The sequence below is a fragment of the Streptomyces sp. NPDC001348 genome, from assembly GCF_053597535.1.
Genome location: NZ_JBSFIK010000007.1, coordinates 154,094 through 211,249, shown reverse-complemented (window position 1 = coordinate 211,249; position 57,156 = coordinate 154,094). Strand labels below are relative to the sequence as shown.

The window sequence follows — 57,156 nt, the reverse complement described above, 5'->3', positions numbered from 1 at the left end:
CACCCCTGGGCCAGCTGGAACGCCCGGGTCGCCCGCCGGTCCGCCTCCGACCAGCGCGGGCCGGGTTCCCGGGTGTAGTACGCACCGGCGCCGCGGGCGACCAGCATCCGGCCGAGCTGGGTGACGTACTTGTTGTCCGCGCCGGGACCGAAGTACGCCACTCCGGGGAAGGGGGTCCGTGCGGTCCTGGCGGACGCCGGGGCCGCGTTCTGCTTCGCTCCGTCCGCGGCGGCGGTCACCCCCTTGTAGCGGTAGGGGACGTACTTGGCGGAGTTGGTCCAGTAGGCGTACGGGGTGGACTGGCGGCGGGCGTGCGGGGGTGTCTGCTCGTAGGCGGTGTAGTAGGTGTGCGTGTAGTCGGTCCAGCCGCCGAAGAGGACGACGTGCGAGCCCTTCTCCGGGTTGTCGGGGTTGTGGAAGAGCAGCATGTCGCCGGGTTGCAGCTCCTCCTTGGAGATCTTCACCCCGTACTGGCCGAGACTTCCGGTCCATTCGTTGCTGCCCAGGTTCCAGGCCATGGAGACGTATCCCGAGCAGTCCTGCCGGTACCCGTCCGACCAGTACTCCGTCATGCTGTACGGCACCTGCGCGGTGACCCAGGTCTTGGCCCGGTTGATGATCTCCGTGCGGGTGGTGGGGGGCGGGTTGGCCGGGTCGGCGGGCTTGCCGCCCTTGCCGCCGGGGCCGTGCAGGGGGGTCTTGGCGCCCTGCGGGGTGGGGGGCGTGTCGCCGTCCGCCCGGAGGTGCGGCACGCCGGGCCGGGCCGGGGCGTGTGCCGCGGCGAGGGCGGCGGCCGGATGGGCCGCGCCGACGGCGGCGGATACCGCGGCGGCCACGACGAGGGCCGGCCGGGCCGCCGGGTGGCCGCCGAACCTTCCGGGCAGCCAGGAGGGACTCGTGCGCCGTCGGTGCGCGCACCCGGGGCAGTCGCAGTCGCTCGCGGGCTCGACGTCCTCGAACACCGGAGCCACCATGCGACCCGCCTCGCATCCCGTTTCGATTCTCTGGTTGAAATGTCCGCGTTTGTGCACGTTGGTCAGTTTCCCAACTGTGTTCGCAACGCGCATGCTGACGGTCCGAATGATGTACGCGCCCCTCACCCTCCCGGGGACGTCGTCGCACCCCGGTGGTCCGGAGCACCCTCCGGGGTCGGGTAGAGTTGTCGACGTCAGCAGGCGCCGCTAGCTCAGTTGGTTAGAGCAGCTGACTCTTAATCAGCGGGTCCGGGGTTCGAGTCCCTGGCGGCGCACAATGATGCTCGACGACGACAGGCCTCTCGTACGAACGGGGGGCCTGTCGCCATGTGCCCCCTGGACCGGGCCGGTCCACTCGGGTGACCGCACGCGGGCGGAGGAAGCCGCGGGAGGCCACTTCGGCGACATCCGTGCCCCACTGTCCCCCGTGGCCCCGTTTGACCGGTAAACACCGCGTTTCGCGACTTGCGATCATGCCGAACACCGTAGAACCCTGTTGCTTCAACGTGCCGCTGATTCGCGGTAGTTGGGGGACAGTATCCGGTTGTGGCGGATACGGGACGAGGGATCCCGTTCAGAAAGGGTTGCCGAGGGGGGCAGCCCGCGGCCGGAACGCCACGGTTCCAGACCTCCAGGGTGTGGAAGACATGGTGACTGTGGCTCGCCAGGAACGAACAGACACGCGCTGACCTGCGTGTGGGGGGATGACTTTATGACGTCGACGCCGACGGGCGCCCGGCATAATCACGAACCATCACAGTCCGCACACGACCGATCACAAACCACACCTAGAAGCCCGTCGCACCGGACCGGCGACCCGGGGGCGATCCACCGGATAAGGAAGACCCTGCCGAGATACGACTACGAGCACTACAGCCGGCTCGCCGGCCCCCTCACCCAGCCGGCCCCCGGCAAGCCGTACCGGGTGAGGTACCGCTCCCTGCTGTCGCAGGAGCCGCACCGCGTCCGCGCCGCGCTCATGCTGGGCGCGGCACCGCTGCTCTCCCTGGTCCTGCTGGGCTGGCTGCTCCAGCCCGAACACTGGACCGAGCGGGACTATCCGGCGTACGACTTCCTGCCGGCGCTGGACACGGTGATGCTGGTCTCGATCGGTCTGATCGAGACCTTCCGCTGTCTGAACGTGCTGTCCAACGCGCACGCCACCCTGGTGGCCCGCGATCCCGTCCCGGTGGTGCCCGAGACCGGCACCCGGGTCGCCTTCCTCACCTCCTTCGTGCCGGGCAAGGAACCGCTGGAGATGGTGACCAGAACCCTCGAGGCGGCCGTACGGCTGCGGCACCGGGGCGTCCTGCACGTCTGGCTGCTCGACGAGGGCGACGACCCGGAGGTGAAGGCGGTCTGCGCACACCTCGGCGTGCACCACTTCACCCGCAAGGGCGTGGAACGCTGGAACCGGCCCTCCGGCCCGCACCGCGCCAGGACCAAGCACGGCAACTACAACGCATGGCTGGAGGCGCACGGCGACGGCTACGACTTCTTCGCCTCGGTCGACACCGACCATGTGCCGCTGCCCAACTACCTGGAACGGATGCTCGGTTACTTCCGCGACCCGGACGTCGGCTTCGTCATCGGCCCGCAGGTCTACGGCAACTACGACACCTTCGTCACCAAGGCCGCCGAATCTCAGCAGTTCCTGTTCCACGCGCTCATCCAGCGGGCGGGCAACCGGTACGGCGCCCCGATGTTCGTCGGCACGTCGAACGCCGTACGCATCAGCGCGCTCCGGCAGATCGGCGGCCTGTACGACTCGATCACCGAGGACATGGCGACCGGCTTCGAGATCCACCGCGCCAAGAACCCGGCGACGGGCCGCAGGTGGCGGTCGGTGTACACCCCGGACGTGCTCGCGGTCGGCGAGGGCCCGAACGCCTGGACGGACTTCTTCACCCAGCAGCTGCGCTGGTCGCGGGGAACCTACGAGACGATCCTCAAGCAGTACTGGAAGGGCTTCTTCTCGATGCCCCCGGGCAAGCTCTTCAACTACACGATGATGATCGTCTTCTACCCGATGTCCGCCCTCAACTGGATCCTCGCGGCGCTGAGTTGCGCCCTGTTCCTGGGCCTGGGCGCCTCGGGCGTGAACATCGACCCCACCGTGTGGCTGATGCTCTACGGCAACGCCTCCGCGCTGCAGATCGGCCTGTACGTCTGGAACCGGCGGCACAACGTCTCGCCGCACGAGCCGGAGGGGTCCGGCGGTGTCGCGGGCATGATGATGTCGGCGCTGTCCGCGCCGGTGTACGCCCGCTCGCTGCTGGACGCGGTGCTGCGCCGCAGGAGCAGGTTCGTGGTCACGCCCAAGGGCGAGTCGGCCAGCCCCGACACCCTGTTCGGGACCTTCCGGATCCACTGGTTCTTCATCCTGGTGTTCGGCGGCTCACTCGTCGCGGGCTTCGTCCTCGGGCACTCCCACCCGGCGATGGTCACCTGGGCCTCGTTCGCCCTGCTGATCACCGCCTCGCCCCTCTTCGTGTGGCGGTACACGCTGCGGCGGGAGCGGAAGGCGCCCGCCGCCGCCGCTGCCGGGCCGGCCGGATCCGGCGAGCCTGCCGAGCCTGCCGAGCCTGCCGAGCCGCAGGACGCGGTCCCCGCGGGGTACGCGCCGCACGCCCGGGTGGGGGAGCAGGACCAGACCATGAGAATCGCGCTCGGCGGACGTGGGGGACGTGAGGAATGAACGACAGCGCCGGCCGTCGCCGGGCCCGCCGACTCGTGGTCGGAACGGCGGTGGTACTCGCGCTGGCCGGGATGAACGGCCCTTGGGTCTACCGTTTCGGAACAGCGCAGTACCACGAGTACGAGATCAACAGGCCTGGGTACAAGGCCGAGAACGGCCACTGGGACATCGTCGAGTTCCCCCCGCGGTACCGTCAGGACACCATCCACGCGGCGCTCCTGCACACCGGCAAGGTGCTGCTGGTCGCGGGCTCGGGCAACAACCAGAAGAACTTCGACAGGAAGAAGTTCGACACCCGGATCTGGGACCCGGTCAAGGGCACGATCAAGAAGATCCCCACACCCAACGACCTGTTCTGCACCGGCCACACCCAGCTGGCCGACGGCCACCTGCTGATCGCGGGCGGTACGAAGCGGTACGAGAAGCTCAAGGGCGACGTCACCAAGGCCGGCGGCCTGATGATCGTCCACAACGAGAACCCGGACAAGCCGATCACCCTGCCCGCGGGCACCAGGTTCACCGGCAGGGCGAACCACAAGACGTTCGTCTCCAAGGACCCGGTGCTCGTCCCGCGCGCGAAGAAGGTGTTCGACAGCAGGACCGGGAAGTACCTGCGCAACGACCCGGGCCTCGGCCGGATCTACGTCGAGGCGCAAAGGCGCGGGACCAGGTACGAGACGGGCTCCCAGGACAACTACCGCATCCGGGGCCTGAGGGGCCTCGACGCCCGCAACACCTACGGCATCGCGCAGAAGCTCGCCCTCGACAAGAAGGACTTCCAGGGGATCCGGGACGCCTACGAGTTCGATCCGGTGGCCGAGAAGTACATCAAGGTCGACCCGATGAACGAGGCCCGCTGGTACCCGACGCTCACCACCCTGAGCGACGGCAGGGTCCTCAGCGTCTCCGGCCTCGACGACATCGGCCAGCTGGTCCCGGGGAAGAACGAGATCTTCGACCCGAAGACCCGGAAGTGGACGTACACCGGGAAGATCCGCCAGTTCCCCACCTACCCGGCGCTGTTCCTGATGCAGAACGGGAAGATCTTCTACTCGGGGTCCAACGCGGGCTACGGACCGGACGACGTCGGCCGCGACCCGGGCGTCTGGGACGTGGCCGACAACAGGTTCAGCAAGCTGCCCGGGCTGAGCGACCCGAACATGATGGAGACCTCCGGCACGGTGCTGCTGCCGCCGGCCCAGGACGAGAGGTTCCTGGTGATCGGCGGCGGCGGGGTCGGCGAGTCCGGGCTGTCCAGCAGGCGGACCCGGCTGATCGACCTCAAGGCCGCCCACCCGAGGTTCGTGGACGGGCCGTCACTGGAGAAGGGCACCCGGTACCCGCAGTCCTCGATCCTGCCCGACGACACCGTGCTGGTGTCCGGCGGCTCGCGGGACTACCGGGGCCGCGGCGACTCCAACATCCGCCAGGCCCGGCTCTACCACCCGGACGGCAACAGCTTCACCCGGGTCGCCGACCCGCTCGTGGGCCGCAACTACCACTCCGGGTCGATCCTGCTGCCCGACGGCCGCGTCATGTTCTTCGGCTCCGACTCGCTGTACGGGGACAAGGCCGGCACCAAGCCGGGCACGTTCGAGCAGCGGATCGAGATCTACACCCCGCCGTACCTCTACCGGAAGTCCCGGCCGACGCTCGCCGGGGGCCCGCAGACCGTCGCGCGGGGCGCCTCCGGGACGTTCACCTCTCCGCACGCGTCGCGGATCAGGAAGGTCCGGTTGATCCGGCCCAGCGCGTCCACGCATGTGACGGATGTGGACCAGCGGTCCGTCGCCCTGGACTTCCGCACCTCCGGCGACAAGGTCACCGTGACCGTGCCGAAGAACCGGAACCTGGTTCCGTCGGGGTGGTACATGCTGTTCGTCGACGACGCGTGGGGGACGCCCAGCAAGGCGCGGTGGGTGAAGGTCCCGTAGCGACGGTGCACCGGGGGGCGCCTTCCGTATCGGAGGGCGCCCCCCGGTTCGTGCGACGCGGGCTATCCGCCGGCCTTCGTCAGCGCCAGCGCGTAGCTCGGCCACCAGTCACCGGCCTTCGGGCCGCCCTTGCAGGTGCCGTCCGACTCCCCCGGCCGCTTGACCCAGAGGTACGCGTCCACCAGGGGGTCCGCCGTCCTTGTCGTCGGCGTCTCCCCCAGCGCCCGGCCCGGCGGGTTGCACCACCGCTGCGCCGGGTCGCCGCCCGTGTAGGGGCCGTTGCCGTTGCGGCTGGTGTCGACGACGAAGTGCTTGCCGCCGACCCTGGCGGAGAGCTGCTTGCCGTAGGCGACGGAGTCCTCGGTGGAGTAGAAGTTGGCGACGTTGACGGCGAAGCCGTCGGCCAGGTCGACGCCGGCCCGCAGCAGGGGCTGGAAGATCTGGTCGGGACGCCCCCAGCCGGCGTTCCCGGCGTCCAGGTACACCTTCGTGCGCCTGAGGGACTTCAGCCTGGTGACCGCGCTCCGCAGGAGGAAGTACCGCTCCTCCTGGAACCGGGCCGGGGTGCAGCCGTCCACCAGGTGCAGGACGGCGTCCGGTTCCACGATCACCGTCGCGGCACGGTCGCCGATGCCTCTCGCCACACCGTCGATCCAGGCCCGGTAGGAGTCGCCGTCGGCGGCCCCGCCCCGCGAGTACTGGCCGCAGTCGCGGTGCGGGATGTCATAGAGCACGAGCAGCGCCGTGCGGTCGGACCTCTCGGCGGCCTCGGTGAAGCCCCGCGCCTCCTGCTCGGGGTTCTCCGGGCCGATCCACTCGCCGGTCGGCTGCTCGGCTATCTTCCTGATCCGCGCGGCGGCCGCCTTGTCACCGCCCCTCTCGTAGGCGGCCACCTGCCGGGCCGCGTTCCCGTCCGGGTTCACCCAGAAGGGGTCGGCGCCCTTGGGCTGCTGCGTGATCGCGGACCTCGGATCGTCCGCCGCCTTGTCACCTCCCCCGGAGGAACACCCGGCGGCCAGCAGGGCCACCCCCAGCACCACCGCGGACGCCCCGGCCCGTAACCGGGACAGGGCCGCCCCCCAGCTGTCGTACATCCAACTCCCCCCTGGTTGCACGGTATTTCAGGCGCCAATCCTGACATATCCGCCGTGCCGGTCACGACCGCGTCCGCGTGTCGCCGGGCAGCTGTCACAGGCCGGCGAGTGCGGCGGCCGGGCGCGCCGGACACGCCGACCGGGCGCTGCGGACACGCCGACCGGGCGCGGTGGGCGCCCCCTACAGCCCCGTCCCCGTGCCGGTCAGGTACGCCGACACCACCACGTTCGCCGTGTAGCTGCGGCTCGCCCGGTCGAAGGTGCCGCCGCAGGTGATCAGTCGCAGCTCGGCACGGCCCGGCTTCCGGGGCCCGTAGGCCTGCCGGGCGTCGAAGCGGTCACGGGAGAGCACCCGGACGTCGTCCACCGTGAACTCGGCGACCCGGCCGTCGCTGCGGACCACCCGCACCGTCTCACCGGGCCGCAGCGCGCTGATCCGGTAGAAGACGGCGGGCCTGGTCCCGGTGTCCACATGCCCCACCATCAGCGCGGGCCCGGCCGCCCCGGGTTTCGCCCCGGCCGCGTACCACCCCACCACACCGGGCTGGTCGAACGGCGGCGCGTCCACGGCGCCCCGGCCGTCCAGGCCACGGGCCACCACCGGTGCCTGCACCCCGAGGTCCGGGATGTCGATGCGCTGCGGCACCGCGTCACCGAGCGGCCGGGCGGCGGGCGGCAGCCCCGACCCGGCCGGCCGCCCCACCGCGGCCACGTCACCGGTCGCGGCCCCGGGCGCCCCGGCGGGTACGTCGGTCACCTCACGCCCCCACAGCCACAGCCCGAGCAGCAGCAGCGCCCAGGTCGCAGCGGCCGCCAGCCGTCCGGTGCCGGAGGAGGACTCGTGGTCGTGCACCACCGGCTCCCCTCACCGCGCGCCGCGGCTCCGACGGGCACCGCGCAGCCCGACGGCGACCGCGGCGATACCGGCGAGGACCAGACCGGTCACCGTCTGCGCGGTACCGGGTCCGGCCGCCCGGGCGTCCACCGAGGCGAGGTGTGCGGTGCCGCCGCCGCCCGCGTGGACGGGGGCGACGGGCGACGCGGGGGCGGACGGCCGCGGGTACGGCGCCCCGGCCCCGGGCCGCCCCCCGGACCGGGCGTCCTCCGTCACGGTGATCCGGCCGGCCACGGCCTCGCCGGCACAGCTCACCCGCACGTCGTAGGAGCCCGGTCGCAGCGTGGTGCGGATCCTGGTGTCGCCGCTGAGCGTGCCGCCGGTGCCGCTCAGCCGGGCGTCCGCGACGAACGCCGTCGACCCCGCGGTGCCGGACGCCCCGGAGCAGCCGCTCACCCGCAACGCCACGTCGGTGCCGGGGGCGGGGGACGCCGGCGTGAGCGACACCCCGGCCCCGCCGTCCATCGCCTGGGCCGCATGGGCCGCATGGGCCGCCGGGGCGCATGCGACGACGGCGAGGAGTCCTGTACAGAGAGTGCGGCGTACTGAGCCCATCGTGAACCTCCAGCGATATCTGGAGGCTGCCCCGACCGGCACCCCTTCGCATCCTCGAAGGGCGCCGCTTTGCTCCGTACGGGTTATTCACGGGTCATGCACGGGTTGCTTCAGACCCGGTCCACGAGGTCCGCGATGGAGTCGACCACCTTGGACGGCCGGTACGGGAAGGCCTCGACCTGCTCCGGCCGGGTCAGACCGGTGAGCACCAGGAACGTCTGCATCCCGGCCTCCATGCCGGCCAGCACGTCGGTGTCCATGCGGTCGCCGATCATCGCGCTGGTCTCGGAGTGGGCGCCGAGGGTGTTCAGACCGGTCCGCATCATCAGCGGGTTGGGCTTGCCCGCGAAGTACGGCTTCCTGCCGGTCGCCTTGGTGATCAGCGCGGCGACCGCGCCGGTCGCGGGCAGCGGGCCCTCGGTGGAGGGACCCGTCTCGTCCGGGTTGGTGCAGATGAACCGGGCGCCGCCGTTTATCAGGCGTACGGCCTTGGTCATGGCCTCGAAGGAGTACGTGCGGGTCTCGCCGAGGACCACGTAGTCGGGCTCGTGGTCGGTCAGGATGTAGCCGATGTCGTGCAGCGCGGTGGTCAGCCCCGCCTCGCCGATCACGTACGCCGACCCGGAGGGCCGCTGGTCGTCCAGGAACTTGGCGGTGGCCAGCGCCGACGTCCAGATGTTCTCGATCGGCACGTCCAGACCCATACGGGCCAGGCGTGCGTGCAGGTCACGCGGGGTGTAGATCGAGTTGTTGGTCAGCACCAGGAAGGGCTTGCCGGACTCGCGCAGCTTCTTGAGGAAGGCGTCGGCGCCGGGGATGGGCACACCCTCGTGGATGAGCACACCGTCCATGTCGGTGAGCCAGGACTCGATGGGCTTGCGTTCTGGCATGTGCCGTCTCCTGCCGTACCGGATGCTGCGTGGGCCCCAGCCTAAACACAGCCCCGATCTTGCGGAACGCCCTGCTCACTGTGTGGTCGGCCGAGCCTCAGCGCCTGCGTCCCACGAGCACCAGCGCACCGCCCGCCGCGATCAGCAGGACGGCGGCCGCGAGCACGCCGAGAGCGGTTCCGAGGCCGGTGCGGGCGAGCTCGTCGGCGAGGGTGAGGCCGTCGGACGAGGCGGAGGGGGCCGGGGAGGCTTCGGGGGACGGCGAGGCCGAGGAGGACGGGGAGAGCCCGGGGCCCGGGGTGGGGTCGGGGACGGCGGTGGTGGTGGGAGTGCTCGTGAGGGTGGGGGCGGGGGTGAGGGTCGCCGCGGTGGTGTCGGCGCGGGGATCGCGGTCGTGGTCGGTGTCGGGCTGTTCGGTGCCGGGCTCGGTGTCGATCCCGAACCGGTAGTCCCCCGACTCCCCCAGCCACTCCCCGTCGTCCCCCCGCTTCTCCACCACGGCGGCCTTGGCGGTGACCACGTTGGGTACGGCGTCCGAGGTGACCGTGAGCCTGACCTTCACCGAGACCGTCCTCCGCGGGCCCACGGCGAATCCCGGGAAGCCGTCGTCAAAGGCTCCCACCAGTTCCGCCTCGTCGGTGCTCTCGAAGTGGACCGGGTGGGCGCGCGAACCGTCGTAGAACTCCATCCGGGCCTGCCCCGGTTTCAGGGCCCGCTTGTCGTCGACGAGCACGACGACCGGGTGTACGGCGGTGCAGGCACGGTCGGTGGTGTTGACGAGGTCGAGGTACCAGGTGCCGAACCCCCCGCCGGCCTCGTACGACGTGGGCCCCCCGTGGATACGGGCGGTGAGCGGAAAGTCCCGCCCCTCCACCCCGGCACAGTCGAGCCCGGCCTCCCGTCCGTGCACCGCCCCCACGGGCCCGAGCACGACGACGGCTGCGGCAAGGCAGGGTGACAGGGGCGTGCACAGTCGCATGAACACATCTCTTTGCCACCCGACCGCAGGCTCTACGGGACCTGCCCACTTCGGCCCCGAACGGCGGCCCGGGTCCCCCCGTTCAGCAGACCCACGGCGGGTAGAGCCGCCTTGGCTGCGAGCAGTCGCCCCGGCTGCGAGCAGTCGCCCCGGCTGCGGGCAATCGTGCCGCTGGGGCGGCACGGGTGGGCGCAGCGGCACCCCGTAACGCCGGGCTGCGCACCCCCTGCCCCAGCGACAACCCCCCGCACTGGCCAACGCCGGCCGGCAAGCCCACCCCACCCCACCCCACCCCGCCCCACCTACCCCGCGTGCGAAAGTGGACCGCATGATTGGCACAGGCACCCCCGGCAAAACCCTCCGCGTCGGCCTGGTCGGCTACGGCCTGGCAGGCTCCGTCTTCCACGCCCCCCTGATCGCCGCCACCGAAGGCCTCACGCTCGACACGGTGGTCACCGCCAACCCCGAGCGGCAGGAGCAGGCGAGGGCCGAGTTCCCGGACGTCCGCGTCGCCATCACCCCCGACGAGCTGTTCGACCGCGCCGGCGAACTGGACCTGATCGTCATCGCCTCCCCGAACAAGACGCACGTCCCGCTGGCCACCGCCGCCCTCAAGGCGGGCCTGCCGGTCGTGGTGGACAAGCCGGTCGCCGGCACCGCCGCCGAGGCACGGGAGCTCGCCGCCCTCGCCGAGGAGCGCGGTGTGCTGCTGTCGGTGTTCCAGAACCGCCGCTGGGACAACGACTTCCTGACCCTGCGCAAACTCCTGGAGGAGGGCGAGCTGGGCGACGCCTGGCGGTTCGAGTCCCGGTTCGAGCGCTGGCGGCCGCAGCCCAAGGGCGGCTGGCGGGAGTCCGGCGACCCGGCAGAGATCGGAGGTCTGCTGTACGACCTCGGAAGTCATGTCGTCGACCAGGCCCTGGTCCTGTTCGGCCCGGCCACCCGGGTGTACGCCGAGACGGACGTCCGGCGCCCCGGCGCCGAGGCCGACGACGACACGTTCATCGCGGTGACGCACGCGAGCGGTGTCCGCTCCCACCTCTACGTCTCCGCCACGGCGTCCCAGCTGGGCCCCCGTTTCCGGGTGCTGGGCTCGCGCGCCGGCTATGTGAAGTACGGCCTGGATCCGCAGGAGGCGGCCCTGCGCGAGGGGCGGCGGCCCGGCCCCGCCGACTGGGGCACGGAAGCCGAGTCCCAGTGGGGCCGGGTCGGCGCCGGGGAGTCCCCGCTGACCGGGGGCGGACGGCCCGTACCGACCCTGCCCGGCGACTACCCCGCCTACTACAAGTTCGTCGCTGCTGCCCTGACCGGCACCGGCCCCAACCCGGTGACCGCCCTGGAGGCCGCCGCCGCCCTGGACGTGCTCGAGGCGGCCCGCCGCTCCGCGCGCGACGGTGTGGCGGTGACCCTGTGAGCAACAACCCCCGGATCACCCCGAGGTTCACCCCCGAGATCACCCCGTCCGTCGAGGAACTGGAGGCGCAGGAGCGCCGCCTGGTCTTCCGCCGGTTCACGCACGAGGACGCCTGGGCCCTCGGCTCCCTCCTGGTGGAGCTGGCCAGGGAACGCCAGGCCCCGGTCGCCGTCGACATCCACCGTGCCGGCCAGCAGCTCTTCCACGCGGCCCTGCCCGGCTCGGCCCCGGACAACGACGCCTGGATCGCCCGCAAGCGCCGGGTCGTGGAGCGCTACGGCTCCGCGTCGTACCTGGTCGGCGCCCGTTTCCGGGCCAAGGGCACGACGTTCGAGGAGTCCTCCCGCCTCGACCCCGACACCTACGCGGCCCACGGCGGCTCCTTCCCGATCAACGTCGAGGGCGTGGGCGTGATCGGTGCGGTGACCGTCTCCGGGCTGCCGCAACTGCAGGACCACCGGTTCGTGGTGGAGGCGCTGGAGGAGTTCCTGGGCCGCAGCGGCCGGGATTAACTGGATGCACCCTCCGGTTGGCACAGCCGTACGGCCATCACGGCAGGAACGGCACACCGCCCGACCGGAGGGATCACGACCCATGAGCGACGCGCTGAAGGAGACCATCGGACGGTACGGCGTCTGGAGCGTCGGCCTGCGCTCGGAGGATCCCGCCCGGCGGGGCGAACTGGCCGAGGCGGCCGCGGAGTTGCAGGAGCTCGGTTACGGAGCCGCCTGGCTCGGCGGCAGCAGCGCCGCCCACCACGCCGTACCGCTCCTCGAGGGCACCGACCGGCTTGTCGTCGGCACCAGCATCCAGAGCATCTGGCAGTACGAGGCGGAGACGAGCGCGGCGGGCTTCGCCGAGGTGGAGGCGGCGCACCCGGGCCGCTTCGTCCTCGGCCTGGGCGTCAGCCACGCCAAGCTCGCCGACCAGTACCGCCGCCCGTACTCGGCGCTGGTCGCCTACCTCGACGCCCTCGACGCCCTGGACGAGGCCGGCGTACCCGCCGATCGCCGGGTGCTGGCCGCCCTCGGCCCGAAGGTCCTCGAGCTGTCCCGGGACCGGGCGGCGGGCGCGGTGCCGTACCTGGTCACGGCCGAACACACCGCGCGGGCCCGCGAGATCCTGGGCGCGGGCCCCCTGCTGGCCCCCGAGCTCAAGGTCGTCCTGGAGACCGATCCGGCCCGCGCCCGCTCCCTGGCCCGCGAGACCCTCGCCATGTACCTGGCGCTCCCCAACTACACCAACAACCTTCTCCGTCTCGGGTTCACCGAGGACGACCTGCCCGACGGCGGCAGCGACCGTCTGGTCGACGCGGTGTTCGCCTGGGGCGACGAGAACCGCATCCGCGGCCGGATCAACGCCTTCCACGAGGCGGGCGCGGACCACGTGGCCCTCCAGGTGCTGGACGACAGCCCGAGGGACGGCCTCCCGCGGGACAGCTGGAGGAGGCTGGCCGAGCTGCTGGCTTGACCTGACCCACCTAGGGGCGCGGGGCCGTGTTCAACATGCGGCTCCGCCGCGTGGGCGCGACCAGCCCCGACGCAGCCGGCGTGACTGAACCAACCTCAGGGGCGCGGGGCCGTGTTCGATGTGCGGCTCCGCCGCGTGGGCGCGATCAACCCCCACGACCGGCAGCCGAAGAACAACGCACTCTTCCCCGCCCCCCCAGCGGAGCGCCTACGCGTCCTTGAACTCCTGCCGCTGGCGCCCCAGCCCCTCGATCTCCAGCTCGACGACGTCCCCCGCCCGCAGGAACGGCTTGGGCTCGGGCCGCCCGAGCGCGACCCCCGCCGGCGTGCCGGTGTTGATCACGTCGCCCGGGTACAGGGTCATGAACTGGCTGACGTACCGCACGACCTCCGCGACGGGGAAGATCTGCTCGGCGGTGGTCCCGTCCTGCTTCAGCTCCCCGTTCACCCACAGTCTCAGCGCCAGCGACTGCGGGTCGGGCACCTCGTCCGCCGTCACCAGCCACGGCCCCAGCGGGTTGAACGTCTCGCAGTTCTTCCCCTTGTCCCAGGTGCCGCCCCGCTCGATCTGGAACTCCCGCTCGGACACGTCGTGCGCCACCGCGTACCCGGCGACGTGCGCGAGGGCCTCCTCGGCGGACTCCAGGTAGCGGGCCGTGCGCCCGATGACGACCGCCAGCTCCACCTCCCAGTCGGTCTTGGTGGACCCGCGCGGGACGAGCACGGTGTCGTACGGCCCGACCACCGTGTCCGCGGCCTTGAAGAAGATCACCGGCTCGGCGGGCGGCTCGGCGCCCGTCTCGCGGGCGTGGTCGTGGTAGTTGAGCCCGATGCACACGATCTTGCCGATCCGTGCCAGCGGCGGGCCGACCCGCAGGCCGGTCGCGTCCAGCGCGGGCAGCTCCCCGGCGTCGGCGGCGGCGCGGATCCGGCCCAGCGCGGCGTCGTCGGCGAGCAGCGCCCCGTCGATGTCCGGAACGATCCCCGAGAGGTCCCGCAGGACTCCCCCGGCGTCGAGCAGCGCGGGCCGCTCCGCCTCAGCCGTACCGACTCGCAGCAGCTTCATGGTGACAATCTCCCTTGATCGCGGGTGCCCGCCGGATGTGCACAGCCATCGGAGGTCTGGTTGATCCTCCAAGGCATATGTCCGGTCCGCAAGACCTTGTTCACTGACTGGACCGTAACCAGAACACCCGGGACCGCTCAGCGGTACAGCGCCGCCCGCTCCACAGCGCTCCACGCCGTACTGGTCACCACGTACAGGGCGGCGGCCAGCGGCACCACGGCGACCGACACGAGGGTGAAGAAGGACATGAACGGCGTGACCTTGTTGACCGCCGCGAGGCCGGGCACCTGCTCGCCGTCGCCCCCGCCGACGGCGACCGGGTTCTTGGCCACCATCTGCTTCGTACGGCTGTAGTTGAACGTGGCGACGGCGGCGACCACCGCGAAGAGCCCGAGGTAGACCAGCCCGGCCGCTCCGAACACCCCACCCTGTCCCAGGGCGTCCGCCCACCGTCCGCCGAGCGGCGCGGCGAACAGCTCGTGTGCGAGGAGCCCGTTGCGTTCCCCGCCGACCGTCGAACTCGAGAACAGGTGATAGAGGAGGAAGAAGGCCGGCATCTGGAGCAGGCTGGGCAGGCAGCCGGACAGCGGCGACACCTTCTCCTCCTTGTGCAGTTCGAGGATCGCCTTCTGCATCCTCTCCGGGTCCTTCCGGTGCCTCTTGCGCAGCTCGGCGACCTTCGGCTGGAGCTCGGCCCGGGCCCGCTGCCCGCGCGCGGCGGCCCGGGACAGGGGGTGGACGAGGAGCCGTACGAGTGCGGTGAACAGGACGATCGCGGCAGCCGCCGCGGAGGCGTGGAAGAGGGGCCGGAGCAGGTCGGCGAGCTGCTCGACGAGGTGCGCGAAAACGGACATGGGTGAGCCCTCCGTGGGTCACGTCGTGCCGGAGTGAAGACGGGCATGGCGGCATGACGACCCGCGCGGGGTCACGGATACGGGAGTGTCACCCCTACGCGGTGGTCGTCGCGGGGGCGTGTCCGGGCGCCCGGGGCCGGCGGCGGCCCGGGGCGTCGGGGTCGCGCTGCGGCAGGAACGCCGTACGGCGGGCCCGGTCGCGGATGGCCGTGCGTATGCGCGTGGGCGGCACGACGGGTGCACAGCGCGCGGCCACGAGCGCGCACGCGGCCAGTGCGGAACCGGCCGCGGCGGTCGCGGCGAGCGCGACGGTGGCGTAGAGGCTGCCGGTGTCGAGCAGCGCGACGGAGATCAGGAAGAGCAGGAGCCCGACGGCAGGCCGCGTCACAGCCACGTACCGCGTCATCGACCGCTCCCCCTTACCTGCTCGCATCGCTCACGTCCGAGCTGGACTCCACGATAACGTCCCCGACGTCCCCGACCGCTACGAAATCGTCGCCCAGGTCAGTGGCCGACCCGGCCGTCGGCGTCATGGGCGTACTTCGTCGCGTGCAGTCGAGGGTCGATGGCGGTGGTGGTGCCCGGCGCGGTCGCCGAGTCGCTGGTGTAGGTGTACGTCCAGGTCGGGCCGGTGGGAGCGCCGCTGTGGGAACCGGTCCCGCACAGCATGCTCGTGACGCGGTCGACGTCGTCGTAGGTGAAGACCGTCACTCGGCCCTTGCCGGTGCTGATCCTGCTGACGCGGCCGGAGGAGTCGTACGAGAACAGCGTGGTCCTGCCCTCGGCGTCCGTGGTCTGCTCGATGTCGCCTTTGGCGTCCAGGCGGTAACCGACCGTCCGGCCCGCGCTGTCCTTCGCCCGCCACAGCGTGTCATCGACCTTGGTCAGGTCGATCCAGCGGCCCGAGCGGGTGTCGGTCAGTCTGAAGCCGCCCTCGCGGTTCTGGGTGACGGTGATGGTGCCGTGGCCGCGGTCCGTGACCTTGGTCAGCGTTCCGCCCGCGTCGTAGGTCTCCTTCGGGCCCGACTTCCAGTTCAGCGTGTAGGTGCCGTCGGGGTTCTCCTTCAGGCTCTGCGAGTAGCCGTGCGGGGTGGTGAAGGAGCCGTCACTGTTCTTCTGGTAGCGGACCGTCGCGCCGGAGGCGTCGTAGAGGACCGCCTCGCCGCCGGAGAGGGACAGGTAGCGCTCGTACTGCAGCCACCAGCGCTGCGACACCCTGCCGAAGGGGGCCTCCAGCGAGTTGTACGTCCGCGCCAGTCGCAGGCGCTGTCCGTGGCCGGCGATGTCGAGGTCCGTCGCCGTCAGCATCAGGTTGCCGGTCGAGTAGTCGATCTTCGCCGTCAGTGCGTCCGTGATCGCGAAGCCGGCGTACCGGTGCCAGGGCACGTCGCCCTGCTCCTCCGGCACGAGTTCCACCACCGACGGGTCCGCCGCGGCGCCGGCCGGCTTCGCGGCCTTGCCGGACGCGGGATGCTTGGCGTGCGCCCGCTGCTCCAGTAACCACGGCATGTACACCGCGTCCGTCGGCTTCCTCGACGGCTGGGACCTCACCGGCCGGTTCGCGCCCGCCCTGACCGGTGGCGTCCTGGAGTCGGAACCGTCCTTGCACCAGGTCGACACCGTTGTGCCGTCGGTGGCGGTGGCGTCCGTGGTCGGCAGAACGGCCGCAGCCAGCGCCAGCGCCGCCGCCGTCGCCACGGCCACCGCCACCGCCACCGCGGCCACCGGTCCCGGTCTTTTCCGGAGACGTCGAAGAGACGTGCCCAAGGCACGCGTGTGCATGACTTCCCCCACAGGAAGACAGACCCCGGCAACCCCAGTGGCCCCCAGACTCGTACACGCTGTCACAGGATTCGCACAGAGATCCGCATCATTCCCGGGAAGTCCCCACGCATGGACCGAAATCCGCCCCTCCACTTCAAGGCGGCGAATACAGGGAAAAAGGAAACATCGGTGCTCGCGACCGCATTCAAGACCCGACGGCCGCGTGCGAGGCCTGGCACGAACGGCCGAAAAGAGACGCCCTCGCAGGACCCCTTCGAGAGCACTCCTCTACTTCCTCGGCTGCATCGAGACCAGCTTCCCCCACACCACCATCCGGTACCGGGACGTGAACTCCGGGGTGCACGTCGTCAGCGTGATGTAGTACCCGGGCTCGCTGTACCCGTACGACGGCCTGACGATGGACCGGGGTACGGCCCTGACGACCCCCGAGTCACGGGACGAGGTCTGCGGCAGGATCTTGTCGACCGTGTACGTGTAGGTCGCTGTCCGCGTCTCGACCTCCACGGTGTCCGCGCGGCGCAACCGCGGCAGGTACCGGAACGGCTCCCCATGGGTGTTCCGATGTCCGGCGACCGCGAAGTTACCTGCCTGGCCAGGCTGTTGGGTGCCGGGGTAGTGACCGACGTACCCCTGGTCGAGGACGTTCGGCTTGCTCACGCCCTCGGCGACCGGGACGCGCAGCCCGAGGCGCGGGATGGTGAGGACGGCGTAGGCCTGCGAGCGGCGGGGCAGGGCGGTGGTGGCGTACGACCGCCGCCCCGCGGCAGTCCCCGTACGCGACCGCGAGGACGGCGGGCCGGACGACGTACCGGCACCGGAGGACGGCGACACCCCGGAGGCCCCGGCACCGCCTGCTCCCCCACCCCCCGCCCCCCACTCCCGCTCCAGCGCCTCCACCTTCCGCTCGGCCCCGCGCCGGGCCTCCCGGTTGGTCCACCACAACTGGTGGACGACCAGGAGCGCGAGGACGACCCCCACGGTCACCAGCACCTCGCCCCCGCCCCACAGCACCCGCCGGCGCCGCGCACGCCGCCGCAGGGTGCCGTGCTGCACGAGAGGCACGGGACGACGTACGACTCGAACGACGGAAGCCCGCATACGCAGTACGCCTCCTCAGGCCGGGGCCGCCCGCACATAGGCCGGGGCCGCCCGCACGATAAGGCGCACGCCGCCAAGTCACCAGAGCGGCAGGCGTTCCGGTCGGAGAGCGGAAGACGGCCGGACACCCGCACCCGCCGGGCGGTCCACTTCCTTCACCGGTTTTAGAAAGGGCTGAGAAAGGCCTGGCACGACTCTCGACAACCTCACACACCACCCCCGATGCTTCCTTCTGGCATGCGGGGGGACGTGCGACACCGGCGGGGACGACCGGTGTCCGAGCCGCACCGAGAGGCAGACGACACAAGCCATGATCCGACGCAGAACACTCCTGGCCGCCGCGGGCGGCGGCCTGCTGGGCAGTGCCCTGGCCACCGGAACCGCCCGGGCCGACGCGACGATCGCCGTCAACCCGTCGACGTCGTACGGCACCTGGGAGGGCTGGGGCACCTCCCTGGCCTGGTGGGCGAACGTCTTCGGCGCCCGAGACGACTTCGCCGACATCTTCTTCACCACCAAGTCGACGACGTACAACGGCACCGCGCTCCCCGGCCTCGGCCTGAACATCGCCCGCTACAACCTCGGCGGGTGCAGCTGGAACAGCGTGGGCGGCACGAGCATGGCGGCCTCCCCCAACATCCCCAAGTTCAAGCAGATCGAGGGCTACTGGCAGGACTGGAACAACGAGGACCCCGCCTCCTCGGCCTGGAAGTGGACCGCGGACGCCACCCAGCGCGCGATGCTGACGAAGGCGGTGGCCCGCGGCGCGACCACCGAGCTCTTCGCCAACTCCCCCATGTGGTGGATGTGCCTGAACCACAACCCCTCCGGCGCTTCCGACGGCGGCAACAACCTCCAGTCCTGGAACTACCGCCAGCACGCCTCCCACCTGGCGGCCGTGGCCCTGTACGCCAAGAACAACTGGGGCGTGAACTTCGCGACGGTCGAGGCCTTCAACGAGCCCAGCTCCAGCTGGTGGACGGCGACCGGCACCCAGGAGGGCTGCCACATGGACGCCACCGTCCAGTCGGCCGTACTCCCCTACCTGCGCAGCGAGTTGGACAAGCGCGGACTGACCGGCACGAAGATCTCCGCGTCGGACGAGACGAGTTACGACCTCGCCCGCACCACGTGGAACTCCTTCAGCTCCACCACGAAGGGCTACGTCGACCGCGTCAACGTCCACGGCTACCAGGGCTCGGGCGGCCGCAGGGACCTTCTCTACAGCGACGTGGTGACGACCGCCGGCAAGGCCCTGTGGAACTCGGAGACCGGCGACAAGGACGGCACCGGCTACACGATGGCCTTCAACCTCCTCTACGACTTCCGCTGGCTGCACCCGACGGCCTGGGTCTACTGGCAGGTGATGGACCCGTCCACGGGCTGGGCCATGATCGCCTACGACCAGAACACCCTGCAGCCGACGACGATCCAGACGAAGTACTACGTGATGGCGCAGTTCAGCCGTCACATCCGCCCGGGGATGAAGATCCTGGACACGGGCGCGAGCAACGCGGTGGCGGCCTACGACGCTTCGGCGAAGCGGCTGGTCATCGTGGCGCTGAACACGTCCACCTCGGCCCAGACCCTGACCTTCGACCTCTCCCGCTTCACCACGGTGACGGGCGGCTCCGGCGGCCTGGTCCCCCGCTGGAACACGGTCACGGCCGGAGGCGGCGACCTGTACTCGGCGCACTCGGACATCCACCTCTCCGGCAAGACGGTGAGCGTTCCGTTCGCGGCGCAGGCGGTACAGACGCTGCAGGTGGACGGCGTGACGCTATGAAACGGTGGACGACGGCGACACGACCGCCCCGCGGCTGACCGCGCCGGGGACACCGCGACCGGTGACCATGGATGTGTGGGTTGGGAAGTCACCCCTTCCCTTGTCACCGGTCGGCAGTACGGTGTCCCCCATGCGCCCCGACACGCCTGCCGAGAACGCCGACCACACCGCCGAAGCGGCACGCCTGGAGCGGACCGCCGGCCTGTACCCGGAAGACGCCGAGGCCCTGCTCCTGCGGGCCGCCGCCCACCTGGAACTCTCCGGCGACCGCCCCGCCGCCACCGCGCTCTACGACCGCCTGCTCTCCTCCGCCGACGGCCTGGACGATCCCCACCTGGTGCGGGCCCTGAAGGCCTCGAACCTCTGGGAGTACGACCACGAGGCCGAGGCCCGCGCGATCATCGACGGCATCCGCGCGACCGCCCCCCGGGACCCCGCCCCCTGGGTCATCGTGGCCGAGGCCCTCGAGTCCCACGACGAGCTCGAGGCGGCGCACGACACGTTCACCGAGGCCGTGAACCTGCTCCTGGCGGAGCCCGCGGAGCCCCCCTACTCCACCCACCCCCTCCTCTACGGCCGCCACCGCGTCCGCCGCATGCTCGGCCTCCCCCACGACGACTGGGACATGCTGGCCGACACCCTCCACAACTCACCGGTGTCCCTGGACGAACTCCACGACCCCAAGCGCGTATGGTCCCTCGGCTCCGACAACCCCGCCGAACTCCAGGCCGAGATCTCCCGCCTCCAAGCCGAACTCGGCGCCTACCGCGAGGCCCTCTCCCGCCCCTTCCCGGTAGCGGTCCTCCACTGGCCGGCGGGCGAGCTGGCGGAGCTGCTCGCCGCGTATCCGGGCCTCGCGGCGGAGTACCCCTCGCATGAGCAGCACCTGGCGACGATAGAGGCCTCCCTGAGGGAGCTGGCGTCTTCGGGCACGCCGAACCTGGGGATCGTCTCCGGGACGGTGCCTTCCTACGAGGCCTTCGCGGCGTCGGAGGGGTCGTCGCCGGAGGACGCGACCTTGCTGCCGCAGTACGCGACTACGTTGGCTGCGCGGGGGCTGGCTGTGGGGTGGCCGCCTCAGCGGGGGGTTACTTGCTGGTGCGGGTCGGGGCGGACCTACGGGGAGTGCCACGGAGTGTGAGACGACCTCGTGACGTGCGCACGGGGCACTCGGACGATCCGGCGGCGAACGGCAACCCCACCTCATACCGCCGCAAGCCGCTGCGCCACCCGGCGCGCCCTCCCCTGGCAGCTGACGCGCCTCCCCAGCGCGCCGTGGTGGTGCGCTCTTGCCGCGGCCCCGGAGCACACGACAATGACCAAGGCGCGGGCGGCCCCGAGGCGACGCTCCGACTGCGCCGGCAGAATGTTCATGTGTCTGGTGCCGTCCCATCCTCTGCATCCGTCTCCGCCCGCATGAGCCGTCAGGGCTCCCGCGACACGGCACCGGAGATCGCGGTCCGACGCCTGCTGCACGCCTCAGGACTGCGTTACCGGGTCAATGTGCCTGTACCAGGTATGCCCCGCAGAACCATCGACATCGTCTTCGGCAAAGCAAAGATCGCGATCTTCCTGGACGGCTGCTTCTGGCACGGCTGCCCCAAGCATGCAACGCAGCCAAGGGCAAACGCGCAGTGGTGGCGAACGAAGCTCGACAAGAACATGGCTCGCGATCTTGAGACGACCGAGCACCTCACCGCTGCGGGATGGACGGTACTCCGCTTCTGGGAGCACGAGCCCGCCGCGGATGTGGCCCACCGCATCTCCGCGCTGTTGGCATCCACACGAACACCCCCGCCCGGGCGCTCCTCCGATGCCCGTCTCACCGAGAGTGGCGACGCTGACGACCAATCGTGACCCTGACTCACTTATCAACAGCGTCATCACCACTTAATGTGTAGGAGTTGCGTGACTGGGGTGCCGACCTGCGCTTGAGAGCGCTGTGCCACGATGGCAGAGCTCTACGGTCAGGTCGTGTGATGAGCGAGAGCGGGGGCGGTCGAGTCCTGTGACCGACGAATTCGACGAAATGTATGAGACGTTCAAGGCGATCTTGGACGCCTTTCCCCCGTCGGAGGCCGTGAAGCGGCTGGAGCAGATGGGCGTCCAGGCCGAGGTCATCGAGCAGATCCGCGAGCGGCACGAGCAGCAGACAATTCGCATCAAGGAGCTCGAGGAACCCCACGCCGTCGTTCTGGGCAACCGCGACACCTGGTACACGGGACCACAGCCCAAGGACAAGTGCTGGCCCGCGATCAAAGGCCTGCTGCTCAAGGACGGTTGGCCCAAGGACACCGCCATCCGGAACCTGGACGACTCCTCCACTCGCGTCGTCTCGCTGCTGAACCACCCGAAGGAGAAGAAGTTCTCCACGCGGGGGCTCGTAGTCGGCTATGTCCAGTCCGGCAAGACGACGAACTTCACGTCGGTCATGGCCAAGGCCGCCGACCGCGGCTACAAGCTGTTCATTGTCCTTGCGGGCATTCACAACGGCCTTCGCCGGCAGACCCAGGCCCGCCTGGTTCAGCAGCTCGTGGAACCCAACCCCTCGCTTTGGTCCCAACTGACGGATCTCGACAAGGATTTCACCCCTACGGCGAATCCGGCCTCGTACTTCGGAAACAGCAACAAGACGCACGTGCTGTGCGTGGTGAAGAAGAACGCGACTGTACTGCGCAAGCTCTCCGTGTGGCTGGACAAGGCGGCCGACTACCTGAAGGACTGCCCCGCTCTGATCATCGACGACGAGGCGGACCAGGCCACCGTCGCGACGAAGTCCATCAACCCGCTGATCCTCAGCATGATGAAGAGCCTGCCGCGCTCCGCCTACGTGGGATACACGGCATCGCCGTTCGCCAACCTGTTGATCGATCCGAGCGCCGAAGATCTCTATCCGCGGGACTTCATCGTCAACCTGCCCAAGCCAGAAGGACACTTTGGTACCGAGGTTCTCTTCGGGCGCTACGCACTCGACGGTGAGGACCCCACCCAGGTCGACGACGGCCACGACATGATTCGATCCGTGCCGGAAGACGACGTTCCCTGCGTGCGCCCCGAGACGAAAGCAGACGTCGAGGGCTTCGAGCCCGTCATCACCGCTACCCTCCGCAGGGCGGTCGAGTACTTTTGGCTCGCGACGGCCGCTCGCCGTGTTCGACGTACGGGCAATCCGCACAGCACGATGCTGATCCACACGAGCGTCAACACCGCCGTCCACAACAGCTTCGAACGACCGCTGCAGCACCTGCTGAACCGCGCCGCACAAACCATGACCGACGCGGTCTTCCTCTCCCGGTTGCGCGATCTCTGGGATCAGGAGACGGCCCGCGTGCCCGCCGAGGACTTCGGCGAGACGAAGGTGCCGTTCGACGAGCTGGTGCCCGAACTGCCAGGGGTCCTGCGTAGTTGCCGCATCATCATGGACAACTCCAGTAGCGAGGCTCGTCTCGACTACGAGAACGGTCCCGTCGTGGCGATAGCAGTGGGAGGCAACACCCTTTCGCGCGGACTCACCCTCGAAGGCCTGTCGGTCAGCTACTTCGTACGTGCCGTCTCCGCCTACGACACTCTGCTGCAGATGGGTCGCTGGTTCGGATTCCGGAACGGCTACGCCGATCTGCCCCGCATCTGGATGACCGACGAACTGGCCGAGTGGTTCCGGCACCTTGCCACGGTCGAGACGGAGATGCGCCGCGACATCGACATCTACATAACCGAGTCCGAGACGCCCCGCACCTTCGCCGTACGTCTGCGTACTCACCCTGCTCTGCGTGTGACCGCCGCCGCCAAAATGCGCGATGCGGTCACGGCTGCTTCCTCATACGCAGGCAAGCGAGTCCAGACCCACTACTTCCACACCAACGCCGACTGGCTGCGTGGAAACACCGCTGCTGCACGTGATCTGGTCACTGCGGCGCTCTCGAACGCCGTCAGAGTGGAGAAGCGCTCGACCGAGGATCGGTACATCTTCCGTGACGTGCCGTACGACGTCGTGACCGACTTCCTGGCGTCCTACAAGTTCCACGAGAAGTCCCCCGAGAACGATGCTGACCTGATCACCGCCTACATCCGGAAGCGAGTCACAGCCGGCTCGCTGCGCCGATGGAACATCGCGATTGTCGGCAGCTCCGCGGGAGAGCCCTTCGAGTTCGTGCCTGGTGTGTCGGTCGGGCGAAACCTCCGTAGCCGCGTGGCCGCGCCCAACCCCACCCCGGATTTCGCAGACATCAAGACCCTCATGAGCCGCCGTGATGCCGCCGTAGATCTGACCGGAGACACGGCAAAGCTCACCGAGAAGGGCATTATCGACGAACGCCGCGTCCAGCTTCCGAATACCGGTTTGCTGGTTCTCTACCCGATCGACAAGACGTCCGAGCCCAGCCCGGAGAAGAAGCTGCGTGCTCCTCTGAACGCGGAAGAAGACGTGATCGGCGTCGGCCTTGTCTTTCCAGAACCGCAGCACGGGGACAGCACGGTGGTGAAGTACATCTCCGCGAATCTGTCGGGTGTGCGATTGGAGGACGAGGACCTCAGCCTGCTCGAAGGTGAAGACGCATGAGCGGCGATGCCTTCCGCGAGATTGTCGAGGGGCACTGGGTCGCACTTGAAGCAGCGCCGACCAGTGGCGAGCGTCGCCTGCGTGTTTCACAACTTCCGGTGGTGACCGAGCAAGGTGCCTTGGTGGCTGCCGTCGATCACGACGGGTCCCGTCACATACTCGTACCGGTGCACTCGCATCTGAAGATCCGTTCCGGCCTCGACGGTCCCGTGCTCCACCTGCGCAAGCGCCCCCTGGAGGATGAGGAGACCTACCAGACGTACGCCGACCTCGCATGCTTGCGCGCGGACCTGAACGACCTGTTCACAGAGCTGTGCGCGGACATACTGGATGCGACGGAGAAGCTGTCGGGCACCCCGGTCAAGGCGCTTTATCAAGTCCTCGACCGCTGGAAAGCTCTGTTTCAACCGCAAGGGGCTGTGCTGGGTCCCGAACAGCTCGCAGGCCTTTTCGGGGAACTGCTGGTACTCGACCGTCTCCTGCAGTTGGACTCCAGCGCGCACCGCCTCTGGCGCGGACCAGAAGGCCACCCCCACGACTTCACCACCGGCGACATCGCAGTCGAGGTGAAGACGAGCGCCAAAGGCACGGGGCGACGGGCGCGAGTTCACGGGCTCGATCAACTCGACGCCCCGGAGAGTGGGACCCTCTGCCTGGCCTGGTTCCGCCTTCGCCGCACCCTCGCTGGCAGTTCGGGGGTCGGCTTCTTGGAATTGCTCGAACGGACGCTCCGATCCTGTGACGACGAAAGCGCCCTGCTAGAACTTCTCACCCAGGTCGGTTACCGATCCATCGACGCCGAGCGGTACCGCGATGTGCGCTTCGTCGTGGACGAGGAGCGCTGGTACGAGGTGACCTCGGACTTCCCCGCGTTGACCACCAGGGGGCTCGTCGCAGCAGGCGTGCCGATATCCGTTCTCGACGTCGAGTACAGCATTGACCTGTCCGGTGAGACTCCGGTCCCCATGGCGCCCGACGCGGTGTCCCGAACGATCGACAGCATGATCCAGGAGTCCGCGTGACGGAACCCCGCTGGTTCTCCCAGCCCTACCCCCCGGAAGGCGCGAGTGCCGCCGAGGGCATTCGCAATCAGCTCGGCCGGCCCGAACTTGATCTCCTTACCATCCTGGTGCGGGAGTCGGCGCAGAACAGCTGGGATGCCCGGCTCGAGCAATCCTCGGACCCCGTGGACTACCGCATCGACATGTGGACCGTCGGACCGGCCCACGCCGGTGCTTGGCGAGAACTTCTTCTGTCCGATGCTCCCAACAACGCAGACGATTTTCCGCTTCGCGACACACTCAGGCAGGGCCGCACGATTCGTGTCCTGTCCGTGTCCGATCGCGGGACCCGCGGTCTCGGGGGCCCGACACGAGCGGACAATGCCGTGGGCCCCGACCGTGACTTCGTCTCCTTCATCCGTAACATCGGCGAACCACGTGACACGGCGCTCGGTGGCGGTACGTACGGCTTCGGCAAGGGCATCTTCTACCTCATGTCCGGGGCCGGGACCGTCATCGTCCATTCCCAGTGTCGAACCGCTGGCGGAAGGCACGAGACTCGCCTCATCGGCTGCACCCTGTGGAAGAGCTACGTGGCCCCGGAACCCAAGGGCGATCGCCGCTACACAGGTAGACACTGGTGGGGCGACACGTCGGGCGACGTGGTCGAGCCGCTGGTCGGCGCAGAGGCCGAAGCCGTGGCTCAACGCCTCGGGCTCAAAGCGTTTGGGCCGGAGGAGACCGGAACGACGGTCGTCGTCATCGATCCGAATTTGGACGGCCTCGAGCCTGCCGAGGCAGCCGACTATCTGGGCGACACCATCGCCTGGCACCTATGGCCCAAGATGATCTCCACCGCTGGCAAACCACCTGCCATGCGCTTCTCCGTGACCTACGACGGAGTGCAGCATCCGGTACCCGATCCGCGCATCATGCGTCCCCTCAACATGTTCGTCGCCGCATACGAGACGATGGTCGGCCCGGGCGGCAGCGACCTGGAATGTCTCAAACCCAAGAAGCACTTGGGCCGACTCGGGCTGGTGAAGCGCATCATGCCCTCTCTCGAGCCCACGCGTGCCTCCCGCATGCTGGACATTGAGGAGCTGATCCATCACGTCTGCCTGATGCGCCCTGCGGAACTCGTCGTCACCTATCACGCGGGGCCCAAGCCGCCGAGCACGAATCAGGGCTACGCCGGGGTGTTCAGGGCCGAGGAAGCCATGGACGACGTGTACGCAAAGGCCGAGCCGCCCACCCACGACGCCTGGAATCCGCACTCCCTCGACAGGCCCGAGAGCACCTATGTACAGACGACGTTCCGACGCATTGGCGAACACCTGGAACAGTTGCTTTCCTTGAGCGGAAGCACGCGCCCCGGTGCCAGCAACGTCGCTCTGGGAGCGGCCAGTTCGCTCTTTTCTGGATTGGTCGGAGGAGCCTGGGGCATCGGTGGAGCAACCGCTTATGCCAAGCCGGGCAGCACCCTCACGGCTGCGTCCAGGTCGACCGACGCCGAGGACACTGCAACGCATCGGGACGACGGCGGTCGACGTCCCACGAGGCCGTTCACGGAACGGACCGAATTCGGCGAGACGCAGCCCACCGAGGGCCTCGGCGACGACGGCCCGCCTGCCACAGGAACACCGGGAGGTGGCGCCCTTGACGCTCCACGTCGCCGTCCCCGGGTCCAGTATGTCGGCGACCCCTACTACGACGACCGCGGAGACACGTCCGTGCTGGTGCAGGAGTTTCGACTGCCCGTGCCGGGGCCTCAGCGCGTACGCATTGACCTCGCGGTCACTCTTCCCGGAACCGGCGGGCGAGAGACCGATCCCCCCATCGGCGCGAGCATGCCCGTACTAATCGGCTGGGAGGACGAAACCGGACAGCTCCACACCTCCGATCCGCAAGTGGTCGAAGGCAGCGAGTCCGTCTGGCGTGCCGTGGTGCGGCCGGCTCCGGACACCATGACCGAGATCGGTATCAAAGTCGAGGCGGTGGGGACCGCGTGACGCGACGCGTACTTCCCTACCGGGCCCCGACCGAGGACGTCGTGACACCGAGTCCCTGGCGCCTGGTGGTCGAGGACGGCGAAGTGGCCCTGCCCGAGGCCTTGCCCGACTGGGACTACCAATTGGATGTGCACGTACGCAGGGCCCTCCGTGTCGACCTGGACCGGGTCCGGCAGCAAACGGGACTTTCGACGAACACCGCGCTCATGCTCTCGGTCGTCTGGACAGCCACGGGCTCCAACCTCAGTGGCCCTGCTCAGCAGGTACGCATGTCCGAATCCGGTACGAGGACAGTCCAATTCGATATCCGGTTGCGTGGTGCCGACCTCGGCGGCCTGTTGCTCCTGGATACTGCGCTCGTGCTGGCCGAGCGTGCGAGCGACGCACGGCCCTCCTCGCCGAGACGGGCAGGATCCGTACTGTGGAGCGATCGCGAGGCCCTTCGGCTGCAGGGCGACGCTCCGCAGTTCCCCATGGCCGTGATCGACTTCGCGCGGACATCATTCCCGGATGACGCCGCCTGGCATCTACAGATCAGCGGAGGCCTGGAGAACGCCACCATGGGGGCGCTCCTGCTCCTCGTCAACGAGCAGAACACGGTCACCGCCACCGCATTTCAGAACGCGGGCAAGCCCCGCCCCGTGGATCGGATTGTTCTCTCGGCGGTGTACGCGGATGCCGCCCGGGTCATGGTGGAACACGCCCTCGGACATGAGGACTTCGTCGAGGATGCAGACTTTCCCGACGGTTCCCTAGGTGCCACCCTCTTGAGCTTGTTCGACCAGCTGTTCCCGGGACAGTCGATCACGGACATACGCCTCCGCCACCGGCAGTCGCCGGCCCTGTTTTCGTCGGATCTGCAGGCGGCCGTCAAAATCTTCGAGGTGTCGTGATGAGCTTTCTCTACCCGCGTCTCCTCGCCGAACAGGCGAGACCGCTCTTCGAGGAGTATCGACACCTCACTCCGGGCGGACTGTCCCGGCGCGTCGCCCTCACCCATGACGCCGCGGTGTACGTGGCCACGGGCGGCGACCGGGTCCCCTCCAGTCAGCTCCGGGAACTACGGGAAGGCGTGCTGGAGCTCGCGAAGCAAGCCGGTTTCCCCGACAACTCCGACCGTGTGCGCAATGCCGAGTTCGACCTTCGACTCGCCGCGCTGTTGCACACTGAGATGGGCATGGTGCCCGCCGAAGCCGCGTCCCGAGACGTCTGGGCCTTCCTCGCCCTCGTCGTTCTTCCTGACGTCGCGTACTGGCGCTATCCGCAACCGCCCAAGGACCGGGTCCTCGGTACCGACCTCACCCGGCACGTGTTCGGGCGCCTATGGTGGCGGGCACAGCTCGTGCGGGCGCCCGAGGAGTCGGAGCCGTACCGCGCTCTCGATATCCTTGGCGAGGCTGCGTTCGATCAGATTTACGCGCGCCGCACTGCACTGGGCGGAAGTCCTCACTTGGTGAGGGCGATCCTGCGAGTTTGGAAAGACCTCGATCTCGCCGGCCTGAATGAGCGCGAAACCCTGCGTGACTTCCTCAAGCGACTGCTCCGGCTCGCTCCGTTCGTGCTGTTTGACGGAGTCCAGGAGCATGCTCTCGACGGCGAGTTGCGCGCAGTGGCCCAGGAGTCGGTGGACGCCCAGCGCCCGAGGTCCTCAACTCCGAATGCCCGCAAGGTCGTTTCGGGTCCGACAGCTTCGGTCAACGTCGTCGAACCAGCTCCTGTTCCCGCGGTCCCCGACGAGCAGTCGTCGCCTCGTCAAGCAACACCGCCGGTCGCCCTCGAAGTCCGACGATTCAAGTCGCTGGAGATCTGTGCAGGAGCGGGAGGACAGGCGCTCGGCCTCGAACGGGCCGGATTCGACCCTGTGCTGCTCATCGACAGCAAAGCGGACGCCTGTTTCTCCATCGATCTCAACCGACCGGCTTGGGACGTCGTGTGCATGGACGTAGTTCAATTCAGCCCAAGAATGCGTCCCGACGCCACTGGTGTCGATCTCGTCAGTGGCGGGCTGCCACGCGTGAAGTCATCGGCGACAGTCGGTCGGGCGGAGGACTCAGAGGAACGCCGGGTACTGCGCGCCGCGATCAGTCTGGCGTGCGACATCCGGCCGAAGGCCGTTCTCATTGAAAACGTCCCTGACCTGGTTGACGGCCCGGAATTCGCTGCGGACCGCGCCTGGATCGAGCATGAGCTGCACCAGGCCGGCTTCCGCACCAGTTGGAAGATCCTGAATGCCTCGGACTTCGGTGTTCCCCAGAATCGGAAGAGTGGCTTTCTAGTCGCCCTGCAAGATCCTTACTTCGGACATTTTTCGTGGCCCCTACCGAATGAGGGACGACCTCCCACGGTGGGAGAGGCCCTCGGCCCATCCATGTCTGCCGCAGGTTGGCCCGGCGCCGAACGTTGGATCAAGAACGCCGACCGTATCGCCCCGGCACTCGTAGGTGGCTCCGATCGCAGAGGCGGAGCCGACCTCGGCCCGACGGGCAGCAAGAAGGCGTGGGCTGCTCTCGGAGTCAACGGCAACAGTCTCGGGGACGAGCCTCCGGGCGCCGATTTCCCGGTGGACGAACTTCCCAAGCTGACCGTCGAACAGGCAGCGACGATCCAGGCCTTCCCCGAGCACTGGAAGCTCTTCGGCGGCAAGACCTCCAGGTATCGTCAAGTAGGCCACGCCATGCCACCTCCACTGGCAACCGCTCTTGGACAGACCCTCGCAACCGCACTCCGAAGCTAAGATCGGCCTATGCTCACGCCCCGTTCCGCCACCCCCGAACCCATCACCGTCGTAGACCTCTTCAGCGGCTGCGGGGGCTTCACTCAGGGGTTCCACGAGTTCCGGCCCACAGGAAAAAACGACGATGGGCCGATCTTTCACAGCATCGCGGCTGTCGAACACAACCGTGCCGCAGCGGCCACGTACGCGGTGAACTTCGGGCAGCTCCGCAAGGACAAGCGGGTGCCGGCGGCTCGTGTGCACGTCGGAGACATCGAGGCGTGGGAGCCGACTCCGGAGGCACTCCACGCGGACGTCGTCGTCGGGGGCCCTCCGTGCCAGGGTTTCTCGGCCTTGAACCGCGTGAAAAAGGGCACTGAACGCAACCGCCTCTGGGAGGAGTACGTTCGGATCGTGGCGGAAATCCGCCCGAAGGTGTTCGTCATTGAAAACGTGGACCGCTTTTTGAAGTCGGACGAATTTCGAAACCTGCTCAACGAAGTAAAGGAGGGGGGGAAGCTCGCCGAGTACCGACTCGTGGATCCCCCCGGCCATGAGCCCACCGACTCCGATGAAGAAAAGAACAAGCGCTACCTCCTCAACGCTGCGGACTACGGTGCCGCGCAGGCTCGCCGCAGAGCTATCGTCATCGGCGTTCGCCGCGATGTGGAAAACGGCCGCACGATGGAGTACCCCGTCAGATCGCACTTCCGTCGCCCGAAAAGCGGATCCACCCCGGCACATCGGCCTCTCGACGGTGTCGACACAGGTATTTCGTACTGGGAAGCCGTAGATGACATCTTTCGCGAGTCATCCAAGCGCACACTCGGGAACCTTCCCGACATAAAAGAGTACGTACCCGAACTGAAAAGCGAGCTCCCCGGGATCTTCAACACCGAGAATCTCCACTTCGGCCGAAACCCGGAGACACTCTCCCTGGCGCGATACGGCGCCATCCCTCCTGGCGGAAACCGCAAGCACCTAAGTGGCCGCTATTACACCCAGGACGAATTTGGTGAATTCAAGTACTTCAACACTCCAAAGCCTCCCGGTGTGAGAACGACTGTCGGATACCTCTCGACCGACAGTTGGGACAAGCACAACTCCGGCACCGGCGATGTCATGGGCAGGCTTCGCCTCGGCGAACCGTCGGTTACCATCCGCACGGAGTTCTTCAAGCCCGAGAAGGGGCGCTACCTCCACCCGTCAGAGAATCGGCCCATCACGCACTTTGAGGCGGCTCGCATCCAAGGGTTCCCCGTGGATTTTCGCTGGTGCGGCACGAAGACGGAGATTGCCACACAGATTGGAAATGCAGTACCGATTCCATTGGGGAAGGCCATCGCGGCGGCGATTCACGCCTACATGCGTGACTGACTCAGCCAGCCATTGACGCCCCCGGTTTGCCGGCACCTGCATCCCATGCGTTGGCGATGAGTTCAAACATGACCAGGGGGAGAGTTGAGTACATTTGCACACCAAGGTGCTTGATCGTTGCCGGGTCGAACTCCATGCACGTCACACACTTGAAGTGATCATCTTCTCGCAAGTAGACGCCCCCTGCAGGCGTGACTGAACGGCCTGGCGGTGACCCTCGGGCGGCGAACGCGCCGTCCGATGCTTTGAGGCCTCACACCGGTGCGTCAGACAGCGACAGAAGCACGAGCCTGTACGCGGACGTTGGCCTTCCTTGAATGGCTTCACGCCGAACACCCTTGGCGCCAGATGCAGCTCCGTGCTCCGGCGGAGCGGGCGCTTCCCCGGCTCCTCTTCATGGGAAGCTACCCTTGCCGGCGAGGCAGCGGTTGCCGTGTTCCCAAAAACATCTCCTCTCGATCCACTCCCGTGCTGTGGCACAACTGCGATGGGGTAGCGAGCAATGGCTTGCGCCTGACGCAGGGCCACCCCTCCCCAGGGCACGGGGTACTGGGTGGCCTGCATGTTGCGCTTGTGCCCGCCGCGTACAACGACGCCTCAGCGGGGTTCCTACGTCAGGTGCTCAACGCATGAAGCCCTTCGTTTGCATCAGCGGCCCAGTTCAGCGTCGCAGCGGGTTTGAGCGCGATCCAAGGCCTCATCGATGTCGCAGCCGTGGGCACGAAGCCAGTGGAGGAAGTCGGTAATGACTGTGATCACCGATTCCTCGGCCATCGCCTTCCCGAGTCTTCCAGGGGCGGGGTCAAGCGGACGTTTGGCACCAGCGTAGAACTCCAACACGGCCTCGGCCCGCTGCACGCCAGGGCCTGCTACGTGGCCGTTCGGGTATGCGAGACCCGTTGCCAGTTCGCACCACGTGACTTTCCGGTCGAAGCGGAGCTGCACACCCCAGCGGGCGGCGATCGCGTCAACGAGAGCCATGCCGCGCCCGCCCTCCGAGTCGACGTTCGCATCCAGGAGAGTAGGCAGGGCGCGTGTGTCGGGATCGTGGACCTCGATACGCAGATGCACTCCGTTCATCGAAACCGCGAGTGTGGCCGGTGTGCCAGGGCCGACGTGTGTAATGACGTTGGACGCCAACTCGCTGACGCAGAGCTGGGCTGCGTCAATGACTTCATGCAAGCCCCAGATGCCCAGATGCAGCCGCATGGCCCGACGTAGGGCTGCCACCTCCATCGGCTCGGCCGTGAAGGTTAGGTCCCACGGCTTGCGTGTCATGCACGCTTCCTGAGCCATGAAAACCCCTCTCGTCGCAGGGCGACACCCCGTGAGCCACACAGCGTCACGGGGGATCACGATGAGTTGCGTTGCCATCAGAGTGCGACGAGCTAATCCCTTCGTGCAATGTGCACGACGAGAATCCCACTTCCGAGTGATTGGCAAGCACACCCCTTGGCGCGAGACTGAACGCCCGCTATCCGAAACGGGGTTGATGTGGCCGGATCACCGACGGCGCGGCGGCGTCGCCTCTCGATCGAACTGAAGAAGCTCCGTGAGCAAAGCGCTCTCACCTGTGCCCAGGTCGGCCGGGCTCTGGACTGGAGCGGCTCCAAGGTCAATCGCATGGAGACTGGTAGCGGCCGGGTGCAACCGTCGGACATCGATGCCCTGTGCCGGTTCTACGGGACCAGCGACGAACTGCGCGAGTTCCTCAAGTCGTTGGCACGTCAGGCCAAGGTGAGGGGCTGGTGGCAGATCCACGGCTCAGGGGTCCCGGAGTGGTTCAACATCTACATCGGCCTGGAGCAGGACGCGTCCGCCTTCCGCCAGTACCAGTGCGAGTTGGTTCCGGGCCTCATGCAGACCCGTGCCTACGCCTCCGAACTCCACAAGACCGGCGCGCACATGTCGACCGAGGACATCGACAGGGCCGTACAGGTACGCATGGAGCGTCAAGCCATGCTGACGCGGCCCGACGCTCCCGAAGCCTGGTTCATCGTGAACGAAGGCGCTCTGCGCAACGTCATCGGCGACCGTGCGCTGATGCGTGAACAGCTCGAACGTGTGCTGGACGCCGCCCGGTTGCCGGCCGTCACCGTACAGGTCCTTCCCTTCGACTCCGGCACATATCCGGCTACGGGCTCATTCACCATGCTGGGCTTTCCGGCTCCGGAGGATCCGGACATCGTCTACCGGGACGGCATCACCGATGCTGTCTACTTGGAAGGCGCGCATCATGTTCGCGAATACACCCGCGCGTTCGACGGCCTCCGAGCCGCGGCTCTGAGCCCTCAGCGTTCGGCCCAACTGATCGAGACGGTCGTGAAGGAATACGCAAGGTGAGCATTGCAGGGCCCCTTGGCTACAACAGACCCGTGTGGTTTACGTCGTCGTACAGCAACGGCGCCGGTGGCGAGTGCGTCGAGTGCGCGTGGACCGGTAACGGCACGCTCGTGCGCGATTCCAAGCACCGGGATGGGCCTGTCGTGGCTGTTCGGCAGCATGCCTGGCAGGCGTTCATCGATACGTTGCGGCGCGAAGTCCTCGACGACGCGTGAAGTTAGAGGCACGTCCTGCTGCAGTGGGACGACGAAGGCAACGACCGGCAGGCGGCCCTGGACCTGTTCGACGCCTTCGGCTCCAGGGAAGAGTCCCTGCACGCCCATACGGGCGGGCACGCGGGCGTCCCGCAGTTCGCGGGGGGCGCCGCTGCGCAGTTCTTCACCCGGCACCTGAGGCTGAAGTGATGCCGGGCGTCAGGCCACGAGCAGACGGTATGCCGCGCCGACCAGGTTGCGGCTCGTCAAGGGAGGGCCCCGGCACTCCTTGGCCGCTTGTGCCGTGGGCCCTGCCAACTCGGCAGGGCCCACGCCGCCCGAAGCCACGAACAGCCGGAACGACGCCGTCTCCTCCTAGAGCGGTGATCAGCTTGCGGACGGTATGCGGGCTCAGTCCGCTGAACGGGCTGTCCAAGACGGCTCCGACGCCCTGATCACACCAGCTACGACGAGATCGTTTCCCCCGGCCGCCCCATCTCACCGAGGCAGCGAGAGCCCGCGGCCGGTCTCTCACTCACCGATTCCGAAGGGCAATCCACTTTGATCACGACTCAGTGATCGCCGTATGGCGTTGACCAGCTTCACCTGCGCCTCGGCAGGTGCCTGTCTGGCTTGCTCGAACTCCTCCGGACTCACCGGGTCACGCTGCCGCGCCACTTGGTCCAGGAAGGAGTTGATGACACGGCCGAAGTCATCGATCTCGGTGGCGACTTGAGGAGAGGCGACCAGGCTTACGCGCATCAAAGCCGCGTTCCACTCACCCCAGTCGTAATCCCATCCACGTCGGTCACCATGTGCTCGCCTGAGTTCCATCGTGAACTTGGCGTAGTGACTGAACAGCTCCTGATAGGCGACAAGCTGCTGGTCACGTAGCCACTGACGGTCCTGAGCGCGACGCGTGACGATACCGCCGATCAAAACGCCCACCGTGGCGGAGAGGGCCCCAGCAGCCGTCGTCACCAACGCGTCCAGCACCGGACCCCCAGACGCCCCAACCTCTACGAGACGAACGTACTGGTCATCAGTCCTCGGCGACAACGATGCCGTCACCAGATGACGATCAACAGTTCCGGGACATCCCTCAGGCGCGTGTCGGAAATGCTCTAGGTTGGCTGACGTGAGTGGGCGGGGGCGGACTTATCGATATGTCGGACCGATCGAGCTGAAAGCCGCGGTCCGGCCTGGTGACGGCGGGCGTCGGATCGCCTCGGCGGCTGACTTCAGTGGCTGGATCGCGGAGCAATCGGCGGTGGAGCTGGCCGAACCGTGCACCTTCGTGGTCGGTATGGATGGTGTGCTTCGGCTGGCGCCGCGGTGAAGCGAGCACGTGGCCCGTGCCGGCGGAGCCATGGTTCTGAGTACCGGCGAGGTCAGCTTCGTGCGCGAGGCAGACCGGTGGACCGTGAGCGATGTCAGCAACCAGTCCACCGGGTATTGCCCAGACGTCAACTCCTGGCCTGAGGTCGCCCGTGCTCTCGACGCTGTGGAGCTCCGGCGGCCTTCCGGCTTCACCCACGGGGTTGTATTCCGGCAGTGCACCGACTGCCAGGAGCACAACATCGTGCGCGAGGACGACTTCCATGGCGGCCAGCACCTCACGGTCCCCTCGCCGCCGGTGCCCTCCACCCTGAGGACGGACCGGCGCCGGTGGCACCACCCGCTGGAACAACGTCCACAGGTCCTCCGGCACCATCCGCTCGGGAAGTCGACAGTGCCCGCCTCCCACTCAATTACCCTCTGAAGGTATGGAATTGCCGGAACAAGGGGCTGTAGCGGCGAGCAGTGCCGAGGACTACGGCGAAGCCGCAGAGGCGGTGGCCGGGATCACCGGTCTGGTGCTGACGGCGACGGGGTGGGAACGTGTGAGGCGTGCGCTGGACCGGATGGAGAGCGCGGTCGGGTCGGGGAACGCAGACGTTCTGAACGCCGCGACGGGACAGCTGGAACTTGCGACGCCCGTCAGGATCCGAACACCGCTCGGCGAGGAGGGCGAGCCCGCACCGCACGACGTGCTGGAACGAGCCAACCGGCTGGTACACGCGTTGCGGAGCGAAGCCGGGGATGGTGATCGCGTGGAGGATGAGCCGACCGGTGACGACCCTCACTGACAAGTCCCTGGTCGTCCATTTGTTCACCGCCACGACCGGACGGCGTGCTGCTGTGTCGTACCGGCGGCTGCGCCGCGCGTGGGAGGCGTTCGGGACGGATCTCGGTATGACGCTTCCCGTAGCGGCGACCGGACTGCCCGACGTGCTCCCCGAAGAGCTGGCGGGTCTGCCTGCGACTGCAGGACTGGGGGCGCGGCGCAGCCGCGACGGTTTGTCGCAGGCGATCCTGCGACGACACCATGACCTGTTGTGCCTGTCGGTGGCGCTCTCGCCCGCCGCGGCTGCCGAGGCGTCGTGGGCGGAATGGGACCGGCGATGGGCGCAAGTCGTCGGCACGACGGGAGAGTGGGCCGTCGGCGAGGCCCGGCTCCTTGTCGCCTACTGTGCCGCGGATGACGGGTCCCCGGTGAACACCCGTCTGATGGAGGAGTCGATCCTGTCGGGTCTGTCTTCTGTCGATCCGCTGCCGCGTCTGGGGCCCGGTGTCGACGTGGTCCGCCCGCCGGTCACCTTGTGGGAGGCGGGTGACACCTCCGAGACCCGACAGCTACGCCGGTTCGTCGCTGTTGCCGTCGACCGTGGGAGCGAGCCGCAAGAAGTCGAGCGCTGGCTCTGGAGCCAGGGGAGCAGCGCACCGCCGGCGTTCGTCCGGTATCTCGCCAACGCGGCCAAGCTCCGCTATGAGATCAGGGTGCGCGCGACGCACGACAGGGACTCGGGCTCCGACGTGGGAGCGATTGTGGACGCCGCGCTGGCGGTTCTGGATCGGTCCCCGCCGACCGTCGACGAGTCACAGCCGGACGCACGCGGCGACGAATTGGCTTTGTGGCGCAACCGGCTGCTGGCGCTCACCGCCGGCTCCGCCGGTCTCACCCAGCGGATCACCCGCTTGAGGGAGATGCGCGCCACGGCACAGATCGCCGAGGCCAATATCCGTGTCCTGAGGGACGATGCCGGGCTGTCCGCCGACGAGCCCGGCGTGTTCGCGGAGGACATCGCTCTGGCCGGCCGATTCGTCCAGCACCTGGCCGACGAACTGGTCTACCTGGAAGCGGACCGGGAACGCGCACGAGATGCGCTGGCGGCTGTGGCGGCCGAGGCGGAGCATGCCGTGCAGCGGCGCCGGGAGATCGTCCAGGACCGGGCCGACGCCCTCCAGCGGCGGCAGAACGAGACGAATCTGATGCAGACGGCTCTTCTCGGCGCCGTGCTGATGGTCCTGGCCGCCGCACAGACCTTCGAGTACCGGATTCCCCTGCTACCCCGTCCCGCGATTCCCGCCCTCATCGCACTGCTCGGTGCGGCCGCCCTCCTGTTGGGCAGCATGGTGCTGTGGCTCGTTGCCCCGTCGCAGACTGCTGGACAGGGCCGCGGACGGAGGCGAGCCGGCGCTGTTTTCGCCGGCTTGGTCGGCGCCGCCGCAGGCTGGCTGGCCGTCACCGTGCTCATGTACGCAGTCACCGGCAGGTCCTCGCCGGTCGTGCTGACGCTGGCTGTGACAGTGCCTGCATTCGGTTGTGGATGCTTCATCATGCACCGCCGCCTGAACACAGGTGACCGAAATTGACCGATAGCTATCCAAGTCAGCTGAGAGCTCCTGGTTCGCCTACCAAGGTACTAATGTTCTTCTGCTGAGTGCGCGGAGGGAGAAGCATGCGGGAGGACCCCGCTGCGGCCGTTGCCGCGCGTGTCCGCCGATTCGAGACGGAGAGCGACCTGTCGGCGGTACTGGAACCGGAGGCGCTGGCCGATGCCCGCCGACTCGCAGAAGCATTGCGGGACAATGAGGTCGGTGACCCGAGAACCACGCTCGGTTCCCTGTACTGGTACAGGTCGTGGGCACTGCAGCGCGAGGGTCGCCCGAACGACGAGGAAATCGAGGCAGCGGTACAGGTCCTTGTGCCGTGCTTCGTGGCGGGCGGCATACCGCTGCCCGGGCTCCTGCTGCCTCTGATCGCCCGTGCCGCCGTCCCCGTCGCGCTGGCTATGCTCCAGAAGATGCGGGAAGAAGCGGGCCCCGATTTGTGCGCCGCCGTTCCGGTCCTGTGGGGCCGCATTGTAGAAGCCACGCCCCCCATGGTCGGCGCATCCCGTGCCTTCAGCTTGGCCAAACTCAGTGAAGCCCTGCTGCTGCGATTCAAAAAGGAGGGACGCAAGCCCGATCTCGAGGCAGCGATCACCGTCGCCCGGGAAGCCGTGCAGCGGGTCTCCTCCGAGGATCCCAACCGGGCGGGATACCTGCACGCCCTGGGCGAAGCAATACAGGCACGGCACGAGGACACGGACGGCCGGAACTCACTAGGCGAGGCAGTCACCGTCTTCCGCCAAGCCGTACGGACTGCGCATCCCGACGACCCGGGCCGGCCGATGTACCGGGCCCACCTAGCGGACTGCCTGCTGGAGCAGTTCCGCAGCAGCGCGACGACCGAGCACCTCGACGAGGCCATTGAGGCGCATGCGCTGGCAGTGCACCCCACACACCTCGACAACGGCGATCCAGCGCGGGCCAGGCTGCTGGGCAACCTCGGCATGCTTCTGCGGGAACGCTTCGAATATACCGGGGAGCCCGGGTATCTCCACGAGGCCGTCGCGGTGAGCCGTAGCGCGCTGGAGGCCGCCCCCGAGGACGACGCCCTCTTCCGGGCAGCGGTCCTGTCGAATCTGGGAGCATCCCTGCGGAACCAGTTCGACATCACCGGCCGGCAGGAGCTCCTCGACGAGGCCGTTCCCCTGCTGCGCGAGGCGGTGAGCCTGATCCCCCGTGAGGACTCCGGTCGAGCGGCATGTCTCTCCAACCTGGGGGCAGCGCTCGGTGACCGGTTCGTACGCACCGGCGCGCAGGCCGACCTCCACGAAGCGATCGAGCACCTTCGCGAGGCCGTCCGGAGTGTCACGCCGCCGAGCGGGGCCGGGCCGCAGGCGAGTGTGTTCTGCTCCAACTTGAGCGGGGCTCTGAGGAGGCGCTTCGAGCGCTTCGGTGATCCGGCGGACCTGGACGAAGCGATCGAGACCGGCAGGCAGGCCGTCGCCCTCACCCCCGAGGGTTATACCAACCGGGCCATGCACTTTTCCGCCCTGGCCGCCGCTCTCGGACACCGGGCCGACACACCCGCCAGCCGACCGTCCGATCTGGAGGAGCTGGTCGACATCTGCCGCCAGGCCGTTCGCGCGGCGCCTCCTGGCCACCCCCTCCACGTGCTGTGCCTTTCCAACCTCAGTGACACCCTCCGCCTCCAGCACCAGCGCACCGGCGGGGAGTCCGGCAGCCTGGACGAGGCAGTGGAAACGGCCCGAGCGGCAGTGCAGGCCGGAACCGAAACCGATCCCTACCGGGTCGTCCACCAGTACAACCTGGGGCGCGCTCTCCGGATACGTGGCGAGGAAAGCGCGGACCCCGCGGACTTGGACGCGGCGACAGAGGCTTTCGCCGCCGCGTCGAACACCGTCGGCGCCCCCGCCTGGAGGATCAACGCAGCGGGGTCGGCCGCGAAACTGGCCCAGGCCCGGGGCGACACCCCTTACGCCGCCGAGCTCCTGGAGAACGCCGTGCGTCTGCTTCCGGACGCCGTCCCGCGGCGACTCGCTCGTGTCGACCAGCAGCACGCCCTGAGAAGCCTCTCGGGACTGGCTGGCGATGCCGCTGCGCTCGCCCTGGCCGCCCATGGTCAAGCCGGCGCCGCCCGCGCACTGGGGCTGCTGGAGCAAGGCAGGACAGTGCTGCTCAGCCAGACTCTCGACACCCGCAGCGACCTGACGGATCTGCGGCAGCGACATCCCGCTCTGGCGGCCCGCTATGCGATGTTGCGCGACCAGCTGCACGACTCCGCAGTACCCACGCACTTCGACAGCACGGCGCCGGCAACGGATTCACCGACACACGTGCTCCTCGACCGGCACGGGCTCTCTGCTCAGTTCGCCGAAACCGTCGGCGAGATTCGCGGGCTCGACGGCTTCCACACCTTCCATCTCCCGCCCGAGACAGAACAACTCGTGCAGGAGGCGTACCACGGTCCCATCGCGGTACTCAACGTCAGCCCGCACCGCAGCGACGCCATTCTCGTGCGGACACAAGGAGTCACCAGCATCGAACTGCCCTCGCTCACTGTGGAAAAAGTCAGCGAAATGCTCTTCCAGTTCCACACATCGCTTGCTGACGTCCACGATCCCGACCTTGGGCAAGACGAACAGAACCGTGCGCAGGATGCGCTGCACGATGTCCTGGAATGGCTGTGGGAAGCGGCTGCAGCACCTGTCCTCGAACGGCTGGAGATCCTCGGATCACCGTCGGAGGGAGCGGCTTTGCCGCGGATTTGGTGGGTCCCCGCAGGCCCGCTCGGTCTACTGCCTATCCATGCTGCCGGCCGCCACCGACAAAGGACAGGCCACACCGCCATGGATCGCGTCATCTCCTCCTACACTCCCACGATCCGCGCCCTGAGCCACGCGCGACGAGCGACCCCGCCAACGGCTCCTCCTGGAAAAGCTCTGATCGTGGCCATGGCGAGCACAACCGGGGCTCACCCGCTGCCTTACGTACGCAGGGAAGTCGAGAACCTCAAAAGGCGACTGCCTCAGCACGTCGTCCTCACCGACGATCCAGGTACCAGCTCGGAGCACACACACGATGCATTAGCCACCGCGGCCAATGTCTTTGCCCACCTGGCCGACTGCTCCATCGCACATTTCGCCTGCCACGCTGTCAGCGATGCTGCGGACCCTTCTCGCAGTGGCCTACTGCTCCATGGGCACCAGACGACACCGATGTCCGTCGCCGATCTCGCCTCGGCCAGCCTGGTCCACGCTCGGCTGGCCTATCTGTCGGCGTGCCGAACCGCACTCACGGCAGACCTCCGCCTTGTGGATGAGGCGATTCACCTCACTTCTTCGTTCCAACTCGCCGGCTTCCGCCATGTGATCGGCACTCTGTGGGAAGTGAACGACAGGCTGGCCGCCCGGGTCTCTGACCGCTTCTACGCGAGTCTGTTCGACCTTACGGACAGAATCGAAGACGACAAGGTAGCCACCGCGTTGCATCACACGATGCGCGCGCAACGCGACAGGTACGTCGATACGCCGTCCTTGTGGGCAGCCCATGTCCATGTCGGGCCGTGACCCACTCTGCGAACTCCAGGACATGTGCGGTTGCCCGGCGAACCGATGAGCCCAAGTCAGGGCACAACCGGATGCGCTTCGATCTTGCGGCAGTCAGGGCGGATGACTGCTGCGCTTGTCGGGCGGATGGTGCCGGAGGACCTGTGGACGTTGGTCCAGCGGGTGGTGCCACCGGCGCCGGTCCGTCCTCAGGGGGCCTGGCGGCGAGGGGACCGTGAGGTGCTGGCCGCCATCGTCTTCGTGGCCACCTCGGGCTGTACCTGGAACCGACTGCCGCCAGACTTCGGGCTGTCGGGCGTGACGGCCTTCCGCCGGTTCACCGCGTGGACCGAGGAGGCCAGAGTGTGGGCCAAACTTCACCGCCTGGTCCGGGATGAACTCGGTGCCCGGGGCGAGCTGGACTGGTCACGGTGCGGCCTCGACTCGGTCAGCGTCCGGGCCCTCAAAGGGGGCAGCTGGCGGGACCTAATCCGACCGATCGCGGCAAGAAGGGATCGCAATTCCACCTCGTCGTCGACCGCCGGAGCCTGCCGCTGTCATCAGCATCTCCCCAACGCGTCCACCCCTCACCCGTCGTGCGGCAGCATCGGACACGCCGGGGGCTGCCAGGAAAGAGAGCGCTGGTTCAGCGGACAGTCGCGGGCGCCCCTCGTACGTGGCAGGTTCCGGCACCTTCCTTTCTTGGACCGCGGCTTGGCGATCGGCTCTGGCATAAACTCGCGTGCCGATCGGCGGGACTCGGTGATAGACACCCGGGGTGGAGAAGACTCTCGAGTTCCCCGATCTGCTGCGGCTGATCGATGAGCGGGCGACCGCGTTCCGTGCCGCGGTCGCCTCCGCGGCCGACCTCGACGCGCCGGTGCCGACGTGTCCCGGGTGGACGCTGTTCGATCTGGTGCGGCATCTGGGTGAGGGGCGCCGCAAGTGGGCCGCCATCGTGGCCGCGGGACCTGCCGACGCTCCCCCGGACAGGTCCGTGTGGGGCGCCGCGGCCGCGCCTCGGGAGCGCGAGGCCCTGCTGGACTGGTGGACCGCTTCGGCGCGGCAGCTGCTGGACGCCCTGCGGGAGTACGGCCCTGACCGCGGCTGCTGGACCTGGTGGGCGGCGTCGCAGTCGCCGGAGACCGCCGGTGCCGCTGCCCGGCATCAGCTTCAGGAGATCACCGTGCACACCTACGACGCCCAGCTCACCGCGAGTGCCCCGCAGCCGCTGCCGGTCGAGGTGGCTCTCGACGGGGTCGAGGAGTTCGTGTTCACCTGCTGCGCGACGACGAGTCCCTGGCCGCACGAGCCGGCTGTCGTCGACTACCACGCCACGGAGGGCCGTTCCTGGCGCCTCTGGCTCTCCGCCGACGGCGCACGGGCCGCCCGTCTGCCCACCGGTGAGGGCGAGGGCCCGGACGTGGTCGCCGCTTCCGCCCGGGGGACGGCCGGTGAGCTGGTCCTCTTCCTGTACGACCGCATTGCGGTGGACTCCCTCAAGGTCGAGGGTGACCCGCGTCTCTTCGAGCAGCTGCAGGCCTGGGAGCCTGAGGAGTAGGACGGGCTGACGCGGCGCCTGCGGTGGATGTCCTGAGGCGGAGAGACCCCGAAACCGCAGCTGCGGCGCTTGTCAGCTGGGGGGGGGACCCACTGCCGTTCCCGGTAGAGCCCAAGCTCTGGTTGCCTGCGAGGGCAAGGCGGCTCAGGCCCTGGATCCCGGCACGACAGCACAGCAAATTGGCAGATATGGGCCACCAACGGAAGACGAAAGCGCTGGTCGCAGAGCTGGTGCGTGGCCCATTTCTGCCAATCACGCCCACCGCCCACCCGTCGTGCGGCCGTATCGGTCATGCCCCAGCAGGGCTTTTCCGGGCCGCGGTCGCCTCCGCAGACGGCCTCGACGTGCCGGTGCCGGTGCCGACAAAGGCTCTCGGCAAACACATTGCGAGATACCGCTCGATGCCGGGCTGACCGCTCTGCGGCGGTTACTTCACCTGCTGGGCGCTCGAGCCTGTCCCGCAAGGTCGGCGGCGGTCAGTGGGCAGATGCTGGTAGTAATCGGCCGTGGCAGGAGATCTGTGGACCCCGGTTGTTTCGATGGCCGGTGTGGTCGTAGGCGGGGCGTTGACGTATCTGACCCAGCGCACGACGCAGCGGGCGGCTGACCGGGCTGACGAGCAGAGGCGGGCCGCGGCGCGGGCGGAGGAGCGGCGGGCCGAGCAGATCCGGACCGTGCTGGAGTTCATCCGGTGCGCGCTGGAGGCCGAGGGCGTGGCGCATGCGCGGCCGTCGCGATGGGAGGTCGGTGACGACTGGTACGTGACGGCCAGGCCGGCGATGGACGGTCTGCGAATAGCCGAGAAGAGCATCGAGTTGTTGTGTGCCCCTGGCCTTCACTCGCCGACGACCGCCTACGCCCGCGCCCTCAACCAAGCCGTCTGGCAGGAGCGTGACGAGGGGAGCCTGGCCGAGCGCTTGGAGCCGTTCAAGGCGGGGTTCCTTGCCGCAGCACGCCGCAGCCTGACCTGACCTCGCGGGTCGGGTCGGGTCAGGTCAGGCTGGTTGGGGCCGGCGGCCCGTGAGCCGAGGCGGCTACTGCGCGCCTGTTCCCTGGTCGGCCAGGAGGCCGATCCTGGTGGCGACGAGGGTGCCGTTGGCGGCGGGGTCCTGGGGCGGGGCGAGGACCTTTTCGCTCCTGCACAGCAGTTGGACCTTGCCCGCGCTCGGCAGGGTGACGGTCCCCGTGGCGCTGAGCGAAGCCTCGTTGTAGCCGGTGCCGCGAGGTGTTGCCATGTTGGGGCCGCCGGTGACCCGGCAGGTCCCCTTGTCCGCGTAGATCAGGAAGGCGGAACCGGTCAGGGTGTAGCTCCCGGCGGGAAGGGACAGGGCGACGACCTGGGTGTCCGTCGTGCCGATGGAGTGCACTGCCGTGGCCTTGGCGACGTCGCCCGGAGCCGCGGGCGCAACGGCGGCGGCCCGTTGGGCGGCGTATGCGGTGGCCCCCGCGTAGGTGGCTCCCAGCGCGGTGATGGCGATGGCGGTTATCCCGATGGTCCTGGTCTTCGTGATCCTGCGCATGACCGACTACCCCCTGAGGAAATCCGGATCAACGTCCGCCAAAAAATACAGTGCGTACAGATTCAGTAGGCGGAATGTGGCAGGCAGTTTCGAAACGCAATCTGGCCGTGGAGCGCAATTCCTGTAGTGTTCACTGAGGTTTTCTCGACGAATTGGTCTCGTGAGGTGACTCGGACCGAGGCACCCCGTGGGGCGGGGGCGCGGTGGAGTCGATCAGTACGGAGCGGCTGGAGCTGGAGCCGCTGCGGGTCGAGCATGCCGAGGAGATGGCCGGTGTGCTGGCCGATCCGGCTCTGCACACCTTCATCGGTGGCGCTCCGGATGGTCCCGAGGAGCTGCGCTCGCGGTACCGGCGCATGGTCGCGGGGTCCGGTGATCCGGCCGTCTCCTGGCTCAACTGGGTGATCCGGCTTCGGGACGAGGGGTGTCTGACAGGGACGGTCCAGGCCACGGTCAGTGTCTCCGAGCGGGACTCCGTCGCCGAGATCGCCTGGGTGGTGGGGACGCCCTGGCAGGGCAGGGGCATCGCCGGTGAGGCTGCCCGGGGGCTTGTCGGCTGGCTCGCCCGGCAGTCGGTGCGGGCCGTCGTCGCGCACATCCATCCCGGGCATCGGGCGTCCGCCGGTGTCGCCGCCGCTGCCGGGCTCACCCCCACCGGCGAATGGAACGACGGGGAGATGCGGTGGCGGCGGAGTATCGGGGCGTAGCCCCACCGTCGGCGGCCGGTCACCGTACCAGCAGGTCGATCACTCCCGTCAGATCCTCCTCGCCGCCGCCCTCGGCCAGGCGGCGGCGCATCAGCTCGAAGTAGGGGCTGAGCAGTTCGGGGCTGACGCCCTGGTCCTGGGCGGTGGTCAGGAAGGTGGGGGTGCCGGCCACCTGCATGGCGAGATCGGAGACGACACCCGTGGTGTAGTCGCCGCTGCGCAGCCGGTCGGCGGTCTGATGCACTGCCGGGGCCATCGCGACCAGCCAGTTCGCGAGCAGCGGGGCGAACGAGGCGGGGTCGATGTCCTCCTTGCGGATCAACGCGAAGGCGTGCGCGGCCCCGGCGAACATCCCGTACATGGCGCTGAGCAGGGCCACGTCGTTCAGGGCCGCGAAGCCCGCGTCCTCGCCGACGTAGGTGGTGCCGGCCGTTACGCCCAGGGTTTCCCGGTGCCGTTCGAACAGGTCCCGTGAGCCGCTGTAGAGGACGTAACCACCGGCTTCCGGGACGCCGATCATCGGGGGGACGGCCATGATCCCGCCGTCCAGGTAACGGGCGCCCCGCTCGCGAGCCCAATCTGCGCGAGCGCGGGCCTGGGCAGGAGTGCTGGTCGTCAGGTTGACCAGGTCCTTACCGGTCAGGTCGGTGCCGACCAGCACCTCGTCGACCGAGGCGTCGTCCAGCAGGCAGACCACGACCAGGGTGTTCACTGCGACCGCGTCAGCGGGACGGTCCGCGACCCTCGCGCCCTCGGCGGCGAGCGCCGCGGCGCGGGTCGGCGTGCGGTTCCAGACGGTGAGCGGATGGCCCGCGGCGAGCCAGGTACGGGCCAGCGCGGTGCCCATCGCACCGAGGCCCAGCAGGGTGACGGGGGTCTTCCCCAAGGTGTTCTGTGTCATGCCGACAAGGCTGGTCACAGGGCCGAAGGTGATCAAGTACGCACTTGGGAGTGGGTGGTTACCCTCAGGTGAGCGAGCACGTCAGCGGGGTTCGGAAGGGTGGGGCATGACGACGCTGAACCGGCCGGGCACAACAGGCGGACACGTCTGCGGGATCGACACCGCGATGGAGGTGATCGGTGGCAAGTGGAAAGTACTGATCCTCTGGGCGCTCCATGAACACCCCTGCCGCCGTTTCGGGGAGCTGCGGAGACTGCTTCCGGGCATCACTGAGAAGGTGCTGGCCTCCCACCTGCGCGAGATGGAAGCGGACGGGGTCGTGCGCCGTGTGTCGTACGACGAGGTGCCGCCCCGCGTCGAGTACTCGCTGACCGAGGACGGCAGGCGCCTCAACGACGCACTCCAGCCGCTGGCAGCGTGGGGACGCGGGCGGTCAGGGCTCACGGCCGACCGGGGTGAGCGCGACGCCTCGCTGTAGCGTCCGGGTACGACAAAGCGTCGCCGGTGTGTGGATTGGCGGGAAGACGGGCCGCGGGGCGCGCGTCTGCCTCGCGATACTGGCCGGTATGGCGCTCTACGACTCCCTCGGTGCGACGTACGCCCGGACCCGGCGGCCGGATCCGCGGATCGGTGCGCGGATCCACGAAGCGCTCGAGGGTATGGCGAGTGTGATCAACGTGGGGGCCGGTGCCGGGTCGTACGAGCCTGAGCGGACCGTGCTCGCGGTCGAGCCCAGCCGGGTCATGGTGGCCCAGCGGCCGGTGGGAGCGGCGCCTGCCGTGCGGGCGGTGGCGGAACGGCTGCCGGTGCGGGACGACGCCGCCGACGCCGTCATGGCGGTGCTCACCGTGCACCACTGGAGCGACCTGGCGGCCGGGGTCGGGGAGATGCGGCGGGTCGCCCGTCGGCGGATCGTCGTGCTGACGTGGGACCAGGAGGTGTTCCGGGAGCGGTTCTGGCTCGTGCGGGAGTATCTGCCGGAGGCGGTGGCCTTCGACGACGAGCGGGCTGTGCCGGTGGAGGAGCTGGCCGGGCTGCTCGGTGGGGCGCGGGTGGAGACCGTACCCGTGCCGCACGACTGCACGGACGGGTTCGGGGCCGCCTTCTGGCGGCGGCCCGAGGCCTATCTCGATCCGCAGGTGCGGGCGGGGATCTCGTTGTGCGCCCAGACCGGGGAGGACGTCATCGCGCCCGGGCTGGAACGGCTTGCGCAGGACCTGGCGAGCGGGCGTTGGCACACGCGGCACGCCGAGTTGCTGGGGCTCGGGGAAATCGATGTGGGTTACCGGCTCCTGGTGAGTAGCGTGTGATGTCCGACCTGATGGGAAGAGGGGGAACGGCGTGGACGCGGTGGTTACGGCTGTCAGCAGCAACGGCGAGTACTCGTTCAGCAAGCCGAACCGGGAGAGCATCACCCTGCTCGCCGGACTCGGGGTGGACGGGGACGTGCACGCCGGGGTGACGGTCAAGCACCGGTCGCGGGTCGCTCAGGATCCCACGCAGCCGAATCTGCGGCAGGTGCACCTCATCCATGAGGAGCTCTTCGGTGAAGTCGGCGGTGCCGGGTTCCGGGTGGGGCCCGGGGAGCTCGGGGAGAACATCACCACGCGGGGCATCGATCTGCTCGGGCTGTCCGTGGGGACGCTGCTGCACGTCGGTGACGAGGCCGTGGTCGAGGTGACCGGGCTGCGCAATCCCTGCCTGCAGATCGACAACTTCCAGCAGGGGCTGCTCAGGCAGGTGGTCGGGCGGGACGCGGACGGGAGCGTCGTGCGCAAGGCCGGGATCATGGGCATCGTGCGGGAGGGTGGCGTGGTGCGGCCCGGTGACGCGATCAGGGTGACGGTGCCGGACGGGCCGCATCGGCCGCTCGAGCGGGTCTGAGCCGCCTCGCGTCTGCTCCGGCCCACCCGTCAGTCCTGCTCAGGCCCACTTTGGCCTACTCAGGTTCGCTGGCCGTCCATGGTTTTCCAGCGGTGGGCTCGCACCGGACGGGACTGACGTCTGGCGGCCGATCAGGGGACCTGCTACACCGGATCGGGCACCAGCCAGATCCGGTGCTCGGCTCCCCTCCAGGGCGTGTGTCGAAAATGCGTGCTGCGACGGACGGGCCGTAGTACTCCTGAAGAGTCCGTGTCGGTTCTCATCCGGAGTCGTCGATGGCAGTTCGCCGTGTCATGCCCGTCATTCAGTCGGAGGCCGCACAGGAGAGCCGGGAGTTCTACGGCCTGCTGGGCTTCGAGGAGGTCATGAATCTCGGCTGGATCACGACGCTTGCCTCGCCGTCCGCTCCGGCAGCGCAGATCAGCGTGATGACCAGCGACAAAACCGCCCCGGTCACCCCCGACATGAGCGTCGAAGTCGACGACGTGGAGGCGGCTTACGCGGTCATGCGAGACAGCGGCGCGGAGATCGTTCACCCCTTGCAGGACGAGGAGTGGGGAGTACGGCGGTTCTTCGTCCGCGACCCCAACGGCCGCGTGGTCAACGTTCTGAGCCACCGCTGACGCTTCCCCCGCCACGGGGACGGAACCGGCGTGCGGGTGCTGACGCCGGGGCCTATGGCGTCGTACGTCACCACGCGGTGGCCGTCGGCGAGGAGACGGACCGTCAGGTCGTCCCATTCGCCCATGTGACCCGCCAGGCCGTGGAGGAGGACCGTGCGCCCCGACCGGCCCTCGGGCGGGGTGTGGTCGCGGTAGGCGATACGGGTGCCGTCCGGGGTGGTGAGGTGGGTGGTGGCGGACTTCAACTCGGTTGCCGCTCCTGGCTGGTGGAGGTACGCGGCGGGGCGTGGTGAGGGTGGCCCGGGCGGGGGCGTGGGCCGCCACTGGTTCGTCTGCGGCGGCGCCGGGAGTTGTGCCTTCAACCTGCGGTTTCCCGAGTTGCGGCCCCGCGTCGGCAGAGGGACCGTGGAGAAGGGGTGTTGACGGCACCGGGGGGTGAGGGGCATCGCGTCGGCACCCGGGCAGACCCACCCGTTCGTCGAGCCTGACCGCGCGGTGGCGCGTGTCCGTGTGCTGAGGGACGCACAGGAAGCGGAAAGGCGGAGACGGCGATGACGATTGGGCCCAATGGAAGGCGACCCGGCGGTGAGCCGCCCGGTCTGGCGGGTGCATTCACGCAGCGGAGTGCCGAGTACACCGGACGGTATGTGGTCCTGCTGGACCAGTCGGATCCGCAGAGCGGGTTGGAGGCGCTGCGCAGATCCGCCGGTGTCGCGTCCGCCGAGCGGGTCAGAGGGGCCGAGCCGGAGAGCGCGGCCGAGGCACTCGCCCGCCCCGGCACGTCGGTGCTGTTCGACGAACTCGCCGTCGCCGTCGTCGAAGCGCGGCCGGATCAGCGGCACGCGCTGGTGACCACGGCGGAGGCGGAGCCCTCGATCATCGCGGCCGAACCCGAGCGTGTGGTGTACGCGGCCACGATCACCGACGCCGGGCAGTCACTGACGGGGTTCTTCCCGGCGTACCGCAGCGACGTCGCGGAACTCGAGCGGTTCACCCAGGCCGAACTGGCCGCCCATCTGGGCCCGGCCTGGGACGAGTCGAACGTGACCTGGGGTCTGCAGGCGATCCGGGCGAACGTGTCGGGGACGACCGGGCAGGGCGTGAAGATCGCCGTCCTGGACACCGGTGTGGACACCGGTCACCCGGATCTCGCGGGCTGCCTGGACGAGACCGCCTCCTTCGTCACGGGCGAGGAGGTCCAGGACGGTCACGGCCACGGCACGCACTGCATCGGCACGGTGGCCGGCCCGGCCAGGCCCCAGCAGGGGCCCCGCTACGGGGTCGCCGGTGAAGCCCGGATACTCGCGGGCAAGGTGCTCAGCAACGCCGACGGCTCCGGAACGGACGGCCAGATCCTTGCGGGCATCTCCTGGGCGGTGTCCCGCGGGGTGCGGGTGATATCCATGTCGCTCGGCGCCCCGGTGGAGCCGGGTGAACTCTTCCCGCAGACGTACGAGCTCGTGGCGCAGCGGGCGCTGAAGCACGGCACGGTGATCGTGGCCGCGGCGGGCAACGAGAGCCGGCGGCCCAGGGTCATACGGCCTGTGGGGCGTCCCGCCAACTGCCCGTCGATCCTGGCCGTGGCGGCGCTCGACAGGGATCTGTCGACCGCCTGGTTCTCCTGCCAGGCCATGAACGGCCAGGGCGGCGAGGTCGACATCGCCGCGCCCGGTGTGGACGTGTACTCGGCCAAGCCGGGCGGCGGGTACCAGACGCTCAGCGGGACCAGCATGGCCACCCCGCACGCCGCCGGTGTGCTCGCCCTGATCGCCCAGGCGCACCCGGACGCCTCGGCGGACGACCTGACCAAGCGGCTGCTGTCCGGGGCGTTCCCGCTGTCGCAGCCCCCCGAGGACGTCGGCGCGGGTCTGCTTCAGGCGCCGTGAGCGGGAGGCCGGGTGCACAACCGGTCGGGGTCGTTCTCGCGGTCGACCCCGACCGGTTCGCGCAGACGGTGGAGGCGGCCCGGCGGGTCGGGCTGGCCGTCACCGGTGAGCAGCCGCTGCTCGGCACGCTGTCGGGCACGATCCCCGAGGACGGGATCGCGGAACTGCGGCGGCTCGACGGGGTCGAATCCGTCGACCGTGAGCGTACGTACCGTCTTCCGCCGCCGGACTCACCGGTTCAGTGAGTCGCGGGCCCTACCGCGCCGGTGCCCAGGTCCGCCCGGCCGAACAGCAGGGCGTAGCCGGGTGGGAGCCGGTCGATGACGCGGGTGACCAGGTCGTCGCCGACCAGCTTCGGGAGGACGCCGAGGACGGAGCTGACGTCCCAGCGGGCCGTCGCCGGGGTCGCGTCCCCGATGCGGGCGGCGACGGATTCGACGAACTCGGGGGCCGTGAGGGGGCGGGTCGTGGGGATCTGGGCGGTGACCAGCTGCGCCGCCTCCTCGGGGAGGGCGCGGGCGAGGTCCACGCGTTCGTCGCCGACCACGTGGCCGCCGAGGGCCGACAGGACGATGTGGGTGATGCGTTCCGCCTCCCGGCGGGTGGGGTAGCGGCCGGCTTCCCGGACCTCGTCGACCAGGTCGGTCCAGGTGTTTCCCGCGGTGCGTGCGGCGGATGCGGCCGGCGTGCCGGGCGCGGCCGACGTGCCCGATGCCGTTTCGTACGGCGGCGTCCCCGCGCCGGCTCGGGCAGCAGCGCCGGCATCGGTGTCGTACGGCTTGCGCGGTCCGCTCAGTGTCGTGGGCGTGGGCAGCGCCACTCTCGGCACTGTCACGGTCGGCACCGTCGTCGCGGTCATCGTGTGCGAGCTCCCTTTCCGGTCCGTTTCCGGTCGGCCCGCCGCCTGGGCCGCGGCGGGCGTGGGTGACCGCGTCCCGCGGGCCGCCGAAGGGGTGGGCGGCCCGCGGGACGCTTCTCTTCTGTGTGGTCCCTGGTGTGGTCGGCCGTGCGGTCAGCCGCTGATCTGCCTGCGGCCGGTCTCGCCGCCGGTGATCTGGATGCGGCGCGGCTTGGCCTGCTCGGCGACCGGGATGCGCAGGGTCAGGACTCCGGCCTCGTAGGAGGCGTCGATGCGGTCCGTGTCGAGGGTGTCGCCGAGGAAGAGCTGGCGGGTGAAGGTGCCCGTGGGCCGCTCGGCGACGAGCAGTTCGGCGCCCTCGGGGGCGGGGGACTTGCGCTCGGCGCGGACGTTGAGGACGTTGCGTTCGACGTCCAGCTCGATCGTCTCCGGGTCGATGCCGGGGAGGTCGAAGTGGACGAGGAAGTCGTCCCCGGACCGGTAGGCGTCCATCGCCATCGCCGACGGGCGGGTGGTGGAGCCGAAGACCTGCTGCGCGAGACGGTCGATGTCGCGGAACGGGTCGGTACGCATGAGCATCACGGGTCACTCCTCTCATCGGGGGCTGGGTGCGATGCCCTTCGCCTTCTTATATAACTCCGGGGAGGAAAGTTGACAAGCTCCGACTCAGGTTTCTTCGGCCGCTGGTCCGGGAGTTAGTTTCGGCGCAGAACCGAAGGAGGCAGACATGGCGAAGGTTCCCAGCTCGGTGGTGGCCGCGACGGGGCTCGTCGGCGGGTACGGCGTCGCGCGCTGGACCGGGAAGCGGCAGCTCGGCGGGGCCGTGCTGGCCGTCGCGGGGGCGGCCGCCGCGCAGCAGTGGCGCAGGCAGGCCGGCGGGAGGGCCGCCGGTGCGCTGGGCGCCGCGTACGTCGCCGCGTTCGCCGGGTCGCATCCGCTGGCGAAGAGGATCGGGGCGTGGCCGTCGGTGTTCGGGGTCGCCGGGGCCGTGGCGCTGGCCTCGTGGGCGGTGGCCGACCGGCGGGCGTAGCGGGGCCGCGGCGGTGTGGCAGTAATCCGTTGCCCTGTGGCGATAGCGCCACTTCCGCAAAGATCGGCGCGGCGCCTAACGTCACCGGCGTGAACAAGTTCCTCCTCGCCGTACACGTCCTCGCCGCGATCGTCGCCGTCGGGCCCGTCACCGTGGCCGCCAGCATGTTCCCGCCCGCCGCCCGGCGGGCCCTGGCGGCGCCGGACGATCCCCGGGCGGCCGGGACCGTGCTGCTGCTGCACCGGATATGCCAGGTGTACGCCGTCGCCGGCGTCGTCGTACCGGTCTTCGGGTTCGCCACCGCGAGCAACATGGGCGTACTCGGCGACACCTGGCTGATCGTGTCGATCGTGTTGACGGCGCTGGCGGCGCTGGTGCTGGCCACGCTGGTGCTGCCCCGGCAGGGCGCGCTGGTCGAGGGCGGCGGTACGCGTGAGGCGACCGTGCGGCTTGCCATGTTCACAGGCCTGTTCAACCTGCTGTGGGCGGCCGTGACGGTGCTGATGATCGTACGGCCGGGGTCGACCACCGGGGCCTGAGGCGGGCGCCGCCGGTTTCCGGCGGGCTGCTCCGTCGGCGCGGGCTGCTCCGTCGGCGACAGGCTGTTCCTGCCGCGGCGGTACGCACGCGGTCCCGCCGCCGCGGCGACGGGACCGGAGGCCGGGGGACGGGGTGCGACCGCCGCGGCGACGGGGCAGAGGGGCGGCGCGGGACTTCTCGTACGGCGCCGCCCGCGGGGCGGCTACACCGTCCGGCCCTCCGCCTTCGCCGACTTGGAGCGGGCGGAGCCCTTCCGCATCGCCTTCGCCCTGCCCGCCGCCGCCGACAGCGGGCGGGCGATGTCCTCCAGGGAGCGGCGTTCGGCGTTCACCGCGAGGAACGCGGCGACCAGGCCGGCCAGACACATCAGGGACGCGCCGATCTGGAAGGCGAGCACCGTGTCGCCGACCTTGCCCGTGTTGGTGAGGTCGGCGAACAGCAGGGGGCCGCTGATGCCGCCGGCGGCGGTGCCCAGGGCGTAGAAGAAGGCGATGGACATCGCCCGGGTCTCCATCGGGAAGACCTCGGAGACGGTCAGGTAGGCGCTGGACGCGCCCGCCGAGGCGAAGAACAGCACCGCGCACCAGCACGCCGTCAGGGTGGTCGCGCTCAGCGATCCCCGGTCGAACAGCCAGGCCGTGCCGAACAGGAGCAGGCCGGACAGCAGATAGGTCGAGGAGATCATCACGCGGCGGCCGACGGTGTCGAAGAGCTTGCCGAGCAGCAGCGGGCCGCAGAAGTTGCCGAGCGCGATGACGGCGAAGTAGTAGCCGGTGCGGTCGGACGGCACGTCGAAGAACTTGGTGAGGATCGCACCGAAGCCGAACGTGATGGCGTTGTACAGGAACGCCTGGCCGATGAAGAGGGAGAACCCGAGCACGGACCGCTTGCGGTACTTGGCGAACACCGTGCGGGCGATCTCCAGGAAGCCGACGGTCCCGCGCTGCCGGATCTCCAGCTCGCCCTCGGGCTCCGCGAGCGGCTCGCCCTTGTCCGCCGCGACCTGCCGTTCGATCGAGGAGACGATGTCCTCCGCCTCGCGTTCCCGGCCGTGGATCAGCAGCCAGCGCGGGCTCTCCGGCACATGGCGGCGGACCAGCAGGATCACCAGGGCCAGGACGGTGCCGAGCGCGAAGGTCAGGCGCCAGCCCACGTTCTCCGGCAGCAGGCCCGTGTTCAGCGCGACGATCGACAGCAGCGAGCCGCCGACCGCGCCCAGCCAGAAGCTGCCGTTGATGACCAGGTCGACGCGGCCCCGGTACTTGGCCGGGATCAGCTCGTCGATCGCGGAGTTGATCGCCGCGTACTCACCGCCGATGCCGAAGCCGGTCAGGAAGCGGAAGAGGAAGAACCACCAGGCCTCGGTGGAGACGGCGGTCAGGGCCGTCGCCGCGAGATACACCGCCAGGGTGATCATGAAGAGCTTCTTGCGGCCGAAGCGGTCGGTCAGCCGGCCCCAGAACAGGGCGCCGAAGCAGGCGCCCGCCACGTACAGCGCGGCCGCGATGCCGGTGACCTGGCCGGAGGAGATCGACAGGCCGCTGCCCGGCTCGGACAGGCGGCTCGCGATGTTGCCGACGACCGTGACCTCCAGGCCGTCGAGGATCCACACGGTGCCCAGGCCGATGACGATCGTCCAGTGCCAGCGGGACCAGGGCAGGCGGTCGAGTCTGGCGGGGATGCTGGTGGTGATGGTCCGGCCGCTTCCGGCCTCGGCTGTCGACATGGACTCCCTCCTCCTGACCTCCTCTCTCGAGGTCGGGGAACCGGGTTCCCTCCGCCTCTGCCTCTACGCCCCCAGCCACCGCGACACGGTGTAGATCAACAGCCCGACCAGCGAGCCCACCACGGTGCCGTTGATGCGGATGAACTGCAGGTCACGGCCGATGTGTGCCTCGATCTTGCGGGTGGTGTGCTCGGCGTCCCAGCTCGCGACCGTGTCGGTGATCAGGGAGGTGATCTCCTTGCGGTAGGAGGTCACCACGTGCACGGCCGCGTCCTCCACCCAGCTGTCGACCTTGTCCTGGAGCTTGGGCTCGGTGGCCATCCGGGCGCCCAGGGACAGCAGGGAGGCGCGGACCCGCAGACGCAGTTCGCTGCGCTCGTCCTCGGCCGCGGAGACGATCATGGCGCGTACGGCGGTCCAGGCGGACGCGATCAGGTCCTGGACCTCGCCGCGGCCCAGCACCTCGCCCTTGAGTCGCTCCACGCGCGCCCGGGTGTCGGTGTCGGACTGCAGGTCGGAGGCGAAGTCGGTGAGGAAGCGGTCAAGGGCGCCGCGTGCGGGGTGGGAGGGCATGTCCCGGGTCTCCGCGCAGAAGCGGAGCAGCTCCTTGTAGACGCGTTCACCGACCCGCTTGTCGACGAAGCGCGGCGTCCAGCCGGGGGCGCCGCCCTGGACGGCGTCCATCACGCTGTCCCGGTGCAGGACGAGCCAGTCGTGGGCGCGGGAGACCACCAGGTCGACGACCCGTTTGTGGCCGCCGTCCGCGACGACCTTCTCCAGCATCTTGCCGATGCCCGGCGCGATCTCCTGGGCGTCGGCGCGGCGGGTGATCGCCTCGCCGACCACCGCCTGGACGTCCTGGTCGCGCAGCACGGTCAGCGCCCCGCGCAGGGCCGTGGCCAGCTCTGCCGTCACCCGGTCCGCGCGCTCCGGTTCCGCCAGCCAGGCGCCCAGCCGGGCGCCGATGCCGACGGCGCGCAGCCGCTGCCGTACGACGTCACCCGAGAGGAAGTTCTCGCCGACGAACTCGCCCAGGGAGACACCGAGGGTGTCCTTCTTCGTCGGGATGATCGCGGTGTGCGGGATGGGCAGGCCGAGCGGGTGCCGGAAGAGGGCGGTGACCGCGAACCAGTCGGCCATCGCGCCGACCATGCCCGCCTCGGCGGCCGCGGCGACGTAGCCGGCCCACGCCCCGGCTCCCTCGTTCGAGGCCCATTTGGCCAGGACGTACACCACGGCCACGAACAGCAGCATCGCGGTCGCCGTGAGTTTCATCCGCCGCACCCCGCGCTGCCGCTCCTCGTCGGCGGGGGTGAAGGCGGTCATGGTGCGGTAGGACGTGGTGCCGCCCGGCCTCGCCCGTGTTCCGGGTGCGGCCGGTGTTCCGGTTTCCGTTTCCGTAGGTTCCATCTGCTCCACCCGCTCGGTGATCCCGCACACAATTGTCCCTTCCCCGCCTGGTGGCGGAACAGAAAGGGAGTCCCCTGCGTCTGAGTGGTCGATCGCATGCCGCATCATGGGATCATCAGATCGGAGCCTGAGGCTCCCATCGCTCGAGGAGAACAACATACGCATGACCAAGCGTCATGAGGGGGGTGCGGGGGTCTCCCCCGCCAAGCCCGGCGCCCTGCTCAGTGCCGTCGTCGCACTGGTCGTGGCTCTTTCCGCCGCCATCTACGTCGGGTTCGCGGCCGACAAGGAAACCGCCAACGGCAGCGTCGCCGGAAGCCACACCCATCACGACACCGCCGCCGCACCCGCCTCCACCGGCACCTGGGTGGGCGCCTGGTCCACCTCGCCGGCGGCAGCCGAACCGGGTACGGAGACCCAGGGCATGGCGGGCCGCTCGGTGCGCAACGTCGTGCACACGAGCACCGGGGGTACGAGTGCCCGTATCACGCTGTCCAATCTCTACGGGCAGTCCCCGCTGACCATCACGCACGCCACGATCGCGATCGCCGCCGGCGAGAACTCCCCCGCGGCAGCGGCGGAGACGATGCGGCGGCTCACCTTCGGCGGCGGCCCCACCGTCGTCATCCCGCCCGGCGGCCAGACGGTGAGCGACGCGGTCCGCGTCAACGTCCCGCGCGACACCGACGTCCTGGTCACCACGTACTCCCCCACCCCGTCGGGCCCGGTCACCTACCACCCGCGCGCACAGCAGGTGTCGTACATCGCGGAAGGCGACCACACCGAGGACACCACGGCCGCCCCCTACACGGAACAGACCCCGTACTGGCGGTATCTGACGGCCCTCGACGTGCTGAGCAACGAATCCGCCGGCACCGTCGTCGCGCTCGGCGACTCGATCACCGACGGCATAACCTCCACCGTGGGCGCCAACCACCGCTGGACCGACGTCCTTTCCGAGCGGCTGCGCACGGCCCTCGTGAACGGCGCCGACCTGCCCCGCTACAGCGTCGTCAACGAGGGCATCAGCGGCAACCAGGTCCTCGCCGGCGGCCTCGGAAGGCCCGCCGACAACCCCAGCGGCCTCGGCCGGTTCGGCCGTGACGTGCTCTCCCGGACGAACGCCAAGGTCGTCGTCATAGACCTCGGCATCAACGACATCCTGCGCAACCCGAAGCTGGCCGACCCCGCGAAGATCACCACCGGTCTGCGCACCCTGGTCCGCCAGGCCCACGCCCGCGGTCTGAAGGTCATCGGCGCCACCCTGATGCCGTTCGAGGGCCACCGCGGCTACACACCGGCCCGCGAGGCGGTCCGCCAGCAGGTCAACGCCGAGATCCGGGCCGGCCGGGTCTACGACGCGGTCGTCGACTTCGACAAGGCCCTGCGCGACCCCTACGACCCGCGCCGGCTGCGCTCCGACTACGACTCCGGCGACCACCTCCACCCCAGCGACAAGGGCTACCGGACGATGGCCGAGACGTTCGACCTGCGGGACCTGAAGGGAGCCGGCCAGGCGGAGCTGTAGGCGCCGCCGCACGGCTCCCCCGCCGGGCCCGGTCCACCGCCGTGGGCCGGGCCCGCCGCCGTGTGCGGCCCA

50 protein-coding genes, 1 tRNA gene and 4 pseudogenes (1 of these 55 running past the window's edge) are annotated in these 57,156 nt (G+C 69.1%); 35 read left to right on the top strand and 20 right to left on the bottom strand.

Translation table 11 applies throughout. From position 1 onward, the window contains the following. On the bottom strand, positions 1-974 hold the 5' portion of the coding sequence (locus tag ACWC21_RS10510; protein ID WP_450880161.1) for a peptidoglycan-binding protein. 352 nt of this gene lie to the left of the window's left edge; only the first 974 of its 1,326 coding nucleotides appear in the window; it begins with the start codon at positions 972-974; its stop codon lies beyond the left edge, outside the window. Between the two features lie 201 nt (positions 975-1,175). Here ACWC21_RS10510 and ACWC21_RS10505 point away from each other — a divergent pair. The 3 genes from ACWC21_RS10505 to ACWC21_RS10495 all read left to right on the top strand — a co-directional run bounded on the left by ACWC21_RS10505 (position 1,176) and on the right by ACWC21_RS10495 (position 5,606). Beyond that, positions 1,176-1,249: transfer RNA gene (locus tag ACWC21_RS10505), tRNA-Lys, on the top strand. 437 nt (positions 1,250-1,686) lie between these two features. After that, on the top strand, positions 1,687-3,672 hold the full coding sequence (locus ACWC21_RS10500) for a glycosyltransferase family 2 protein (RefSeq protein WP_450880159.1): 1,986 nt from the start codon (positions 1,687-1,689) through the stop codon (positions 3,670-3,672). Then, entirely contained in the window at positions 3,669-5,606 is a 1,938-nt protein-coding gene (locus ACWC21_RS10495; RefSeq protein ID WP_450880157.1) for a galactose oxidase-like domain-containing protein, read from the top strand. The genes ACWC21_RS10500 and ACWC21_RS10495 overlap by 4 nt, the downstream gene beginning before the upstream one ends. Positions 5,607-5,668: 62 nt before the next feature. Here the strand turns inward: ACWC21_RS10495 and ACWC21_RS10490 are convergent, their stop codons facing one another. The 5 genes from ACWC21_RS10490 to ACWC21_RS10470 form a co-directional block, all read right to left on the bottom strand. Beyond that, positions 5,669-6,700, bottom strand: coding sequence for a glycoside hydrolase family 6 protein (locus ACWC21_RS10490; RefSeq protein ID WP_450880155.1), 1,032 nt, complete (start codon positions 6,698-6,700; stop codon positions 5,669-5,671). A gap of 181 nt (positions 6,701-6,881) precedes the next feature. Further along, on the bottom strand, positions 6,882-7,553 hold the full coding sequence (locus ACWC21_RS10485; RefSeq protein ID WP_450880153.1) for a class F sortase: 672 nt from the start codon (positions 7,551-7,553) through the stop codon (positions 6,882-6,884). A gap of 12 nt (positions 7,554-7,565) precedes the next feature. Beyond that, positions 7,566-8,150: a hypothetical protein gene (locus ACWC21_RS10480; protein WP_450880151.1), complete on the bottom strand. Its 585-nt coding sequence runs from the start codon at positions 8,148-8,150 to the stop codon at positions 7,566-7,568. Positions 8,151-8,260: 110 nt separating this feature from the next. Continuing rightward, positions 8,261-9,040, bottom strand: a complete 780-nt coding sequence (locus ACWC21_RS10475) for an HAD-IIA family hydrolase (RefSeq protein WP_450880149.1) — start codon at positions 9,038-9,040, stop codon at positions 8,261-8,263. A gap of 97 nt (positions 9,041-9,137) precedes the next feature. Further along, positions 9,138-10,019 (bottom strand): hypothetical protein, encoded by an 882-nt coding sequence (locus tag ACWC21_RS10470; RefSeq protein ID WP_450880147.1) that lies wholly within the window; start codon positions 10,017-10,019, stop codon positions 9,138-9,140. A 328-nt stretch (positions 10,020-10,347) separates the two neighbouring features. On the opposite strand from ACWC21_RS10470, the gene ACWC21_RS10465 reads away from it, so the two are divergent. The 3 genes from ACWC21_RS10465 to ACWC21_RS10455 all read left to right on the top strand — a co-directional run bounded on the left by ACWC21_RS10465 (position 10,348) and on the right by ACWC21_RS10455 (position 12,903). Further along, entirely contained in the window at positions 10,348-11,433 is a 1,086-nt protein-coding gene (locus tag ACWC21_RS10465) for a Gfo/Idh/MocA family protein (RefSeq protein ID WP_450880145.1), read from the top strand. Beyond that, the gene (locus ACWC21_RS10460; protein WP_450880143.1) at positions 11,430-11,945 is read left to right on the top strand and encodes a heme-degrading domain-containing protein; all 516 of its coding nucleotides are present in this window, start codon (positions 11,430-11,432) and stop codon (positions 11,943-11,945) included. The genes ACWC21_RS10465 and ACWC21_RS10460 overlap by 4 nt, the downstream gene beginning before the upstream one ends. A gap of 82 nt (positions 11,946-12,027) precedes the next feature. Further along, positions 12,028-12,903, top strand: a complete 876-nt coding sequence (locus ACWC21_RS10455; RefSeq protein ID WP_450880141.1) for an LLM class F420-dependent oxidoreductase — start codon at positions 12,028-12,030, stop codon at positions 12,901-12,903. A 207-nt stretch (positions 12,904-13,110) separates the two neighbouring features. On the opposite strand, the gene ACWC21_RS10450 is transcribed toward ACWC21_RS10455, so the two are convergent. From ACWC21_RS10450 to ACWC21_RS10430, 5 genes are all read right to left on the bottom strand, one after another. Continuing rightward, positions 13,111-13,968 (bottom strand): fumarylacetoacetate hydrolase family protein, encoded by an 858-nt coding sequence (locus ACWC21_RS10450; RefSeq protein WP_450880140.1) that lies wholly within the window; start codon positions 13,966-13,968, stop codon positions 13,111-13,113. 137 nt (positions 13,969-14,105) lie between these two features. After that, a complete protein-coding gene (locus ACWC21_RS10445; protein ID WP_450880138.1) occupies positions 14,106-14,822 on the bottom strand; it encodes a YidC/Oxa1 family membrane protein insertase in 717 nt (238 codons plus the stop codon). 94 nt (positions 14,823-14,916) lie between these two features. After that, on the bottom strand, positions 14,917-15,228 hold the full coding sequence (locus ACWC21_RS10440; RefSeq protein WP_450880136.1) for a DUF6412 domain-containing protein: 312 nt from the start codon (positions 15,226-15,228) through the stop codon (positions 14,917-14,919). Positions 15,229-15,326: 98 nt separating this feature from the next. After that, positions 15,327-16,547: a DUF6531 domain-containing protein gene (locus ACWC21_RS10435; protein ID WP_450880134.1), complete on the bottom strand. Its 1,221-nt coding sequence runs from the start codon at positions 16,545-16,547 to the stop codon at positions 15,327-15,329. A 327-nt stretch (positions 16,548-16,874) separates the two neighbouring features. Further along, positions 16,875-17,705, bottom strand: a complete 831-nt coding sequence (locus ACWC21_RS10430; protein WP_450880132.1) for a class E sortase — start codon at positions 17,703-17,705, stop codon at positions 16,875-16,877. Positions 17,706-18,015: 310 nt separating this feature from the next. Between ACWC21_RS10430 and ACWC21_RS10425 the strand changes: the two genes are divergently transcribed. The 9 genes from ACWC21_RS10425 (at position 18,016) to ACWC21_RS10385 (ending at position 31,152) form a co-directional block, all read left to right on the top strand. Then, positions 18,016-19,491, top strand: a complete 1,476-nt coding sequence (locus ACWC21_RS10425; protein ID WP_450880130.1) for a beta-1,6-galactanase — start codon at positions 18,016-18,018, stop codon at positions 19,489-19,491. Positions 19,492-19,621: 130 nt separating this feature from the next. Further along, positions 19,622-20,632 carry an SEC-C domain-containing protein gene (locus tag ACWC21_RS10420; protein ID WP_450880128.1) on the top strand — a complete coding sequence of 337 codons (1,011 nt, stop codon included), beginning with the start codon at positions 19,622-19,624 and terminating at the stop codon, positions 20,630-20,632. A 275-nt stretch (positions 20,633-20,907) separates the two neighbouring features. Beyond that, entirely contained in the window at positions 20,908-21,348 is a 441-nt protein-coding gene (locus ACWC21_RS10415; protein ID WP_450880230.1) for a very short patch repair endonuclease, read from the top strand. A gap of 151 nt (positions 21,349-21,499) precedes the next feature. Then, a complete protein-coding gene (locus ACWC21_RS10410; protein WP_450880126.1) occupies positions 21,500-24,049 on the top strand; it encodes a Z1 domain-containing protein in 2,550 nt (849 codons plus the stop codon). Continuing rightward, complete coding sequence (locus ACWC21_RS10405) at positions 24,046-25,071, top strand: PD-(D/E)XK motif protein (RefSeq protein WP_450880124.1); 1,026 nt, start codon at positions 24,046-24,048, stop codon at positions 25,069-25,071. The genes ACWC21_RS10410 and ACWC21_RS10405 overlap by 4 nt, the downstream gene beginning before the upstream one ends. Beyond that, positions 25,068-27,062 carry a hypothetical protein gene (locus ACWC21_RS10400; protein ID WP_450880122.1) on the top strand — a complete coding sequence of 665 codons (1,995 nt, stop codon included), beginning with the start codon at positions 25,068-25,070 and terminating at the stop codon, positions 27,060-27,062. Before ACWC21_RS10405 ends, ACWC21_RS10400 begins: the two co-directional genes overlap by 4 nt. Continuing rightward, positions 27,059-27,955 (top strand): hypothetical protein, encoded by an 897-nt coding sequence (locus ACWC21_RS10395; RefSeq protein WP_450880120.1) that lies wholly within the window; start codon positions 27,059-27,061, stop codon positions 27,953-27,955. Before ACWC21_RS10400 ends, ACWC21_RS10395 begins: the two co-directional genes overlap by 4 nt. Further along, entirely contained in the window at positions 27,955-29,796 is a 1,842-nt protein-coding gene (locus tag ACWC21_RS10390; RefSeq protein ID WP_450880118.1) for a DUF6339 family protein, read from the top strand. The genes ACWC21_RS10395 and ACWC21_RS10390 overlap by 1 nt, the downstream gene beginning before the upstream one ends. A 9-nt stretch (positions 29,797-29,805) precedes the next feature. After that, complete coding sequence (locus ACWC21_RS10385; RefSeq protein WP_450880116.1) at positions 29,806-31,152, top strand: DNA cytosine methyltransferase; 1,347 nt, start codon at positions 29,806-29,808, stop codon at positions 31,150-31,152. A 648-nt stretch (positions 31,153-31,800) separates the two neighbouring features. Here the strand turns inward: ACWC21_RS10385 and ACWC21_RS10380 are convergent. Then, complete coding sequence (locus ACWC21_RS10380) at positions 31,801-32,430, bottom strand: ATP-binding protein (protein WP_450880113.1); 630 nt, start codon at positions 32,428-32,430, stop codon at positions 31,801-31,803. 216 nt (positions 32,431-32,646) lie between these two features. Here ACWC21_RS10380 and ACWC21_RS10375 point away from each other — a divergent pair, with 216 nt between their 5' ends. The 3 genes and pseudogenes from ACWC21_RS10375 to ACWC21_RS10365 form a co-directional block, all read left to right on the top strand. Continuing rightward, a complete protein-coding gene (locus ACWC21_RS10375) occupies positions 32,647-33,495 on the top strand; it encodes a helix-turn-helix domain-containing protein (protein ID WP_450880111.1) in 849 nt (282 codons plus the stop codon). Continuing rightward, positions 33,492-33,710, top strand: coding sequence for a DUF397 domain-containing protein (locus ACWC21_RS10370; protein ID WP_450880109.1), 219 nt, complete (start codon positions 33,492-33,494; stop codon positions 33,708-33,710). The genes ACWC21_RS10375 and ACWC21_RS10370 overlap by 4 nt, the downstream gene beginning before the upstream one ends. A 9-nt stretch (positions 33,711-33,719) precedes the next feature. Then, a pseudogene (locus ACWC21_RS10365) lies at positions 33,720-33,899 on the top strand (alpha/beta hydrolase); the annotation flags it as partial. A gap of 321 nt (positions 33,900-34,220) precedes the next feature. On the opposite strand, the gene ACWC21_RS10360 reads toward ACWC21_RS10365, so the two are convergent. Beyond that, on the bottom strand, positions 34,221-34,685 hold the full coding sequence (locus ACWC21_RS10360) for a hypothetical protein (RefSeq protein WP_450880107.1): 465 nt from the start codon (positions 34,683-34,685) through the stop codon (positions 34,221-34,223). A gap of 142 nt (positions 34,686-34,827) precedes the next feature. Between ACWC21_RS10360 and ACWC21_RS10355 the strand changes: the two are divergent. Continuing rightward, positions 34,828-35,289: pseudogene (locus ACWC21_RS10355) on the top strand (hypothetical protein); the annotation flags it as partial. Here the strand turns inward: ACWC21_RS10355 and ACWC21_RS10350 are convergent. Further along, a pseudogene (locus tag ACWC21_RS10350) lies at positions 35,290-35,403 on the bottom strand (IS5/IS1182 family transposase); the annotation flags it as partial. A 52-nt stretch (positions 35,404-35,455) separates the two neighbouring features. Between ACWC21_RS10350 and ACWC21_RS10345 the strand changes: the two are divergent. The 6 genes and pseudogenes from ACWC21_RS10345 to ACWC21_RS10320 all read left to right on the top strand — a co-directional run bounded on the left by ACWC21_RS10345 (position 35,456) and on the right by ACWC21_RS10320 (position 43,441). After that, positions 35,456-35,818, top strand: coding sequence for a CATRA system-associated protein (locus ACWC21_RS10345; protein WP_450880105.1), 363 nt, complete (start codon positions 35,456-35,458; stop codon positions 35,816-35,818). After that, positions 35,802-37,385, top strand: a complete 1,584-nt coding sequence (locus tag ACWC21_RS10340; RefSeq protein ID WP_450880103.1) for a CATRA conflict system CASPASE/TPR repeat-associated protein — start codon at positions 35,802-35,804, stop codon at positions 37,383-37,385. Before ACWC21_RS10345 ends, ACWC21_RS10340 begins: the two co-directional genes overlap by 17 nt. 86 nt (positions 37,386-37,471) lie before the next feature. Further along, positions 37,472-40,930, top strand: a complete 3,459-nt coding sequence (locus ACWC21_RS10335; protein WP_450880101.1) for a CHAT domain-containing protein — start codon at positions 37,472-37,474, stop codon at positions 40,928-40,930. A 102-nt stretch (positions 40,931-41,032) separates the two neighbouring features. Further along, positions 41,033-41,544 (top strand): annotated as a pseudogene (locus ACWC21_RS10330) (transposase); the annotation flags it as partial. A gap of 143 nt (positions 41,545-41,687) precedes the next feature. Next, positions 41,688-42,470: a maleylpyruvate isomerase family mycothiol-dependent enzyme gene (locus ACWC21_RS10325; RefSeq protein ID WP_450880099.1), complete on the top strand. Its 783-nt coding sequence runs from the start codon at positions 41,688-41,690 to the stop codon at positions 42,468-42,470. Between the two features lie 506 nt (positions 42,471-42,976). Next, a complete protein-coding gene (locus ACWC21_RS10320) occupies positions 42,977-43,441 on the top strand; it encodes a hypothetical protein (RefSeq protein WP_450880097.1) in 465 nt (154 codons plus the stop codon). A 63-nt stretch (positions 43,442-43,504) separates the two neighbouring features. Here ACWC21_RS10320 and ACWC21_RS10315 read toward each other — a convergent pair whose 3' ends face one another. Continuing rightward, the gene (locus ACWC21_RS10315; protein ID WP_450880095.1) at positions 43,505-43,990 is read right to left on the bottom strand and encodes a hypothetical protein; all 486 of its coding nucleotides are present in this window, start codon (positions 43,988-43,990) and stop codon (positions 43,505-43,507) included. 203 nt (positions 43,991-44,193) lie between these two features. Between ACWC21_RS10315 and ACWC21_RS10310 the strand changes: the two genes are divergently transcribed. Continuing rightward, complete coding sequence (locus tag ACWC21_RS10310) at positions 44,194-44,697, top strand: GNAT family N-acetyltransferase (RefSeq protein ID WP_450880093.1); 504 nt, start codon at positions 44,194-44,196, stop codon at positions 44,695-44,697. A gap of 19 nt (positions 44,698-44,716) precedes the next feature. On the opposite strand, the gene ACWC21_RS10305 is transcribed toward ACWC21_RS10310, so the two are convergent. Next, entirely contained in the window at positions 44,717-45,598 is an 882-nt protein-coding gene (locus tag ACWC21_RS10305) for an NAD(P)-dependent oxidoreductase (protein WP_450880091.1), read from the bottom strand. 106 nt (positions 45,599-45,704) lie between these two features. Here ACWC21_RS10305 and ACWC21_RS10300 point away from each other — a divergent pair, with 106 nt between their 5' ends. The 6 genes from ACWC21_RS10300 to ACWC21_RS10275 all read left to right on the top strand — a co-directional run bounded on the left by ACWC21_RS10300 (position 45,705) and on the right by ACWC21_RS10275 (position 50,236). Then, entirely contained in the window at positions 45,705-46,076 is a 372-nt protein-coding gene (locus ACWC21_RS10300; protein WP_450880089.1) for a winged helix-turn-helix transcriptional regulator, read from the top strand. 88 nt (positions 46,077-46,164) lie between these two features. Further along, positions 46,165-46,908, top strand: a complete 744-nt coding sequence (locus ACWC21_RS10295) for a class I SAM-dependent methyltransferase (RefSeq protein WP_450880087.1) — start codon at positions 46,165-46,167, stop codon at positions 46,906-46,908. Between the two features lie 31 nt (positions 46,909-46,939). After that, entirely contained in the window at positions 46,940-47,482 is a 543-nt protein-coding gene (locus tag ACWC21_RS10290) for an MOSC domain-containing protein (protein ID WP_450880085.1), read from the top strand. A gap of 275 nt (positions 47,483-47,757) precedes the next feature. Next, positions 47,758-48,105: a VOC family protein gene (locus tag ACWC21_RS10285; protein ID WP_450880083.1), complete on the top strand. Its 348-nt coding sequence runs from the start codon at positions 47,758-47,760 to the stop codon at positions 48,103-48,105. Positions 48,106-48,656: 551 nt separating this feature from the next. Continuing rightward, on the top strand, positions 48,657-49,991 hold the full coding sequence (locus ACWC21_RS10280; RefSeq protein WP_450880081.1) for a S8 family peptidase: 1,335 nt from the start codon (positions 48,657-48,659) through the stop codon (positions 49,989-49,991). Beyond that, positions 49,988-50,236 (top strand): hypothetical protein, encoded by a 249-nt coding sequence (locus ACWC21_RS10275; protein ID WP_450880079.1) that lies wholly within the window; start codon positions 49,988-49,990, stop codon positions 50,234-50,236. Before ACWC21_RS10280 ends, ACWC21_RS10275 begins: the two co-directional genes overlap by 4 nt. Here ACWC21_RS10275 and ACWC21_RS10270 read toward each other — a convergent pair. Both ACWC21_RS10270 and ACWC21_RS10265 read right to left on the bottom strand, forming a co-directional pair. Then, on the bottom strand, positions 50,230-50,850 hold the full coding sequence (locus ACWC21_RS10270; protein ID WP_450880077.1) for a DUF2267 domain-containing protein: 621 nt from the start codon (positions 50,848-50,850) through the stop codon (positions 50,230-50,232). The genes ACWC21_RS10275 and ACWC21_RS10270 overlap by 7 nt on opposite strands. 153 nt (positions 50,851-51,003) lie before the next feature. Then, positions 51,004-51,429, bottom strand: a complete 426-nt coding sequence (locus ACWC21_RS10265; protein ID WP_450880075.1) for an Hsp20/alpha crystallin family protein — start codon at positions 51,427-51,429, stop codon at positions 51,004-51,006. Positions 51,430-51,577: 148 nt separating this feature from the next. On the opposite strand from ACWC21_RS10265, the gene ACWC21_RS10260 reads away from it, so the two are divergent. After that, complete coding sequence (locus ACWC21_RS10260) at positions 51,578-51,880, top strand: hypothetical protein (protein WP_450880073.1); 303 nt, start codon at positions 51,578-51,580, stop codon at positions 51,878-51,880. Between the two features lie 89 nt (positions 51,881-51,969). Beyond that, positions 51,970-52,419 (top strand): hypothetical protein, encoded by a 450-nt coding sequence (locus ACWC21_RS10255; protein WP_450880071.1) that lies wholly within the window; start codon positions 51,970-51,972, stop codon positions 52,417-52,419. Between the two features lie 203 nt (positions 52,420-52,622). Here ACWC21_RS10255 and ACWC21_RS10250 read toward each other — a convergent pair whose 3' ends face one another. Beyond that, positions 52,623-54,146 (bottom strand): MFS transporter, encoded by a 1,524-nt coding sequence (locus tag ACWC21_RS10250; RefSeq protein WP_450880069.1) that lies wholly within the window; start codon positions 54,144-54,146, stop codon positions 52,623-52,625. A gap of 63 nt (positions 54,147-54,209) precedes the next feature. After that, complete coding sequence (locus ACWC21_RS10245; protein ID WP_450880067.1) at positions 54,210-55,586, bottom strand: DUF445 domain-containing protein; 1,377 nt, start codon at positions 55,584-55,586, stop codon at positions 54,210-54,212. Positions 55,587-55,719: 133 nt separating this feature from the next. Between ACWC21_RS10245 and ACWC21_RS10240 the strand changes: the two genes are divergently transcribed. Beyond that, positions 55,720-57,084 (top strand): SGNH/GDSL hydrolase family protein, encoded by a 1,365-nt coding sequence (locus tag ACWC21_RS10240; RefSeq protein WP_450880065.1) that lies wholly within the window; start codon positions 55,720-55,722, stop codon positions 57,082-57,084. Positions 57,085-57,156 lie beyond the last annotated feature (72 nt).

Bases quoted from the DNA above. Each gene is read 5' to 3' on its own strand.
- ACWC21_RS10430 (WP_450880132.1), bottom strand. From the start codon at position 17,705: ATGCGGGCTTCCGTCGTTCGAGTCGTACGTCGTCCCGTGCCTCTCGTG.
- ACWC21_RS10300 (WP_450880089.1), top strand. From the start codon at position 45,705: ATGACGACGCTGAACCGGCCGGGCACAACAGGCGGACACGTCTGCGGG.
- ACWC21_RS10345 (WP_450880105.1), top strand. From the start codon at position 35,456: ATGGAATTGCCGGAACAAGGGGCTGTAGCGGCGAGCAGTGCCGAGGAC.
- ACWC21_RS10285 (WP_450880083.1), top strand. From the start codon at position 47,758: ATGGCAGTTCGCCGTGTCATGCCCGTCATTCAGTCGGAGGCCGCACAG.
- ACWC21_RS10405 (WP_450880124.1), top strand. From the start codon at position 24,046: ATGAGCGGCGATGCCTTCCGCGAGATTGTCGAGGGGCACTGGGTCGCA.
- ACWC21_RS10380 (WP_450880113.1), bottom strand. From the start codon at position 32,430: ATGACACGCAAGCCGTGGGACCTAACCTTCACGGCCGAGCCGATGGAG.
- ACWC21_RS10270 (WP_450880077.1), bottom strand. From the start codon at position 50,850: ATGACCGCGACGACGGTGCCGACCGTGACAGTGCCGAGAGTGGCGCTG.
- ACWC21_RS10480 (WP_450880151.1), bottom strand. From the start codon at position 8,150: ATGGGCTCAGTACGCCGCACTCTCTGTACAGGACTCCTCGCCGTCGTC.
- ACWC21_RS10490 (WP_450880155.1), bottom strand. From the start codon at position 6,700: ATGTACGACAGCTGGGGGGCGGCCCTGTCCCGGTTACGGGCCGGGGCG.
- ACWC21_RS10420 (WP_450880128.1), top strand. From the start codon at position 19,622: ATGCGCCCCGACACGCCTGCCGAGAACGCCGACCACACCGCCGAAGCG.
- ACWC21_RS10315 (WP_450880095.1), bottom strand. From the start codon at position 43,990: ATGCGCAGGATCACGAAGACCAGGACCATCGGGATAACCGCCATCGCC.
- ACWC21_RS10465 (WP_450880145.1), top strand. From the start codon at position 10,348: ATGATTGGCACAGGCACCCCCGGCAAAACCCTCCGCGTCGGCCTGGTC.
- ACWC21_RS10305 (WP_450880091.1), bottom strand. From the start codon at position 45,598: ATGACACAGAACACCTTGGGGAAGACCCCCGTCACCCTGCTGGGCCTC.
- ACWC21_RS10500 (WP_450880159.1), top strand. From the start codon at position 1,687: ATGACGTCGACGCCGACGGGCGCCCGGCATAATCACGAACCATCACAG.
- ACWC21_RS10440 (WP_450880136.1), bottom strand. From the start codon at position 15,228: ATGACGCGGTACGTGGCTGTGACGCGGCCTGCCGTCGGGCTCCTGCTC.
- ACWC21_RS10470 (WP_450880147.1), bottom strand. From the start codon at position 10,019: ATGCGACTGTGCACGCCCCTGTCACCCTGCCTTGCCGCAGCCGTCGTC.
- ACWC21_RS10385 (WP_450880116.1), top strand. From the start codon at position 29,806: ATGCTCACGCCCCGTTCCGCCACCCCCGAACCCATCACCGTCGTAGAC.
- ACWC21_RS10445 (WP_450880138.1), bottom strand. From the start codon at position 14,822: ATGTCCGTTTTCGCGCACCTCGTCGAGCAGCTCGCCGACCTGCTCCGG.
- ACWC21_RS10450 (WP_450880140.1), bottom strand. From the start codon at position 13,968: ATGAAGCTGCTGCGAGTCGGTACGGCTGAGGCGGAGCGGCCCGCGCTG.
- ACWC21_RS10415 (WP_450880230.1), top strand. From the start codon at position 20,908: ATGAGCCGTCAGGGCTCCCGCGACACGGCACCGGAGATCGCGGTCCGA.
- ACWC21_RS10265 (WP_450880075.1), bottom strand. From the start codon at position 51,429: ATGCTCATGCGTACCGACCCGTTCCGCGACATCGACCGTCTCGCGCAG.
- ACWC21_RS10295 (WP_450880087.1), top strand. From the start codon at position 46,165: ATGGCGCTCTACGACTCCCTCGGTGCGACGTACGCCCGGACCCGGCGG.
- ACWC21_RS10495 (WP_450880157.1), top strand. From the start codon at position 3,669: ATGAACGACAGCGCCGGCCGTCGCCGGGCCCGCCGACTCGTGGTCGGA.
- ACWC21_RS10240 (WP_450880065.1), top strand. From the start codon at position 55,720: ATGACCAAGCGTCATGAGGGGGGTGCGGGGGTCTCCCCCGCCAAGCCC.
- ACWC21_RS10250 (WP_450880069.1), bottom strand. From the start codon at position 54,146: ATGTCGACAGCCGAGGCCGGAAGCGGCCGGACCATCACCACCAGCATC.
- ACWC21_RS10425 (WP_450880130.1), top strand. From the start codon at position 18,016: ATGATCCGACGCAGAACACTCCTGGCCGCCGCGGGCGGCGGCCTGCTG.
- ACWC21_RS10280 (WP_450880081.1), top strand. From the start codon at position 48,657: ATGACGATTGGGCCCAATGGAAGGCGACCCGGCGGTGAGCCGCCCGGT.
- ACWC21_RS10335 (WP_450880101.1), top strand. From the start codon at position 37,472: ATGCGGGAGGACCCCGCTGCGGCCGTTGCCGCGCGTGTCCGCCGATTC.
- ACWC21_RS10260 (WP_450880073.1), top strand. From the start codon at position 51,578: ATGGCGAAGGTTCCCAGCTCGGTGGTGGCCGCGACGGGGCTCGTCGGC.
- ACWC21_RS10475 (WP_450880149.1), bottom strand. From the start codon at position 9,040: ATGCCAGAACGCAAGCCCATCGAGTCCTGGCTCACCGACATGGACGGT.
- ACWC21_RS10390 (WP_450880118.1), top strand. From the start codon at position 27,955: ATGAGCTTTCTCTACCCGCGTCTCCTCGCCGAACAGGCGAGACCGCTC.
- ACWC21_RS10455 (WP_450880141.1), top strand. From the start codon at position 12,028: ATGAGCGACGCGCTGAAGGAGACCATCGGACGGTACGGCGTCTGGAGC.